Source organism: Micromonospora sp. SD19 (assembly GCF_054462275.1).
This window is the reverse complement of sequence record NZ_JBTLMN010000001.1, coordinates 799,611-857,281: the sequence shown is the minus strand read 5'-3', so window position 1 is coordinate 857,281 and position 57,671 is coordinate 799,611. Positions and strand designations below refer to the sequence as shown.

The 57,671-nt window shown below is 71.8% G+C and carries 50 protein-coding genes (2 of these 50 cut by a window edge); 21 read left to right on the top strand and 29 right to left on the bottom strand.

The window, feature by feature from the left end; genetic code table 11:
* The 4 genes in view from ACX27O_RS03965 to ACX27O_RS03950 are tightly spaced (at most 50 nt apart) and all read right to left on the bottom strand, a layout consistent with a single transcriptional unit that may run on beyond the window.
* Positions 1–114, bottom strand: the 5' portion of a protein-coding gene (locus tag ACX27O_RS03965) for an ATP-grasp domain-containing protein (protein WP_030329408.1). It extends 1,056 nt beyond the left edge of the window; only the first 114 of its 1,170 coding nucleotides appear in the window; the start codon lies at positions 112–114; its stop codon lies beyond the left edge, outside the window.
* 50 nt (positions 115–164) lie between these two features.
* On the bottom strand, positions 165–1,664 hold the full coding sequence (locus tag ACX27O_RS03960; protein ID WP_458938956.1) for an MFS transporter: 1,500 nt from the start codon (positions 1,662–1,664) through the stop codon (positions 165–167).
* Entirely contained in the window at positions 1,661–2,935 is a 1,275-nt protein-coding gene (locus ACX27O_RS03955; protein WP_358124478.1) for an MFS transporter, read from the bottom strand. Before ACX27O_RS03955 ends, ACX27O_RS03960 begins: the two co-directional genes overlap by 4 nt.
* On the bottom strand, positions 2,932–3,642 hold the full coding sequence (locus ACX27O_RS03950) for a siderophore-interacting protein (RefSeq protein ID WP_210857397.1): 711 nt from the start codon (positions 3,640–3,642) through the stop codon (positions 2,932–2,934). The genes ACX27O_RS03955 and ACX27O_RS03950 overlap by 4 nt, the downstream gene beginning before the upstream one ends.
* 81 nt (positions 3,643–3,723) lie before the next feature.
* On the opposite strand from ACX27O_RS03950, the gene ACX27O_RS03945 reads away from it, so the two are divergent.
* Positions 3,724–4,284: a GNAT family N-acetyltransferase gene (locus ACX27O_RS03945; RefSeq protein ID WP_210857398.1), complete on the top strand. Its 561-nt coding sequence runs from the start codon at positions 3,724–3,726 to the stop codon at positions 4,282–4,284.
* A 17-nt stretch (positions 4,285–4,301) separates the two neighbouring features.
* Here the strand turns inward: ACX27O_RS03945 and ACX27O_RS03940 are convergent, their stop codons facing one another.
* Both ACX27O_RS03940 and ACX27O_RS03935 read right to left on the bottom strand, forming a co-directional pair.
* Positions 4,302–4,913, bottom strand: a complete 612-nt coding sequence (locus ACX27O_RS03940; RefSeq protein ID WP_358135648.1) for a DUF305 domain-containing protein — start codon at positions 4,911–4,913, stop codon at positions 4,302–4,304.
* A 68-nt stretch (positions 4,914–4,981) separates the two neighbouring features.
* Positions 4,982–6,853: a sigma-70 family RNA polymerase sigma factor gene (locus tag ACX27O_RS03935; RefSeq protein WP_458938955.1), complete on the bottom strand. Its 1,872-nt coding sequence runs from the start codon at positions 6,851–6,853 to the stop codon at positions 4,982–4,984.
* Between the two features lie 319 nt (positions 6,854–7,172).
* Between ACX27O_RS03935 and ACX27O_RS03930 the strand changes: the two genes are divergently transcribed.
* Together ACX27O_RS03930 and ACX27O_RS03925 are read left to right on the top strand one after the other, a co-directional pair.
* The gene (locus ACX27O_RS03930; protein WP_030329423.1) at positions 7,173–7,358 is read left to right on the top strand and encodes a hypothetical protein; all 186 of its coding nucleotides are present in this window, start codon (positions 7,173–7,175) and stop codon (positions 7,356–7,358) included.
* A gap of 307 nt (positions 7,359–7,665) precedes the next feature.
* Positions 7,666–8,388, top strand: coding sequence for a SigB/SigF/SigG family RNA polymerase sigma factor (locus ACX27O_RS03925; RefSeq protein ID WP_210857413.1), 723 nt, complete (start codon positions 7,666–7,668; stop codon positions 8,386–8,388).
* A gap of 6 nt (positions 8,389–8,394) precedes the next feature.
* On the opposite strand, the gene ACX27O_RS03920 is transcribed toward ACX27O_RS03925, so the two are convergent.
* Complete coding sequence (locus ACX27O_RS03920; RefSeq protein ID WP_458938954.1) at positions 8,395–9,462, bottom strand: DUF2855 family protein; 1,068 nt, start codon at positions 9,460–9,462, stop codon at positions 8,395–8,397.
* A 67-nt stretch (positions 9,463–9,529) separates the two neighbouring features.
* A complete protein-coding gene (locus ACX27O_RS03915; RefSeq protein ID WP_307857938.1) occupies positions 9,530–10,744 on the bottom strand; it encodes a PP2C family protein-serine/threonine phosphatase in 1,215 nt (404 codons plus the stop codon).
* A 269-nt stretch (positions 10,745–11,013) separates the two neighbouring features.
* Between ACX27O_RS03915 and ACX27O_RS03910 the strand changes: the two genes are divergently transcribed.
* Positions 11,014–12,033 carry an ice-binding family protein gene (locus ACX27O_RS03910; protein WP_245233542.1) on the top strand — a complete coding sequence of 340 codons (1,020 nt, stop codon included), beginning with the start codon at positions 11,014–11,016 and terminating at the stop codon, positions 12,031–12,033.
* Positions 12,034–12,088: 55 nt separating this feature from the next.
* Here ACX27O_RS03910 and ACX27O_RS03905 read toward each other — a convergent pair whose 3' ends face one another.
* The 5 genes from ACX27O_RS03905 to ACX27O_RS03885 form a co-directional block, all read right to left on the bottom strand.
* Positions 12,089–13,579: a glycoside hydrolase family 130 protein gene (locus ACX27O_RS03905; protein ID WP_458938953.1), complete on the bottom strand. Its 1,491-nt coding sequence runs from the start codon at positions 13,577–13,579 to the stop codon at positions 12,089–12,091.
* Positions 13,576–14,580 (bottom strand): glycosyltransferase, encoded by a 1,005-nt coding sequence (locus tag ACX27O_RS03900; protein WP_458938952.1) that lies wholly within the window; start codon positions 14,578–14,580, stop codon positions 13,576–13,578. The genes ACX27O_RS03905 and ACX27O_RS03900 overlap by 4 nt, the downstream gene beginning before the upstream one ends.
* Positions 14,581–14,624: 44 nt before the next feature.
* Positions 14,625–15,761 carry a glycosyltransferase gene (locus ACX27O_RS03895; protein ID WP_030329436.1) on the bottom strand — a complete coding sequence of 379 codons (1,137 nt, stop codon included), beginning with the start codon at positions 15,759–15,761 and terminating at the stop codon, positions 14,625–14,627.
* 116 nt (positions 15,762–15,877) lie between these two features.
* Positions 15,878–16,882, bottom strand: a complete 1,005-nt coding sequence (locus tag ACX27O_RS03890; protein WP_210857404.1) for a glycosyltransferase family 4 protein — start codon at positions 16,880–16,882, stop codon at positions 15,878–15,880.
* Positions 16,879–17,052 (bottom strand): hypothetical protein, encoded by a 174-nt coding sequence (locus ACX27O_RS03885; protein ID WP_167337273.1) that lies wholly within the window; start codon positions 17,050–17,052, stop codon positions 16,879–16,881. Before ACX27O_RS03885 ends, ACX27O_RS03890 begins: the two co-directional genes overlap by 4 nt.
* Before the next feature lie 418 nt (positions 17,053–17,470).
* Here ACX27O_RS03885 and ACX27O_RS03880 point away from each other — a divergent pair, with 418 nt between their 5' ends.
* Complete coding sequence (locus tag ACX27O_RS03880; protein ID WP_458938951.1) at positions 17,471–18,652, top strand: low temperature requirement protein A; 1,182 nt, start codon at positions 17,471–17,473, stop codon at positions 18,650–18,652.
* Between the two features lie 7 nt (positions 18,653–18,659).
* Here the strand turns inward: ACX27O_RS03880 and ACX27O_RS03875 are convergent, their stop codons facing one another.
* The 3 genes from ACX27O_RS03875 to ACX27O_RS03865 all read right to left on the bottom strand — a co-directional run bounded on the left by ACX27O_RS03875 (position 18,660) and on the right by ACX27O_RS03865 (position 20,705).
* Entirely contained in the window at positions 18,660–19,691 is a 1,032-nt protein-coding gene (locus tag ACX27O_RS03875; protein WP_357639638.1) for a medium chain dehydrogenase/reductase family protein, read from the bottom strand.
* An 86-nt stretch (positions 19,692–19,777) separates the two neighbouring features.
* The gene (locus ACX27O_RS03870; protein ID WP_030329441.1) at positions 19,778–20,320 is read right to left on the bottom strand and encodes a TetR/AcrR family transcriptional regulator; all 543 of its coding nucleotides are present in this window, start codon (positions 20,318–20,320) and stop codon (positions 19,778–19,780) included.
* Between the two features lie 52 nt (positions 20,321–20,372).
* Positions 20,373–20,705: a nuclear transport factor 2 family protein gene (locus tag ACX27O_RS03865; protein WP_210866923.1), complete on the bottom strand. Its 333-nt coding sequence runs from the start codon at positions 20,703–20,705 to the stop codon at positions 20,373–20,375.
* Between the two features lie 145 nt (positions 20,706–20,850).
* On the opposite strand from ACX27O_RS03865, the gene ACX27O_RS03860 reads away from it, so the two are divergent.
* Positions 20,851–21,321: a winged helix-turn-helix transcriptional regulator gene (locus tag ACX27O_RS03860; RefSeq protein WP_209444498.1), complete on the top strand. Its 471-nt coding sequence runs from the start codon at positions 20,851–20,853 to the stop codon at positions 21,319–21,321.
* Between the two features lie 35 nt (positions 21,322–21,356).
* On the opposite strand, the gene ACX27O_RS03855 is transcribed toward ACX27O_RS03860, so the two are convergent.
* Positions 21,357–22,919 carry an MFS transporter gene (locus ACX27O_RS03855; protein ID WP_210866924.1) on the bottom strand — a complete coding sequence of 521 codons (1,563 nt, stop codon included), beginning with the start codon at positions 22,917–22,919 and terminating at the stop codon, positions 21,357–21,359.
* A gap of 103 nt (positions 22,920–23,022) precedes the next feature.
* Here ACX27O_RS03855 and ACX27O_RS03850 point away from each other — a divergent pair, with 103 nt between their 5' ends.
* From ACX27O_RS03850 to ACX27O_RS03835, 4 genes are all read left to right on the top strand, one after another.
* A complete protein-coding gene (locus tag ACX27O_RS03850; protein WP_030329449.1) occupies positions 23,023–23,502 on the top strand; it encodes a winged helix-turn-helix transcriptional regulator in 480 nt (159 codons plus the stop codon).
* Between the two features lie 180 nt (positions 23,503–23,682).
* Positions 23,683–24,933 (top strand): HNH endonuclease signature motif containing protein, encoded by a 1,251-nt coding sequence (locus tag ACX27O_RS03845; protein WP_458938950.1) that lies wholly within the window; start codon positions 23,683–23,685, stop codon positions 24,931–24,933.
* A 495-nt stretch (positions 24,934–25,428) separates the two neighbouring features.
* Entirely contained in the window at positions 25,429–28,455 is a 3,027-nt protein-coding gene (locus ACX27O_RS03840; protein WP_458938949.1) for a S8 family serine peptidase, read from the top strand.
* A 99-nt stretch (positions 28,456–28,554) separates the two neighbouring features.
* Positions 28,555–31,038, top strand: a complete 2,484-nt coding sequence (locus tag ACX27O_RS03835; RefSeq protein WP_458938948.1) for an ATP-binding protein — start codon at positions 28,555–28,557, stop codon at positions 31,036–31,038.
* Between the two features lie 38 nt (positions 31,039–31,076).
* Here the strand turns inward: ACX27O_RS03835 and ACX27O_RS03830 are convergent, their stop codons facing one another.
* Genes ACX27O_RS03830 through ACX27O_RS03810 form a run of 5 tightly spaced genes read right to left on the bottom strand, consistent with a single transcriptional unit; the run spans position 31,077 to position 38,456 of the window.
* A complete protein-coding gene (locus tag ACX27O_RS03830) occupies positions 31,077–33,290 on the bottom strand; it encodes a glycoside hydrolase family 27 protein (RefSeq protein WP_458938947.1) in 2,214 nt (737 codons plus the stop codon).
* 46 nt (positions 33,291–33,336) lie between these two features.
* Positions 33,337–35,424 (bottom strand): alpha-galactosidase, encoded by a 2,088-nt coding sequence (locus tag ACX27O_RS03825; RefSeq protein ID WP_458938946.1) that lies wholly within the window; start codon positions 35,422–35,424, stop codon positions 33,337–33,339.
* Complete coding sequence (locus tag ACX27O_RS03820) at positions 35,421–36,242, bottom strand: carbohydrate ABC transporter permease (RefSeq protein ID WP_357645667.1); 822 nt, start codon at positions 36,240–36,242, stop codon at positions 35,421–35,423. Before ACX27O_RS03820 ends, ACX27O_RS03825 begins: the two co-directional genes overlap by 4 nt.
* Positions 36,242–37,159 (bottom strand): carbohydrate ABC transporter permease, encoded by a 918-nt coding sequence (locus tag ACX27O_RS03815; protein ID WP_458938945.1) that lies wholly within the window; start codon positions 37,157–37,159, stop codon positions 36,242–36,244. Before ACX27O_RS03815 ends, ACX27O_RS03820 begins: the two co-directional genes overlap by 1 nt.
* 1 nt (position 37,160) lies before the next feature.
* Complete coding sequence (locus ACX27O_RS03810) at positions 37,161–38,456, bottom strand: ABC transporter substrate-binding protein (RefSeq protein WP_458938944.1); 1,296 nt, start codon at positions 38,454–38,456, stop codon at positions 37,161–37,163.
* 160 nt (positions 38,457–38,616) lie between these two features.
* On the opposite strand from ACX27O_RS03810, the gene ACX27O_RS03805 reads away from it, so the two are divergent.
* The 8 genes from ACX27O_RS03805 (at position 38,617) to ACX27O_RS03770 (ending at position 45,758) form a co-directional block, all read left to right on the top strand.
* Positions 38,617–39,363, top strand: coding sequence for an SDR family NAD(P)-dependent oxidoreductase (locus tag ACX27O_RS03805; RefSeq protein WP_458938943.1), 747 nt, complete (start codon positions 38,617–38,619; stop codon positions 39,361–39,363).
* A gap of 35 nt (positions 39,364–39,398) precedes the next feature.
* On the top strand, positions 39,399–40,109 hold the full coding sequence (locus tag ACX27O_RS03800) for a FadR/GntR family transcriptional regulator (RefSeq protein ID WP_030329469.1): 711 nt from the start codon (positions 39,399–39,401) through the stop codon (positions 40,107–40,109).
* Complete coding sequence (gene dgoD / locus ACX27O_RS03795; protein ID WP_458938942.1) at positions 40,106–41,251, top strand: galactonate dehydratase; 1,146 nt, start codon at positions 40,106–40,108, stop codon at positions 41,249–41,251. The genes ACX27O_RS03800 and dgoD overlap by 4 nt, the downstream gene beginning before the upstream one ends.
* Positions 41,245–42,084, top strand: a complete 840-nt coding sequence (locus tag ACX27O_RS03790) for an aldose epimerase family protein (RefSeq protein WP_458938941.1) — start codon at positions 41,245–41,247, stop codon at positions 42,082–42,084. Before dgoD ends, ACX27O_RS03790 begins: the two co-directional genes overlap by 7 nt.
* Positions 42,085–42,094: 10 nt before the next feature.
* Positions 42,095–42,715 carry a bifunctional 4-hydroxy-2-oxoglutarate aldolase/2-dehydro-3-deoxy-phosphogluconate aldolase gene (locus ACX27O_RS03785; RefSeq protein WP_210866934.1) on the top strand — a complete coding sequence of 207 codons (621 nt, stop codon included), beginning with the start codon at positions 42,095–42,097 and terminating at the stop codon, positions 42,713–42,715.
* Entirely contained in the window at positions 42,712–43,653 is a 942-nt protein-coding gene (locus tag ACX27O_RS03780; protein ID WP_458938940.1) for a sugar kinase, read from the top strand. Before ACX27O_RS03785 ends, ACX27O_RS03780 begins: the two co-directional genes overlap by 4 nt.
* A 20-nt stretch (positions 43,654–43,673) precedes the next feature.
* Entirely contained in the window at positions 43,674–44,555 is an 882-nt protein-coding gene (locus tag ACX27O_RS03775; protein ID WP_458938939.1) for an SMP-30/gluconolactonase/LRE family protein, read from the top strand.
* A gap of 99 nt (positions 44,556–44,654) precedes the next feature.
* The gene (locus tag ACX27O_RS03770) at positions 44,655–45,758 is read left to right on the top strand and encodes an L-dopachrome tautomerase-related protein (protein WP_458938938.1); all 1,104 of its coding nucleotides are present in this window, start codon (positions 44,655–44,657) and stop codon (positions 45,756–45,758) included.
* A 117-nt stretch (positions 45,759–45,875) separates the two neighbouring features.
* On the opposite strand, the gene ACX27O_RS03765 is transcribed toward ACX27O_RS03770, so the two are convergent.
* Positions 45,876–46,631 carry a dienelactone hydrolase family protein gene (locus ACX27O_RS03765; protein WP_030329483.1) on the bottom strand — a complete coding sequence of 252 codons (756 nt, stop codon included), beginning with the start codon at positions 46,629–46,631 and terminating at the stop codon, positions 45,876–45,878.
* Between the two features lie 164 nt (positions 46,632–46,795).
* Here ACX27O_RS03765 and ACX27O_RS03760 point away from each other — a divergent pair, with 164 nt between their 5' ends.
* The 3 genes from ACX27O_RS03760 (at position 46,796) to ACX27O_RS03750 (ending at position 47,786) form a co-directional block, all read left to right on the top strand.
* Positions 46,796–47,206: a hypothetical protein gene (locus ACX27O_RS03760; protein WP_458938937.1), complete on the top strand. Its 411-nt coding sequence runs from the start codon at positions 46,796–46,798 to the stop codon at positions 47,204–47,206.
* Positions 47,203–47,343 carry a hypothetical protein gene (locus ACX27O_RS03755; protein ID WP_156057352.1) on the top strand — a complete coding sequence of 47 codons (141 nt, stop codon included), beginning with the start codon at positions 47,203–47,205 and terminating at the stop codon, positions 47,341–47,343. Before ACX27O_RS03760 ends, ACX27O_RS03755 begins: the two co-directional genes overlap by 4 nt.
* A 74-nt stretch (positions 47,344–47,417) precedes the next feature.
* Positions 47,418–47,786, top strand: a complete 369-nt coding sequence (locus ACX27O_RS03750) for an SAV_915 family protein (RefSeq protein WP_209444499.1) — start codon at positions 47,418–47,420, stop codon at positions 47,784–47,786.
* On the opposite strand, the gene ACX27O_RS03745 is transcribed toward ACX27O_RS03750, so the two are convergent.
* The 6 genes from ACX27O_RS03745 to kdpA form a co-directional block, all read right to left on the bottom strand.
* Entirely contained in the window at positions 47,687–49,696 is a 2,010-nt protein-coding gene (locus ACX27O_RS03745) for an FAD-dependent oxidoreductase (RefSeq protein WP_458938936.1), read from the bottom strand. The genes ACX27O_RS03750 and ACX27O_RS03745 overlap by 100 nt on opposite strands.
* A 99-nt stretch (positions 49,697–49,795) precedes the next feature.
* The gene (locus tag ACX27O_RS03740; RefSeq protein WP_210859434.1) at positions 49,796–50,476 is read right to left on the bottom strand and encodes a response regulator; all 681 of its coding nucleotides are present in this window, start codon (positions 50,474–50,476) and stop codon (positions 49,796–49,798) included.
* Positions 50,473–53,025, bottom strand: coding sequence for a sensor histidine kinase (locus ACX27O_RS03735; RefSeq protein WP_030329492.1), 2,553 nt, complete (start codon positions 53,023–53,025; stop codon positions 50,473–50,475). Before ACX27O_RS03735 ends, ACX27O_RS03740 begins: the two co-directional genes overlap by 4 nt.
* 73 nt (positions 53,026–53,098) lie before the next feature.
* Complete coding sequence (locus tag ACX27O_RS03730) at positions 53,099–53,980, bottom strand: potassium-transporting ATPase subunit C (protein ID WP_030329494.1); 882 nt, start codon at positions 53,978–53,980, stop codon at positions 53,099–53,101.
* Complete coding sequence (gene kdpB, locus ACX27O_RS03725; protein WP_458938935.1) at positions 53,980–56,175, bottom strand: potassium-transporting ATPase subunit KdpB; 2,196 nt, start codon at positions 56,173–56,175, stop codon at positions 53,980–53,982. The genes ACX27O_RS03730 and kdpB overlap by 1 nt, the downstream gene beginning before the upstream one ends.
* Positions 56,176–56,195: 20 nt before the next feature.
* A protein-coding gene (kdpA, locus tag ACX27O_RS03720; protein ID WP_458938934.1) for a potassium-transporting ATPase subunit KdpA crosses the window boundary here: on the bottom strand, positions 56,196–57,671 show its 3' portion. It continues 180 nt past the right edge of the window; only the last 1,476 of its 1,656 coding nucleotides appear in the window; its start codon lies beyond the right edge, outside the window; the stop codon is at positions 56,196–56,198.

The window sequence follows — 57,671 nt, the reverse complement described above, 5'->3', positions numbered from 1 at the left end:
TTCTGCGGGACGGTCGGTCAGCACGGTGGTCGGCAGCCCGAGGGACGCCGCCGCCGGAAGGAACCCGTGCAGGACGGCGTCGGTGGGGTTGAGCGCGGTCAGGTAGAGCCGCATACCACCTCCGTCGACTACCACGATGTCACGATTAGGGTAGCCTACCCTTATTAGGCGGAGATGGTGCGGTCTGCCCGGTGCAGCAGTCCGGCGGCCACCAGACCACCGATCAGCACCGCTGCCGCGCCCACCAGCTGTCCCGTCTCCAGCGCCGAGGCGAAGGCGACAGTCACTGCCTCCCGCTCGGCACCGTCGCGGGCGGCGGCGAGAGCCGCGGGGAACGATCCGGCGCCGGCCACCGCCGCCGGCAGCAGCGCCGCGAACCGGGCGTTCAGCACGGCACCCAGCACCGCGATGCCGAGGCTGCTGCCCACCTCGGTCATGGTGCCGTCGACCCCCGCGCCAGCGCCGGCCTTCGCCGCCGGGATCGCGCTCATCACGGCCTCGACGATGGCCGGGTTGGCCAGCGCGCAACCGGCGCCCATGACGAGCAGCCCCGCCAGCAGCACCGCGTACCCGTCGGACGAGAAGAGGGTGACCAGCGCCAGCCCGGCCGCGAGCAGCGTCATACCGACGGCGATGGCGACCGCCAGGCCGAGCCGACGGATCACGCCCGCGACGACACCACTGACGTTGAGCAGCACGATGGACAGCGCGAAGGGCGCCATCCGCAGGCCGGCCTCCCAGGCCGGGTAACCCCGCACGAACTGGAGGTGCTGGGTGAGCAGAAAGAGCGCGCCGGTGGCACCGAACGTGATCAGCACGACTCCGGAGATCGCACCGACGAAGCGCTGGTCCCGGAAGAAGCCCATGTCCAGCATCGGATGTGGGATCCGTCGCTCCCACCGCACGAAGATCCCGAGCACCAGTACGCCGACGATCGCCACACCGATCACCTCGGTCGACGTCCACCCGCGCTCCGGCCCGGAGATGATCGCCCAGACGACAGCGGTCAGACCGGCGGTGGAGAGCACGGCGCCGGGCACGTCGAGTCGACCGCCGGCCGGCCCGCGGGACTCGGGGACCAGCGCGCGACCGACGAGCAGGCAGACCAGCACGATCGGCACGTTCATCAGGAAGATCGCGCCCCAGGGCAGATGGGCGAGGATGGTGCCGCCGATCGGTGGCCCGATGGCGAAACCCAACGCGCTGGTGGCAGCCCAGATGCCGATCGCCCGGGACCGCTCGGCGGCGTCGAAGACCTGCATCGCCACCGCAAGCGTCGAGGTGACCAGCAGCGCGCCGCCGACGCCCATGCCGGCCCGCGCGGCGATCAACTGTCCGCTGGTACTGGCGAGACCGGCGGCCAGCGAGCCGGCCCCGAACAGGACGAGCCCGGCGAGCAACATCCGGCGGCGACCGTACCGGTCCGCGGCGCTGCCGGCGGTGAGCAGCAACCCGGACAGCACCAACGCGTACGCGTTGATCATCCATTGCACCTCGGCGGTGCTGGCGCCCAGCTCGGTGGTGAGCACCGGCACCGCCACCGTCAGCACGGTGTTGTCCAGCACCACGACCAGCTGCGCGACGCACAGCACGGCCAGGATGAGCCATCGCTGTGGCAGTCGTACCGGTGTCGCGGTGTCGGTGGCCGGCTGGACGCTGGTCACGCCACCGCCTTGGCGCCGTCCGCTGCGGGCCGCTCGACAGCTGCGTCGGGGGTCGACCGGCCGGCGGTCGGGCCGGGCCGGTGCGGGAATCGCCGCTGGTGGGCGAGGCCGAGGACGACCCCGGCGGCCACCAGCACGATGGCCGCGACGGCGACCGCCGGATAGCCGACCCGCTCGGCCGCCGCGAGACCGATGGATGACGCCACGAACGAGCAGACCAGGCCGAACGACGACAGGACGGTGAAGTCGGTGCCACCGGTGTCCGGTCGCGAGTAGTCCATGTTGACCGTGTAGAGCACGACGTTGGCGATGGTGTAGGCCACCATGAAGCAACAGAGCGCGGCGACCGTCCCACCCAGCGGCGCCTGGCCGTTCATCAGGGGCAGCAGCAGCAACGTCGACACCGTGAGCGCGAGGCCACCGGCCACGAGCACGCCACCGCGCCCGAACCGTCCGACCCCGAGCCCGGCGACCAGACCCGCGACGATGGCCGGGGCGCTGGTCACCACGCCGGTGACCACGCCGATCCGACCCAACGACCAGCCGGCGTCGACCAGAGCGGGGGTGACCAGGGCGTACGCCATTCCCGCGCCGACGTAGACCAGCGGCACCACGCCGAACGTCCACCACCGGCAGCCGGGCTGCCCGAACACCGACAGCAGCGCCCGGTAGGCAGTGCCGATCCGGGCCACCCGATCGGTACGGGGAGGCTCCCGGAACCGCCACACCACCACCAGGCCGACCGCCGTCATCGCGACCAGCAGCCCGATCGCCGACGCCCAACCGAACTGGTCGTAGACCAGGACGCAGGCCCCACCACCGAGCAGGTTGCCGAGGTAGCTCGCGGCGACCTGGATGCCGTTGCCGGTCCCCCGGGCCGACTCGGCGAGCATGCGCACCGCGACGGCGTCCACGGCGATGTCCTGGGTGGCCGAGAAGAACACGTACGCGGCGCAGATCGCGACGATCGGGCCGAGCGCGTCGGCCGGGCTGGCGAACGGCAGCAGCGCCAACAGGGCCAGCACCAGGGCGCTCTGCAGGACGAGCAGCCAGGAACGGTAGTGGCCGCGGTGCCGGGAGCCGTACCGGTCGAGGATCGGCGCCCAGAGGAACTTGATGGGCCAGATCAGGCCGACGATCTGCAACAGCGCCAGCGTGTCCAGCGAGGTGCCGCCGTCACGCAGGATGGCGGTGAGCCCGACGGTGATGAAGCCGACGCCGAGGTACTGGGTAACGTACAGCGCGGTCAGGGTGCCGAGCCGGCCCTTCATGCCGCTTTCCAGTAGCCGAGGGAGGTCAGGCGGTCCTTGTCAACGCCCAGCGTCTTGCGCAGGTGTCGGGTGATGCCCCTGGTGGTGGCCGCCTCGCAGGCCACCCAGTAGTGGCCCGTGTCGCCGGTCGGCAGGGCGGCGCAGACCGTGTCGACGAGATGTTGCCCCGCGTCGCGCCGAGGCACCCAGGTGACCTCGTGGTGCGCCCGGGCCCGCAGCGCGAGCGCCTTCTCGCCCTCGTGGGCGTACTCCAGCCAGACCGTGGCCGGGATGTCGGCACCGGCGTCGAGCAGGCTGTTCACCGCGGGCAGGGAGGCCGCGTCGCCGACGAGGTAGAGATGGTCGGGCGCGGGGTCGGGCAACTCGAACGCGCTGCCCTGGACGGTCGCGCTGATGGTGTCGCCGACAGTGGCCGTGGTGGCCCAGCGGGCCGCGCAGCCGTCATGGATGGCGAATTCGAGGGTGAAGCGGCCGGTGGCCGGGTCGGGGTCGACCAACGTGTAGGCGCGCTGGTGTGCCCGCCCGTCGTTGTCGAACCACAGCCGGATCCACATCGTCGGGTGCACCCCGCACGCCTCCAGCAGCCCGCCCCCGTCCAGGAGAAGCCGCTGGTAGTGCCCATCGATCGACTCGGTGCTCAGGACGGTCAACCGAAAGTCCCGACCTCCCATGGCCTTGAGGACCAGGGCCTCCCAGTTCCGCTTCACGCACCCCTCCAGGTAAGGTCATCCTTGGTTAGGGGAGGTTAACCTAAGTTGCGCCCCGGATGGAACAGAGGACAGCGCCCGATGACGTACCAGGAGAAGATCGCCGGCCTCGGCGAGCTGTCGTTGGTGACCGTGAACCCCGACCGGGACGCCGCCCTCCTGCACGGCTGGGTGACCCTTCCCCGCAACTCCTTCTGGGGCATGGGTTCCCACACCCTGGAAGAAGTGCGCGAGATCTACGCCTTTGTGGACAGCCTGCCCACTCACCACGCGTACCTGATCTTGATCGACGACGAGCCTGTGGGCCTCTTCCAGACCTATCAGCCCGAGGCGGACCCGGTCGGCGAGCGCTACCCCGTCCAGCCCGGCGACGTGGGAATGCACCTGCTGCTCAGCCCCGACCGACGCCTCGCCCGCAGCCTCACCAACGCGGTCGGCCCGGCCGTGGCCCGCTTCCTGTTCCGCGATCCGGCCGCGCAGCGGATCGTGGTCGAGCCGGACGTCCGCAACCACCTCGCCCTGCGCCGACTGGAGATCGAGGGCTTCACCCTCGACTCGGAGATCGACATGCCGGACAAGCGGGCCCAACTCGCGTTCCTGACGCGCGCCCGGTTCGCGGCGAGACACCAGACACCGGCCTGACCGCCGACGCCCACCGACTACTGGCTGGTGGCGGTGGGCGCGCCGAGCCGATTGTCCAGCGCGCTCAGCTCGGCGATGCGCGCCTGTTGAATCCGGCCGGCGAGCGCCTTCAACTCCGGGCTCCCACCGGCGGTCTGCTCGCCCCGGCACAGCACCACTGTCTGCGCGAGGTGCGCCCGGATCAGCGCGGCGGCGCGGGACGGCACCTCGACGTCGGGGGCGGCACGCAGCTCGGCGAGGCTGGCCTCGGTGACCATGCCGGGCATCTGGTGCCCCTCGTGGATGTTCAGCTCCGGCACGTTGCCCGCGGCCAACAGCCCACGCAGGTCCCGCAGCTCGGCCTGATGAGCCGTCCGAAGCTCGCCGAGGAGGGCCCGCAACGACGGATCAGCGTCCGCCGGCCGGGTGTCGAGCTGGTCGATCAGCGCGAGCGCGCCCTCGTTCATCGGGATCAGCAGTTGGATGAAGGCGTCGTCGGTGCCGCTGAGCACCACCGGCACGGTCGGCACCGCAGCGGCCGGTGGGCTGGTTGCCGACGAGGACACCGGGGCCGGTTCGGTTCGTCCCCAACCGTTGGTGAGCCCGACGGCCAGCGCGGTCGCGACCACTGTCACGACGACGCCGACCATCCGACCGGTCCGGACGCGAGACCCGGGACGCTCCGCCATGATCTGCTCGGCCCTCCGTTCGTCGGCGCTCAACGGGCGGCTTGGAACGCGCGGCCGACCGCTGTCGCCTCGGTCCCGTCGCGGAACAGCCCGGACCGGTCCTGGTCCGTGGCGGGGAGCCCGAACCAGGCGTAACGCTGCAGGTACGGGAGTTGCCCGAGCATGGCGGTGGCCGCGGTGAGGAAGGCCGCCTGCTGCTCCGGAGAGGGAAACTGCGAACCGCCCGCGCCGAAGCGGATCAGCGCGAACTCGGTCAGCCAGATCGGCTTCCGGTACCGCTGGTAGACAGCCTGTAGGTACTGCCGGAGTTGGGCCACGGCGGTGGCGGTGGTGAAGTCGGCACCGAACCAGTGCAGCGTGATGAAGTCGACGCGGTGGCCACGGGCCTGCGCGCCGGTCATGAACCTGTCCAGCCAACCCTGCGGGTCCGGCGCGCCCCAGGCGACCGCCGGGCTGCCCAGCCTGCTGCCCGTCGCCATCAACTGCGGCCACAGGTCCAACGCCTGATCGACGGTCATGTTCGCCTGCTCGGGCAGGTCCGGCTCGTTGAAGGTGAGCAGGTACGGCCCGGCGGCCCTGGCCCGCGCCAGCTCCGTGGCGGTGACGTTCTCCGCGCTGCGGATCATCGGCACGAACGTCGCACCGCGCGGAGTGCTGATTCCCGGGTGCTGGGTGCCCCAGGTGTAGTACCAGCCGGCCTTGGAGTTCGCCAACGCCTGACTCGCCCCGGCGAAGTTCCACACCCCGACGCCCTTGCGCGCGGAGCTGACCACCGGCGGCAACGGCGCTTTCGACGCGGGTCGTGCGCTCGGCGGCGGTGCGACGCTCGGGGTGACGACTGCGGTGGGTGCCGCGGACGGCGGCGCCGCCCAGGAGGGTGCGGACGGATCGTCCGGCTGGATCACCACCGCCATGGTGATGGCCAGGACGGCGGCGGCCACCCCGGCGACGAGGGACGGCACCAGGCCACGGGGCCGGTTCGCCGCGAGGCCGACGACGCTCTGTCCACTACCGCCATCGGTGGGCGGGGTCGGCCCGGCGGCGGGTCCGACCGCCGGGCTCGGCGGGGCGACGGCCGACGCGGCGGCCGCCGGGGCGGACACGTTCGGCAGGTGGGCGCCGAGACCCGCCGGCAGCGGCAGCAACGGCAGGCCGGCGAGCAGGCGGTCGATGGGCAGGAGCGTGCTTCCCAACCGGACACAGAACGCGCAGTCGCGGACGTGTCGAGCCAGTCGCTTGCGCCACAGCGAGCTGGGTGTGCCGTCCCACTCGGCGGTCACGGCGCTCAGTTCCGGGCAGCCGGGGCGGGCGCGGAGCGCGCGTACGACGGCGCGGGCGCTCTGGATCTGCTCCTTCATCCGGTGGATCCGCACCGCGACGTGCCCGGGTGACAAACCGAGGGCGTCGGCGACCTCGTTGCGGGTGATCTCGCCGGTCTCCTCCAGCCACCACAGCGAGAGCAGTTCCTGGTCGGCCGGGTCGAGCCAGCGGGTCGCCTCGGCCACCTCACGTCGTTGGTCGGTGAGGCCGAGCCGGAGAATCGTCATCCCCGCGAAGTCGGAGGCGGGGTCGGGCACGTTGTGGATCGCGTCGAGCCCGGCGTCGCGGTTGAGCGCGACGCGTCGGCGCGTCTCCCAGTCACGCACCTGCCGGATGGTGATCGCCACGAGCCAGGACCGGTAGGCCGCCGGGTCGTTGAGCGCGGGCAGGTACCGGATCACCCGTACCAACGTCTCCTGGACCACGTCGTCGACGTCGGCGTGCCCGCGCAACGCACGCCCGACGATGTTGTAGACCAGCGGGAGCGAGGCCGTGACGACGTCGTCGAGAGCGCGCTGGTCGCCCTGCCGGGCCGCGACGACCAACCCGACATCGGGCAGTGCTCGACCGGCTGACGACATGCGTCTCACTCCTCGTGTGCTCGTCCGCGCGGTGCCCACGCTGGGTTCGCTGACCGCCCTCAGGATCGGAGACTCGCGGCAGCGGGTGGGATTACAGAATTCCCGGGCGGTCGGTCCGCCACAAGCGACGCGGGTTCGCCGGCGGCGCATACCGGGCGACGATGCCGGGTATGGTGCGGGGTGTCGGTGTCGCCGGGCGTTCGCCCGTGCACGGGACACCCGCATTCGGGCGCCAGCGTGTGCGCCGACGCGTCACCAGGTCGCACGGCCGATGTTGCCGAGGCCAGACGCACCCCTCTCGTAGAGACAGGATCCCCGCATGACACCGAACGACAACGGTCGACCCGTCCTGTTCCTCGCCACCTCCAACGGCGACGCGTTGGACGGACCGGCGGTGACCTTCGACAGCAGCGAGGAGGCGATGCGGCAGCTGCGCCACCCGTTCGCGGTGCGGTCGGCCTCGCCGGCACCGGCCGCCGTCGACGCCCCGGACCAGCGCGGCTGACCCGGCGGCGTTCTCCCGCGAACGCCAGGACTCATACTTTCGGTTGGAAAATGGTCGGCCTTTCGGGTAGTGTGCGAGGCATCACGTGAACGACATGACGCGGCGGCGAGGCCCGTGCTCGTGGCCTTGCGACAGCGCACCTTCGCCCGTATGTGCGCTCCGGCGGTAGCCGGTTCGGAGACCCTTCCGGTCGATCGACGGGCCTGCGGGAAGGACCACCCACGTGGCCACCATCGTCGACAACGCGACCAGCACCCGCACCGACCAGCGGAGCACCGACCAGAGCCCGGATGAGCTCCTCGCCGAGATGAAGGCCACCCCGGCCGACGACCCCCGCCGGCCAGCCCTGCGGGACCGCGCCATCGAGGCGTGGCTGCCGCTCGCCCGGCACCTGGCGCGCCGCTACGGCGGACGCGGCGCACCCGACGACGACCTGGCCCAGACCGCCTTCGTCGGGCTCATCAAGGCCGTCGACAACTTCGACCACAGCCGAGGTGTCGACTTCAGCGGGTACGCCATCCCCACCATCATCGGCGAGATCAAGCGGTACTTCCGGGACCGCACCTGGGCGGTCCGCGTGCCCCGCCGCCTCCAGGAGCTCCGCCTGTCGATCAGCGCGGCGAACAGCACCCTGATCCAGACCCTCGGCCGCTCGCCGACCGTCGCCGACATCGCGTCCTACCTCGACGTGTCCGAGGAGACCGTCCTGGAGGGGCTGGAGGGTGCGCGCGCCTACCGGGCCACGTCGTTGTCCACCCCGGTCGGGGCCGACGGCAGCCGGGAACTCGGGGACACCCTCGGCGACGACGACCGGGCCTTCGACCTTGTCGATCTCCGCATCGCCCTCGGGCCGGCCCTCGCCACGCTGCCGGAACGCGAACGACAGATCCTGAGCCTGCGCTTCCACGGCAATCTGACCCAGGCCCAGATCGCCGACCGGATCGGCGTATCGCAGATGCACGTGTCCCGGCTGATCACCCGCTCGCTGGCCGCGCTGCGCGGCCAACTGAGCGAGGACATCGCAGCCTGAGCCCGGTCAGAGCTGGACGACGTGGCCCACCCGTGGCGGCGTACGACCGGCCAGAACGTCGAGCCACGCGTGTTGCAGCGCCGTCGGCCCGGCACCGACCCGAACGTCGAGCCACCCGCTCACCACGGCGGCGAAGCGTTGCCACGCCGCGGTGAACCGCTCGTCGAGTCCGTCGCGGCCCCAGTCGTGGCTGCGCTTGCGCATCTGCACCGGCGCGAAGAACACCTCCTCGGCGGCGTCGGCGTTCGGCGTCTGGTTGGTGAGCCCGACAGCGATGTCCCGGACGAGCCGGTCACCGAGGCGCCGCCGCAGGGCGGCACGGGTCGAGGGCGCGCCGGACAGGTCGAGGCAAACGGTCGGGACCACGTCGAGGGCGTCGATGTCGTCGTACGACACGACCTCGTCGTAGCAGCCGAGCGACCTGGTGAAGGCCAGGTTGCCGGGTGAGGTGAGACCGACCAGGCGCGGCCCGCGCCGGTGCATCTCGAACGCGGCGGCGTACGCGGTCTTGCTCGACGCCGACGACACCAGCAGCGCCTCGGCGCCGTAGAAGTCGTTGTCGACAACCTGGTCGGCCAGCATGAACGAGGTGAAGAAGAGCGGCCGGAACAGGATCAGCAGATCCTCCTGGTCGCGCTGGTACGCCGGGTCGCCGATGGTCGACCGGTACGCGTTGTACGGCGACGGCAGCTCGACCCGGTGCGGGCTCGCCTCGCGGAATCCGGACCCGTCCACCCGGTCCGGCCGCACCACGAGGTGACCGGCGGGCGGGAGGTAACCGTAGATCCGTTGCCCCACCTCGACCCCCGCCACCGCCGAGTCGACCACCTCGGCGAAGCCCCAGAGCGGCGGCAGGCCCCATTGCGGTCCGAGCCCCTGGGCGGCCGGCGGGAAGAACTGCCAGTAGCGCATCGCGTCACCGAGCACCGCGTAGGTCACGTTGTTGGCGGTGAGGCCGACGCGGTCCACGCGCAGCAGCGCCTCGCCGTCGGCCACGGCGGGGGTGGGGCCATCGACGAGCGTGGTCTTCCCGAGGTCGTCCCGAGCCACCGCGAAGGTCCATGAGTCAGCCATGAGGTGACGCTAGACAGCCCCGCAATCGGAGACAAGTGCACTGCGAGTGCAAAATCCCACTGCTCGCTCAGGAGCCGGCGGCGGCGAGGCCGCGCAGGTGCGCGAGCGGCAGGTGCGGTGGCCGCCACTCCACGAACAGGGCGGTAGCGTCATCCTCCAGCTGGTCGTCCTGGTAGCCGACGACCGCGCGGACCAGCCGACGCATCGTCTCCGGGCTGGGCAGCCCGTCGTTGAGGGCGCGGTTGACGAAGTCGACGAGCCGGTCCAGTCCGAACTGCTCACCCTGCGCGCTACGGGCGTCGGTGATGCCGTCGGTGTAGGCGAGCAGGCGGTCACCCGGGTGCAGATTCTCCACGTGCACTCGCGGTCGGCGAGCGGACAGGTGACCCAGCCCCAGCGGCAGAGCCGTCGGCCCCGGAAGTTCCCGGACGGCCTTGCCGTCACGCAGCAGCATGGCACCGGGATGCCCCGCGTTGATCATGCTGAGGTGGCCGGTCCGACGGTCCAACTCGATCAGCAACCCGGTGGCGAAGAAGTTCGGATGCTCGGACCGCACCCACCGGTCGATGCTGATCGCCGTGTCGACCAGGTCGAGGCCGCATCGACGGGCGTTGCGGTACGCGCTGACCACCAGCGAGGCGAGGGTGCTCGCCTTGATGCCGTGCCCGCAGGTGTCGAAGAGCCCGACGCTGAGCACGTCATCGTTCAACGCGTAGTCGAAGATGTCGCCGCCGACGTCGTAGCACGGTTCAAGGATGGCGGTGACCACCAGGTCGTCGGTGGCGAAGGTCAGCGGTGGCAGCAGACCCCACACGATCTCGGCCGCGACCTGCATCGGCATCCGCCGCCGCATCCGCTCGACCACGTCACCGTAGGACCGGCGGTTGACCAGGATCTGGGCGACGTTGACCGCCACCTCCCAGGCCGGGCCGTCCATCGTCTCGTCGGCGGCGGCCGGCGAGACGATCTCCAGTACGCCCATCCGCTCACACCCGAGCAGCAGTGGCACCCACACCCGATCCGGACTGTCGGGCGCGCGTTGGATGTCGAGGGTGGTGAAGGCCCGGCCGGCGAGCGTCGTCTCGATCGGCAACTGGTCCCGGTCGAGACCCGCGCCGAGCAGCGGGACGAGGAGGGTCTGCTTGTAGTCGGCCAGATAGATCACGATCTCGCTGGCACTGATCATGGGCGCGGCCCGGGCCACGAGCCGCGACACCTCGTCCGGACCGCCCTGGGGCGCGTTGAGCTGCAACCAACGCACCACCTCGCCGACGTCGGCCACGCTCCACCTCCCCCTGTCCTCCCCGATCGCAGGAGCACGTAGTGCGAGCGGTGAGGCTACCTCGCCCCGCCGCGGTTCTCGTCGGCCGATCGTCCGCGCCTGACCGGCGACCCACCTTTCACCCCACCCGCCCCATCTATCTCGCTGGTTTTGCGTTTTTTGCGAAGTACTCGTGCAAAAGTCCGATAAGCAAGACCCCTGTGGATGGTGCGGCCTCCAGCCGCCGCACAACTGGCGTCTGGTGAGATGCCTTCGCGAAAGGGCACGTCGTGACAACCAAACTATTCAGCCATCCGGGACGCGCGGCCATGTCCGCACTGGCGGCCGTCGCCGCCAGCGGCACCGCCGTCGCCGTACTCATCTTCAGTGGTACCGGGGCGAGGGCCGCCGAAGCACCGGTCGACCTCGGCACGGCGGCGAACTTCTCCGTGCTGGCCGGCACCACGGTCACCAACACCGGGCCAACGTTCCTCGCCCAGAGCCTCGGCGTCAGCCCCGGTAACACCGCGCCCGGCTTCCCGCCCGGCATCGTCGGCGGTGAAATCCACCTCGGCGACGCCGTCGCCCTGCAGGCCAAGAATGACCTGACCACCGCCTACAACGACGCCGCCGGCCGGACTCCGTTCACCAACCTGCCGGCCGAGCTGGGCGGCACCACGCTGCTCCCCGGGGTCTATCGGATCGGTGCCGCGCAGCTCACCGGCACCCTGACGCTCGACAGTCAGGGTGACCCGGCGGCGGTGTTCATCTTCCAGATCGCCTCGACGCTCGTCACCGCGCCCAACAGCAGCGTCGTGTTCATCAACGGGTCCTCGCCCTGCAACGTCTACTGGCAGGTGGGCAGCTCGGCCACGCTCGACACCGGCACCCGGTTCATGGGCAACATCCTGGCCCAGACCTCGATCACCATGAACACCGGAGCCACCCTCCAGGGCCGGGCTCTGGCGCAGACCGGCGCCGTCACCCTCGACACCAACACCATCAACGCCCCCGTCTGCCTCCAGCCGACGGGAACGCCCACCCAGACACCAACCGGCACCCCGACCGGCCAGCCCACGGGCACGCCGACCGGCACACCGACCGGGCAGCCCACAGGTACGCCGACCGGGCAGCCCACGGTCACACCGACCGGGCAGCCCACGGCGCGGCCCACCCGCACAGCGCTGCCCGTGACCGGCAGCAGCGGCGGTGAAGCCCTGCTGCCCGTCCTGACCGGCATCGGCAGCGTCGCCGTCGCCACCGGCGCGGCCCTGCTGTTCCTCTACCGACGCCGCAGGTCTGAGTCCTGACCGATGCGCCCCGGCGGCGGTGACTCACCCGCCGCCGGGGCAGCACCACCGGTGCTCATCCGTGCCGGTTGCCTGATGGTGGGGCCTCGACCATCGCGCTGAGGAGCGCGGACAGCGGCACGGCGGCGAATCCCACCCGCGCGTCACTCGCGCCGTACGGCACCCACAGCTCACCGTCGTGCACGAGCGCGCCGCAGGAGTAGACGACGTTCGGCACGTACCCGTCCCGGTCGTCCTCGTCGGGTGCGAGAAGCGCGCCGGGCAGGTGGGCGACGACCCGCTCCGGGGTGTGCAGGTCGAGCAGGAGCGCACCGATGGCGTACCGACGCATCGGCCCGACACCGTGGGTGAGCACGAGCCAGCCGACGTCGGTCTCGATCGGTGATCCGCAGTTGCCGACCTGGATCAACTCCCAGCTCTCGCCCGGTGCGTGCAGCGGGGTCGGTGCCTGCCAGCGGTGCTCGCCGTCCAGAGCGGTCAGGCCGATGGTCTCGCCGTCGGCACGGCACAGTGCCAGGTGCCGACCGCCGACGGTGCGCGGGAACAGCGCGAGCCCCTTGTTCCGGGCACCCGGCCCGCGCATCGGAGTCATCTCGAACCGGCGCAGGTCGTGGCTGGCCAGCGCGCGGGTGGCGATGGTCCGGCCGTCGTAGGCGGTGTAGGTGGCCCGGTACACCGGCCCGGATTCGTCGACGAAGCGGACGAACCGGGCGTCCTCCATGCCGTTGCTCTCCGCCGGGGTGGCTGGCCACAGCACCCGTTGGTGCAGGACCGTGTCCGCGGGGAAGGCCGTGGCGTAGCTACCGGCGTTGGTACGACGCAGTTGTTCGACGGTCCCCAACCCGGTGCTGCGGGAGAGCAGGTCGGGTGGCAGGTTGCCGAGCACCCGCTCGAAGGCGGCCTCGTCGTACCACTCGGGCAACGCGTCCAGCACCGTGGCCGCGACCTCGTTGTCGCAGTCCTCCTCGGCCAGGCCGGCGACGAGCAGATCCCGGCGGTGCCGTACGCCCGTCCGCTGCCCGACTGCCAGAGGCCCGGACCGGTCGGCGATCGTGAGCTGTTTCCCCGGCCCGACGATCGCGGAGGCGAAACCGATCGAGGACACGTGCCCCTCCCCGATCTGGCGCAGGCTGATGGCGACGCGCAGTTGCCCCGGGCGGAGATCGGTCTGGTCCGGGTGGGCCACCATCGACGGGTTGCACAGGGCGGCGGCCTCGACGGCGTACTCGTGGCTGAAGTAGGCGCCGACCAGCAGCCGGCTGTTCGGCGAGAGATCCCGGGCCCGCGCGGCGCGGTGCCGGACCAGGTCGTAGTGGTGGTGGAAGGTGCCGGCCAGGTCGCGGTGCCGGGCGCCGAACCGGTCGAGGGTGTCCCGCAGCAGCCGGGCGGTCTCCTCGTCGTCGAGGTGCGCGACCCGGTCGATGAGCGCCTGCGCGCGGGTCCGTACCACTGCGGCATCCTCGCCCGGAACGAAGAGCTTGATGATGACGCGGCGTGGGTCCGGGGTGAGGGTGACGTCCTGCCGGACGGCCAGACTCCGGGTCACGACCACCGCCGGGCGTGCTGCAGGGTGGAGACGAGCGCGAGGGTGGACTCGGCACCCTGGTTGAGGTTGGGCCCGTGCGGGGTCAGCCCGTCGTAGCCACCGCCGGTCGCGGGATCCCACATCGGCGTGCCGAGGTCGTTGTCACCGAGGAACCACCCGACCGCCTGCCGCACCCCGTCGTCCCACACCGGGTCGCCGGTGACCACGGCCGCCGTGGCGCAGGCGTCGGCGAAGGCGGCGACCTCGATCGGCTGCTGGTCGTGGTGCAGCCGTACGGCGCCGCGCCGCCAGCCCCCGGCGGGTACGACAGACAGCCGGCCATCGCGGAGCTGGACATCGCGCAGCCAGGTCAACATGCGCAGGCCGTCGTCGAGGGGCGGGCCACCCTCGCGAAGCTGACTCGCGGCGATGACCACTTCGGCGAGGGCGGCGTTGGCGTACGTCAGCTCCTGCCGGGGCCACGGCCACCCGCGATCGGGGGCCGGCGGGCCGATCGTGCTGGCCGCGTCCGCCAGCAGGGACGCGGCGGCGACGTGGCCGGGGTGACGACGAAGCACCTCGGCCGCGCCCAGACCGGCGAAGGCCATCGTGTGCGGGGCCTTCGTCCGCCGGGTGGCGCCCCGGCTGAAGGCGACAAGCGCCTCCTCGCGTACCCATGCGGCGGGGCTGCGGGCGACGGCCGTGCCCAGGCCCCACAGAGCTCGACCCCACCAGTCGCCGAGCCCTGGTTCGTCGACCCAACGCCGGTCGTGCCCGAGCCGGTTGCGGAACGCGCCGCCGTCGTCCTGCGCGTGGGTCAGGAACGCGAGGTACCGCTCCGCCAGCCGGAGCAGTTCCTCGCTCGGCTCCGGCTCACGGCTGACGACCACCAGGCCACGCGCCACGTCGTCGGTGCAGTAACCATGCTCACGCCGGACGATGGCGTGCCGTGCGTGCTCGAACAGACCGGTGTCGTCGCTCAGCCGAGCCAGGTGCGCGAAGCTCGGCGCGGGTGCCGTCACCCAGCGCCCAACGGTCGAGGTCCGGGGGCGTCCGGTGGTCGCCGTCACGCCGGCACGGCGCTGACGGCGGGAGAGCGGGCCTCGACGAGCTCGTCGGCGAGGGCGCCGTAGCGGGCCGCTACCGCAGGCCAACGCAGGTGCGCGGCCAGCGGACGCACCCGCCCGGCCAACCGGGCGGCCAGGCCCGGTTCGATCAGGACCCGTCGGATCGCCTTGGCCAGTGCCGCCGGGTTCTGGTGGGGTACGACCAGACCGGGCCCACCGGTCAGCAGTTCGACGGCGTGCGGGAACGCCGTCGCCACGACGGGCACCCCGGCGGCCACCGCTTCGATGAGTACGCCGGAGGTGACCTGTTCGCGGGAGTCGTAGGGCAGGACGACCACGTCCGCGGAGCGGATCAGGCGGCCCAGCGCCTCCTGGTCGTGGTAGACGTCCTGGTAGTCGACGGCGTGCGCGACGCCCAGCTGGGCACCGAGCTGGTGCAGCCCCGCCCGGTACGCCTCACCGTGGTGCTCGATCACCTTCGGGTGGGTCCGCCCGGCCACCGTGTAGGTCGGAGTCGGTTCCAGGTCCTGCAACCGCGCGAGGGCCCGCAACGACCACTCGATGCCCTTGCCCGGCCCGAGCAGACCCCAGGTCAGCAGGTGCGGGCGGGTACGCCTGTCGACGGGTACACCGGCAAGCTCGGCCGCGCCGTGCGGAATCACCGTCACCTTGCCCGCCGGCACGGCGTACCCGACGAGCAGCCGGTCGCGGGCTGTGTCGGTCATCGTGACCACCGCTCCGGCGGTCGCCACGATCTGCTCCAACAGGGATTTCTGCCGAGCCGAGGGCTGACGGAGCACGGTGTGCAGAACCACGATGCTCGGCACGCTCAGCCGCCGCAGCAACGGCAGGACCTCCTCGCCGTCGGCGCCGGGGTAGATGCCGTACTCGTGCTGGACGATCGCCACGTCGTACGCGTTCAGCGCGGCCGCCGCCTCCCGCCAGCCGGCCGGGTCACGCGCCGACCAGGTGTGCACCACCCCGGGCGCGGGCCGCTGGTCGTCGCCGTGATCGGTGACGCGGACGATGCCACCAAGGGTGCCGTCGGCAGTCAGCTGAGCGGCGAGGGACGCGTTGAAGGTGGCCAGTCCGCACCGGGTCGGTGGGTGGGTGCTGAGGAATCCGTAGCTGGGCATGTACGTCGGGCCTTCCGGTAGTCGGCCACCGCAGGAGTACGCGGTGAGCCTCACGCGGGAACGGCGCACGCCGGTCAGCGTGTGTGACCGGCGGAACGGAGAGCGGTGCGGCTCAGTCAGGTGAGGAGGAGCTTGTCGTAGACGGCGAGATAGTCGGTGACCATCCGTTCCGCGCTGAAGCGCTCCAGAGCCCGCGCCCGACACTTCACCCGGTCGAGGTCGGCAGCCTGGCTGATCGCCTCGACGGCCTGGTCGACGGTGGAGACGAGGAGACCCGTCACTCCCTCGTCGACGACCTCGGGCATGGACCCCCGCCGATAGGCGACGACCGGCGTGCCACAGACCATCGATTCCACCACCGACAGCCCGAACGGCTCGTCGAAGGCGATCGGGTGCAACAGCGCGGTGCTGCCACCCAGCACCTCGGCACGCCGTCGCGGGCCCACCGACCCGAGGAAGACGACCTGGTCGCCGTCGATGTGCGGGGCGACCTCTTCGGCGAAGTACCGCTCGTCCTGCACGATCCCGCAAATCGTCAGGGTTCGGCCGGCGCGGCGGGCGATCTCGATCGCGGTGTGGGTGCCCTTGTCCCTGTGGATCCGGCCGAAGGCGGCCAGCCCAGGACCGGCCTCGCTGGTGAACGGCAGGCCGGCGACGTCGACGCCGTGATACACAGTGGCCACGTAGTCGAGCTCCGGCGCCCGGTCGGCGTCGGAGATCGACACGTACGACGAGCGGGCGCGGCTATAGGCGGGCAGGATCCCCGCCCCGGAGAAGCCGTGCACTGTGGTCAGCAGCGGCGCGCGGCAGTGTTCCGCGAACGCCAGGGGCAGCCAGTCCAGGTGACTGTGCACCAGGTCGAACTGCGCCGAACGGGCCATCGCGTGGGAGACGTGCATCGCCTCCCACACCCGACCGTCCAGGTCCGGGTCGTCCGCGTACCCCCGTGGGCAGACGCCGTCGAGCTGGGCGGAGGTGACGGAGTCCAGTGTCGCGAAGAGCGTCACGTCGATCCCGCGCCTGACCAGCCCCTCGGCGAGCAGGCCGGTCACCTGCTCCCACGGGCCGTAGTGGTGCGGGGGCGTACGCCAGGCGACCGGTCCGAGCAGCGCAATCCTCAAGGGGAGGACGCGTCGACGAGATCAGCTGGGTTGAGGTTCAGGGTGGCGAGCAGCCCGGTGTGCTTGGCCGGGTCGACGCGCTCCGGCAGCTCGCGCTCGACCCAGTCGGCCCGTGCCTGCTGCCCCCGGTCGCGAAGTGCGGTGACGATCCTGTCTCTGGCGATCCTCATCTGGTGCTCCCCTGGTTGAGGTGTTTAAAACGATCATTCGCACGGACAGTGGTGTGCACGCGCGGTCGGATCCGGACCACCAACCGTTCCAACCGCGACGACGGGCGGAACCGACGGCCGGGATGTGGTCGGCGATCGGTCAACACGACCAGCGAGTCGCGGCGACGGGGATGACGTTCGGTAACGCCCCTGATGGGCTGGTGGCGACGGCGTCTGACGGCCACCGGGGCCCCGGGCGACATGTCCACCGTACGCCTCGTGACGTGGGGCTGCACACGCACGGGCAGTCGGGGCGCTCGGAAGGTGCCACCCGGCGGGATGGATCCGGCACCTCAAGGAGGCTGTCCCAGCGGCTTTGCCCGAGTTACTGCCGGAATCTCACTAGCATGAGGGTCCGGAGCACGTAGGCGGGCACCTGATGACGACCGACCAAGCGGTAGGGCTGACCCGCGAGGATGAGGGGCCCCAGCGGGCGACCCTGCTGGAGCTCTTCCTCGATCTGGTGTTCGTCGCCGCGCTGGCCCTGACGTCACGGACACTGGCACAGCGTCTCGACTGGGTCGGCGTCTTCGAGACCGTGGTTCTGTTGACGGCCCTCTGGTGGGTCTGGGCGGCTAGCGCGCTGGCTACCGAACTCCAACACCTCAACCGATCCTCGATCTTCGCTGTGACGCTCTGGGTCATGTTCGGGACGATCCTGATGGCCGGGGCGCTGCCCGGCGCCTTCGCCGAGCACGGCCTGATCTTCGCGGGCGCGTACGTGGCGGTCCAGGTGGGACGCGGCACCTTTCTCGTCGTCGCGCTGGGCGGCCGGATGGAGCAGCAACGCTCCAGTCGGTTCATGTTCTGGTTCGCGGTGTCCGCCGTACCGTGGCTCGTCGGCGCCTTCGTCAGCGGCCCGGCCCGGGGCCTGCTGTGGACCGCTGCGCTCGCCGTCGACTACGCGGCCGCCTGGCTTCGTTACCCCACTCCGCGGATCGGTCGCCTACCCACACCTCACTACGCGGTGGCGGCCGACCACTTGGCGGAGCGTTACCAGCAGATCTTCACGCTCGCTCTCGGCGATCTCATCCTCGTCATCACCCTGACCTACGCCACCCACGACCTGACCATCGAGCGGACGGCGGCACTCCTGGTCGGGTTCGCCGCGACCGTCCTCCTGTGGCAGATCTACGTCCACCGCGCCGGGTCCCTGCTGAAAGCCGCCATCGAGGCTTCCCGGGACCCGGGTGGGTTCGGACGGTCCGCGCCCAACACCCACCTACTCATGGTGGGCGGCGTCGTGGCCGCCTCCGCCAGCTTCGAAGCCATCATCAGCGAGCCTGCCGGGGAGACGTCGCCGTGGCTGGCCGGCGTCCTCCTCGGCGGGCTCGCGCTGTTCCTGCTTGGACGCGCTCGGTTCGAGTACGAGGTGTTCAGCCGCGTCTCACCGTCTCGACTGCTCGCGCTGCTTGCGCTGGCGGTCGTCGGACCCGTCCTGATACTCACCCCGGCACTGGTGGCCGGCCTCGCCGCGACCCTGGTGCTCGCCGGAGTAGCCGTCACCGACAGCATCCGGGCCCACGGAAGGCCGCCCGAACCACCGATGCCCTCGACGTAGTCGGTGATCATGGCTCCAGCACCACCTTGCCGGCCCGGCTGCGCGCCTCGGCGAACACCAGCGCGGCGGAGACCTCGTCGAGCGGGTAGCGGGCGGCGATCTGCGGCACGATCACTCCCCGTCGCAGCAGGTCGAGCACGGTGCCGAGGTCGGTGCGCAGGCGACGGCGGAACGCGGTACGGCGGGTGAGCTGACCGGCCCAGAAGTTGTAGAAGCCAGCCCGGTGACCGTTGGGCAGCGCGTTCCAGGTGTAGAGGCGGGACAACAGCTTCACGAAGATCCAGATGACCGACTGCCCGGTGCCCACGGCTGCCGCGTTGCCGTAGACGACCAGCTTGCCGCCCGGGGCGAGCAGGGCGTACGAGGTGCGGACGCCCGGGCCCGCGACCGGGTCGAAGACGGCGTCGACGCCACCCGGCGACAGCTCGCGAACGTGGGCGGCCATGTCCGGGTCGCGGTAGTCGAGCGGTTCGACGCCGAGTTCACGCAGGCCGGCGTGGTGTCGTACGGCAGCGGTGCCGATGACCCGCAGCCCGAGGTGCCGGCCGAGCTGGACGAGCACGCTCCCGACGCCGCCGTTCGCGCCGTGCACGAGGATGGTCTGCCCGGCCGTCAAGTCGGCGTCGCGCAGCATCTGCCAGGCGGTCACCCCGTTGACGACGACGGTCTCGGCCGCGACGGGGTCCAGGCCGGTCGGTACGGGGGTCAGGGCGTCGAGGTCGACCAGCGCGTGGGTGGCCCAGCCACCGGTCTTGGTGACCGCCGCCACCCGCGCGCCGACCAGGGCGTGGTCACCGCCGGGACCGACCGCCCGGACGGTGCCGACGAGGTCGTAGCCGGGCACGAACGGGAACTTCGGCTGGCCGGGGTAGAGCGCGCGGCGCATCTGCTGCTCGGCGAACGAGATGCCGGTCGCCTCGACCTGGACGAGCGCCTGCCCCCGGCCGGGGACGGGCATCGGGCGTCGGCGCAGCTGGAGTCCGTCGGGCTCCACCACGCCGGGCAGCACCACTTCGGTGATCATCGCGTCGGTCGTCATCGGATTCTCCTTTGTTCGTAAGTGTGCACTCACACACTTGTCGAGGCCGAAGAGTGGGCCGCCGTAGCGGCCCGACAGCGGGTTGGTCAGGGGTGGCGAATGCCGGCGGTCAGGGCACGAGCCCAGGGCTCCGGGACCTGCTCCAGGCCGGCGGTCACGATCAGATGGCACAACTGGCCGTACGCGAAGAACTGCTGCACCTGCGCGTCGCTGGCACCGGCCCGATCCTGCACGAAGGTGGCGACCCGCCGGTAGCCGGCCCGCACCGCCTCGGCGACCTCCGGGATGTCCGTGACCGCCTGCGCCTGCACCTGGAAGAGCAGCAGGTCGCGATCGGCGATCAGCTCCGCGTACGCACCGCCCATGGTGTCGAGGATCTCTTCCGGACTGTCGCCCGTGGCACGCTCGGCGCCCGCCTCGATCGCCTCGGCGATCCGGTCGAAACACGCTCCGGCCGCCGCCACGAACAACCCGAGCTTTCCGGCGAAGAGCCGGAAGACGTACGCCTCGGAGATGCCGGCGGCGGCGGCCACGGCGGTGACCGGGGTGGCGTGGAAGCCGGCGCGCGCGAACACCGACACCGCGGTGTTCAGGACGGTGACCCGGCGGGCCTCGGCTGTCGATCGCATGTTTGTAAGTGTGCACTCACAAACAAGTGTCGTCAAGTTCGCCGCTCAGCGGTCAGGGCGCGATGCGCAGCATCCGGATCGCGCTGTCGTCGTAGTCGCTGAAGCGGTACCGGAGGCCGGCGAACGGGCTGCCGGGGAAGTCGCCGGTGATCGTGGCGGTCACCACGGTGCCGGCGGGAGTCTCCTCGACGTCGGTGATCTCGTACGACACCAGCGGCACGGCACGGCGCCACTGACGGATGGCCTCGATGCCCCGGTACTCGTTCGACTCGTCCTCGACCACAGCGTCCTCGGCGAAGAGAGCGAAGTAGTCCGCGGAGTCGGGCTGGCCGGCGAGCGCGAAGTAGCGGCGAATGATGGCTGGTGCGCCCTGGGTGGCAGTCATGGTCTCCCGTCCCTCTCCGACGTCGCCGAGGGCCCGTCGTATGGTTACTTCTGAAACAGCACCTACTAGCTTCGACAGTAGCACCTACTCGGGAGAGGGCACGGTTGTGGCCGGAAAGATCCGCTTGGCGGACCGCGAATGTCCGTTGTCCAGTGCGCTGGGCCACGTGGGCGAGTGGTGGACGCTGCTGATCCTGCACGACGCCTTCGACGGCTACACCCGCTTCGATCAGTTCCAGGCCAACCTCGGCGTCTCGTCCAGCATCCTGACCAGCCGGCTCAAGACCCTCACCGGCCAGGGGCTGCTGGAACGTCGCCGCTACCAGACCAGACCGGACCGCTACGAGTACGTCCTCACCGACCTCGGCCGCAGCCTGCGGCCGGTCATCGTCGCCCTCGCGGCCTGGGGCAACTCACGCCTCGATCCGAGCGAGCGCAGCATGATCCTCGTCGACCGGGCCACCGGGGTGGAGGCCGACCCGGTGCTCGTCGACAGCAACACCGGTCGCCCGCTCGACGACGCCACCTTCGTGTTCGCCGCCGGCCCGGCCGCCAGCGAGACCATGCGCAAGCGCTACGAGCACATTCCCACCCGGACGGCCCCGCCGCAGCGGTGACCGGCGCGCACGACGGCGGGCCGACGCGCCCGGCCCTAGTGCTGGTGCGGCCGGTTGCGGATGAGGGTGAGCGCGAGCACGGCGGCGACGAGGAAGACGACGCCGTTGATCCGCAGCCCGGCCTGGACTCCGGAGGTCAGCGCCTCCGCGATCGCCGCCCGCACCGGGTCGGGTAGTGGCTGGTCGCCGTTGGCCCCGGAGGCCACCGCCGCCCGCACGGCGCTCCGGGTGGGTTCGTCGACCTGGTGTGCGGCGAGCCGGCCCGGCAGGTCGGCCACCATCGTGGTGGTGAGCAGCGTGCCGAGCAGGGACGAGCCGAGCACCGAGCCGACCTGGCGCGCCGCGTTGACCGCGCCGGAGGCCATCCCGGCCTGGGCGGGCGCGACGCTGGCCAGGGCCGCCGCGGTCGCCGGGGCCACCACCAGCGCGCTGGCCCCGCCGAACAACGCGAACAACGCCCAGCGGTGACCGAACGACGTGTCCGGCCCCTGGTTCGCCAGCGCGAAGCTGGCCACCGCACCGAGGACCAGGCCGAGGGTCAGTGGCGCCTTGAACCCGGTACGACGGATCGCCCGCCCGGCGCCGAAGGCGACCAGCACGTAAACACCGAAGAGCATCAGCATCCGCCAGCCGGTGTCCAGCGGGCTGAGCGCCTGGGCACGCTCGTGGAAGAGGACCAGCAGGATCGCCACGCCGGTGAAACCGAACAGCGACACCGCACCGACGACCATGACAGCGCTGAACGACGCGGACCGGAACAGCCGTACGTCGAGCATCGGCGCGCTGGTCCGCAGCTCGACCAGCACGAACGCGACAAGTGCGACGACCGCGACGACCCAGGCCGTCGACACCACGGGGCTGGTGTAGCCGACCTTGCCGCCCTGGATCAGCGCGTAGACGGCGGCCGCGATCGCGACGGTGCCCAGCAGCAGGCCGGGCACGTCGAGCCGGGCGGCGCTCGGCCGGGACTCAGCCACTCCGACGACGGCGACGACGAGGGTGACCAGGCCCAGCGCGATCGTCGACAGGTAGACGCTGTGCCACTGGTAGTGCTGCAGCAGGGCACCGGCGATCAGCGGGCCGATCGCGAGCCCGATGCCGGACGCCGCCGACCACGCGGTGATGACCTCGGTCCGGCGGTGCGGGTCGGTGAAGGTCGCACCGAGGATCGCCAGGCTGTTCGGCAGGATCAGGGCGCCACCAAGGCCGGCGACCAACTGCCCGGCGATCACCCAGCCGACGGTCGGAGCGCTGGCCACGACGGCCGCGCCGACGATCATCGCGACGACCCCGGCGGCGAACATTCGCCTGCGCCCGTACCGGCTGCCCAGGGTGGCCGCGGAGAGCACGACGCTCGCCACCATCAGGGTGTAGGCGCTGGGGATCCAGACCAGCGTGGTCGGGTCTACCCGCAGGTCCCGCTGGATCGTGGTCAGCGCGGAGACCGTCGCGGTGATCTGCAGGAACGTGATCATCGCGCCCAGGCACATGGCGATCAGGGTCACCGCGCGGGAGCCGCGCAGAGATGAGCGGGCGGTAGCTGCCGGCCCGGGTGCTGCCGCGCCGGGTGGGATCGGGGTTGCGGTGCTGGTGGTCACTGAAGATCCTTCAGGCTGATGGGCTGGCTTGCGTATGCTGAAGTCAGCGCGACCCAGTGAAGCACCTGGCTAGCCCTAACGCAAGTCAGGTACGCTGGACGGCATGAAGGACCTACGAGACGATCGCGATTCCTGGACGAGCGAGAACTGCTCGGTGGCCCGGGCGATGGACATCGTGGGCAGCAGGTCGACGGTCCTGATCATGCGCGAGGCCCTGCTCGGCACGCGCCGCTTCGACGACTTCGTCCGCCGGGTCGGCGTCGGCGAGCCCGCCATGGCCGCCCGACTCAAGGAAATGGTCGCCGCCGACCTGCTCGAACGAATCCCCTACCGCGAGCCCGGGCAGCGCACCCGCCACGAGTACCAACTCACCAGCAAGGGCCGCGCCCTCCTGCCGGTCATCACCGCACTGCGCAACTGGGGCGACACCTGGGCCGCCACCGACACCGGCCCGTCGGTCATCGCCACCCACCACGACTGCGGCGAACCGATCCGCGCGGTGCTCCGCTGCGCCGCCGGCCACGACATCGCGGACGGCGACATCGACATCACCGCCGGCCCGGGTCTCGTCCGGCGCGACTGACACGCGGGTCACGGCCGAACCGGCGCCGTCGCTCAGGGACCATGGGCGGGACCGGCGTCGCCGCGACACCCGGTCGCGCGCCTGTCAGCCGCAGCAGCCCGGCCAGCCCGCCGTCGGTCGCTGCCCAGCCAATCGATCATGATGACTGAAATTGTCGTACACCTGTTCTAGTGTCGGGTCATGGTCGAGGAGTTGGCGCAGGCAGACGACGCGGTCGCCGCGTGCGTGGACGCCGCCGCCTGGGCCCTTTCCGAGCAGGATTTGATCGCCGCGCTCGACGCCGCGCACCGCTTGGAGCAACGTCTCGCCGCCGTGAAGCTGGCCCTGATCCGTGAGCTCGACGGCCGGGGCACGCCCCACGCGCAGGGTGCCTCCTCCACCACGGTGTGGCTGCGCGAGCGACTGCGACTCACCATCACGGTCGCCCGCCGCCTCGTCGACCTCGCCACCGCACTCGACACCGGCAACCCCGGGGTACGACAAGCGCTCACCGACGGACGCGTCACCCTCGACCAGGCCCGGGTCATCGCCGACACGGTCGACACCGTGCACACCACCGCCGGTGCAGAGGCCGGCGACAAGGCGGTTGGTGTGCTGGTCGGCTGGGCCGGGCAGTTCGACCCCACTCTGCTGCGCAAGCTCGGCACCCGCATCCTCGACCACGTCGCCCCCGACCTCGCCGACGCCGCCGCCCACGCCGCCCTCGACGCCGACGCCCGCCGCGCCACCCGCGACCGCCACGTCACCCTCTCCGAACAGACCGACGGCCGCCTGCGACTCACCGCCACCCTCGACACCGAAACCGCCGGCCTCCTGCGCGCCGCCATCGACCCCCTCAGTGCACCCTCCGGCCCCGACGACTCCCGTTCCGCCGGACAACGCCGCCACGACGCCCTCGCCGACATCTGCCGCCTCGCCCTGCGCACCGGCGACCTGCCCGAACACGGCGGCGACCCCGCCCACATCGTCGTCACCACCAGCTACGACGAGTTGACCCGGCAGCTGTCTCGCGGTGCGCTCGACACCGGCGCGCACCTCACCCCCGACACCGTGCGACGCCTCGCCTGCGACGCCACCATCCTGCCCGCCGTCCTCGACAGCACCGGCCAAGTCCTCGACCTCGGCCGACAACGCCGCCTCATCACCGGCCCCCTCCGACGCGCCCTCGTCCTACGCGACCACGGCTGCGCCTTCCCCGGCTGCGACCGCCCACCCCGCTGGTGCCACGCCCACCACATCCACCACTGGGCCGACGGCGGCACCACCAACCTCGACAATGCCGTCCTGCTCTGCGGCCACCACCACCGCCACATCCACCACAGCGACTGGGCAGTGCGACTCGCCGCCGACGGCCACCCCGAATTCACCCCACCCGCCTGGCTCGACCCCGAACAACTCCCCCGCCGCAACCACTACCACCGACGAACATAAGAGCGGCCGACTGACCCGACCCTCCAAGCCGAACAACCATCGGCACGTGCTCCGGGCCAGAGGAGACGTGCTGTGGTGGCAAGGAACACGCGCTCGGTCCACGGCAGCGATGATGCGTCACCCGCTGGTTCAGGGTGTCGCCAGCCGCCAGGCGCGGACCAGTGTTGGCACGTCGGGGCCTGTCGCGTCGCTCGTTCCACGGTCCGGCGCTGGTCACTGTTGCCTCGCCAAGTCTGTGGTGGACTTCGGCACGGGCAACCGACCAAATGGCACAGATCACCCAAGTCGACGTTCCTAAATGACGCGCAAAGTACCCGTTGTGTTACGAGCTTGTTTCCAAGATGACGGCCAGGTTACGAGTGCTTCTCGATGATCGGTGCCGATCCTAGGTTTCGGCCACCGTCATCAGTCGTGGCGGCCGGCACCGAACGTGGAGGCAACGACGTGCCACAACCGAACACCCATCGGACCGGACGGGCCAGGCACGGGGTCAGCATGCTGGCCGCCGTGGCGCTGACCGCGGCCGGCCTGACCAGCCTGCCCGCCAGCGCCACCGCCGCGCCGGCAAGCAGTGGACCGACCGCCCGCTACCTCGTCCAGCTCGCCGAGGAGCCACTCGCCACCTACACCGGCGGGGTTCCCGGGATCGCCGCCACCAAGCCGGTCGACGGGGCGAAGCTGAACCGTACGTCCGGGAACGCCAACGCGTACCGGGACCACCTGCGCCAGCAGCGCAAGTCGGTGCTGGACCGGGTCGGCGTGCCCGCCGAGCGCACCCGCGTCACCATGGAGACCGCGTTCAACGGCTTCGCCGCCGACCTGACCGGGCCGCAGGCCGCCCGGCTGCGCGCCACCAAGGGTGTCCGCGCGGTGTACGAGAGCCAGAAGGTGCACGCCGCCACCGCACACACCCCCGACTACCTGGGCCTGACCGGCAAGGGCGGGGTGTGGGACAAGGAGTTCGGCGGCGACCCCCACGCGGGTGAGGGCGTGATCATCGGGGTCATCGACAGCGGCTACTGGCCGGAGAGCGCGAGCTTCGCCCCGCTGCCCAGCCCGCGCCCCGACCAGGCCGTCATCGACGCCAAGTGGAAGGGCACCTGCGACGTTGGCGTCGAAGCACCGGTGACCTGCAACAACAAGGTGATCGGGGCACGCTGGTACAACGACAGTGGCATCGCCGACGCGTTCCCGGACGACTACTCCTCGCCGCGCGACCGCAACGGCCACGGCACCCACACCGCCAGCACCGCCGCCGGCATCCACGGCGTGCGGGCGACGTCGGGCAACCAGGACCTGGGCATGATCTCCGGCATGGCGCCGGCCGCGCGATTGGCGATCTACAAGGCGCTGTACGACAACGGTGCGGGCGGAGCGACCGGCACCGACATCGACATCGTGCACGCCATCGACGACGCGGTCGCGGACGGCGTCGACGTGATCAACTACTCGATCGGTGACGACACCGAGCGCTTCGGTGCCGTCGACGCGACGTTCTTCAACGCGGCCGCCGCCGGGGTCTTCGTCGCCGCCGCCGCCGGCAACTCCGGCCCGTTCGCCAACACCGTCGACAACTCGACGCCGTGGCTGACCACTGTGGCCGCGAGCACCACCGACCGGCAGAACACCCGCACGCTCACCCTCGGCGACGGCACCACCATCGCCGGTGTGGGCATGGGCGAGACCGGCGTCGGGCCGGCCCGCCTGGTCTTCGCGAAGGACAGCGCGGTCGACCCGGACGGCGCCTACGGTGCCGGCCTCTGCGCCGACGACACGTTGGACCCGGCCAAGGTCAAGGGCGCGATCGTGCTCTGCCTGCGCGGCGAGATCCCGCGTACCGACAAGAGCATCGAGGTGGCGCGGGCCGGCGGGGTCGGCATGGTGCTGTACAACGAAGAGCTGAACTCCCTGAACGCCGACGTGCAGGCCGTGCCGACAGTGCACATCAACGAGGTCGACCTGGCCACTGTCACCGCGTACGTCGGCAAGGGCAACGCCACGGCGACCATCTCGCCGAGCAAGCTGGAGACGGTCGAGGCTCCCGCCGTCGCCGCGTTCTCCTCGGCGGGCCCGTCGAACCTGAACGCCGGTGAGCTGCTCAAGCCGGACATCAGCGCGCCCGGTCAGGACATCATCGCCGCGTTCTCCCCGTCCATCGGCGGCAACGACTTCGCCCTGGAGTCGGGCACCTCGATGGCCGCGCCGCACATCGCCGGCATCGCCGCGCTGCTGCTGGCCAAGAACCCCGACTGGTCGCCGGCGGCGGTCCGCTCGGCGCTGATGACCAGCGCGGTGGACACCACCGACAAGGGCAACCCCATCAAGATCGGCACGTACGACGCCACTCCCATGAACTACGGCGCCGGTCAGGTGAAGCCGGGCAGCGCCTTCGACCCGGGCCTGGTCTACGACTCCAACCAGCAGGACTGGATCAAGTACCTGTGCGGGGTGTCCGCCGACCGGGGCGGCGACTACGGGCTCGCCGACCTGGACGGCTGCGACACGATCGGTGCGATCGACACCGCCCAGCTCAACTACCCGTCGATCTCGCTGGGCCGGATGGTCGGCAAGCAGAGCGTGACCCGTACGGTCACCAACGTCAGCGACAAGACCAGCACCTACACCTCGTCGGTGCAGGCCCCGCCGGGCTACAAGGTCACTGTCACCCCGAAGAAGATGCAGATCCGTCCGGGCCAGAGCGCCCGCTTCACCGTCGAGGTCACCAACACCGGCGGCGCGTTCGACACCTGGGCCGACGGCTCGCTGACCTGGCGCGACCAGTTCAAGCACGCGGTACGCAGCCCGCTGGTCGTGCACAACTCCGGGCTGGTCGCCCCCGACGCCATCACCGGCACGGGCACCTCCGGCAGCGTCCGGATCGCCGCCGAGGCCGGCTACAAGGGTCAGCTGATCTCCCAGCTGTCCGGCCTGACCTCGGGTACCAGCACCACAGTGACCCTGAAGGGCGACGGGCCGAGCTGGGACTGGAGCACGTCGAACAACCTGCCGGTGCCGCTGCCCGCGTCGATCAGCCGGACCACCCTGCACGTACCGGCCGGCACCCGCAGCCCGGAGATCCACGTGACGTCGGCACGGCCCACCTGCTCCCACATCGACTGGGAGGACGAGGAGGGCGTGATGGAGTGCACCGAGTTCAGCCTCAACGTCTACGACAAGTCCGGGAAGTTCGTCACCGCCACTGCCAGCACCCGGATCGGCGCGAAGGTCGCCCTGCCCGACGGTGCCGGTGACTACATCGTGGTCGTCGAGCAGGAGTTCACCGAGAACATCAAGGACGAGGCCAACGCGTACACCATCACCAGCTACCTGCCGGGCGCGCCGGGCACCTCCACCGGCCGGGTCACCATCGACCCGAAGCAGCGCAGCGTGCAGCCGGGCGCGACGGCGAACCTGACACTGCGTTGGTCCGGGCTCGCCCCGGGGCAGCGTTACGTCGGGGTGTTGGAGTTCCGCAACGGTGACAGCTCGCTGAAGGTCGTGCCGGTCACCGTCCAGTCCTGACCCCGCTCCCCCGACCCGGCGGATCGGCGTGTGACTCAGGTCACCGCCGGTCCGCCGGATGACCGGCGGGAACCGCAGAGATGATCTGCTCGCCCCACGGTGATCGACGGCGGCGAGAACAAGACCCGGGGCGGCGGGAGCCCAACTCCCGTCCGCCCCGAACGTCTGCGCGGGCCCGTCGAATTCGTCGGCCGAACGGCGGAACTGGCCCAGTTACGCCGGCTCGTCGCCACCCCACCCTGCCTGATCCTGCTCGAAGGTGAGCCCGGAATCGGCAAGAGTCGGCTCGTCGCCGAGCTGCTCGCCGAACTCCCCGGGCGGCACCTCGTCGGCGAGTGCGACGACGTGCCCGAACCCTTCCCGCTCGGCGTGCTGCTGGACGCGATCCGGGGCTGCACCGAGCGACCCGGTCCACTCAGCCCGGTGGCCGGCGCCCTCGCGCCGCTACTGCCCGAACTCGCCGACGTCCTGCCGGACGCGCCGCCCCCGTTGACCGACCCGGCGGCCGAGCGTCATCGCCTGTTCCGCGCCGTCGCGGCGGTGCTCACCGCGCTGAGCCCCGCCACCCTCCTGCTCGAGGATCTGCACTGGGCGGACCCGGCGACCTGCGAACTCCTCGCGTACCTGAGCACCCACCCGGTGGACGGGCTGGCAGTGCTGCTGACCGCGCGGACGGCGACGCCGGGGAGCAGCACGCCGATCCACGACGCCCTGGCGCGGACTCCCCCGTGGAGCGTCACGCGCGTCGCGCTCAGCCCGCTGGACGCCGATGACGTACGCCGGCTGGCGGCGCGCACCCTGCGGCTCGACGACCCGCCGCAGCAACTGACCGCCGCCCTGCTCGACCGCACCGCCGGTATCCCGTTCGTGGTCGAGGAGGTGCTGCGTACGCTCGCCGAGCGGGGCGGCGACCCGTTGGCCGACGACAGTGTCCCGTTCGTCCTCCGTGACGTGCTGCTCTGGCGGCTGCGCCCGCTCGACGAGGCCACCCGGGAGGTGCTCGGCGCGGCGGCCGTGCTGGGCATGACGCCCGATCAGCGCATCCTCGCCGCGGTGCTCGGCCTGGACCGGGTGGCGATCGGCGCGGCGTTGACCGCCGCACACCGGGCGGGCCTGCTGCACGACGCCGGGGACGGCCTGCGGTTCCGCCACGACCTGGCCCGACAGGTGGTCTACGACCTGGTGCCCCGGGAGAGCCGGGAGTGGCTGCACCTGCGGGTCGCGCGGGTGTTGGAGCAGGAACTGCCGAGACCGGTGGCCCAGCTGGCGCACCACTACCGTCGGGCCGGCAGCGGGGCCGACTTCGTCCGCAACGCCGAGGCGGCCGCCGACCTGGCCACCGAACGCGGCGACGACGCGACCGCCGCCAGCTTCCTGCTCCAGACGATGGACATCGCCGAGCTTCCCCGACCGGTACGGGTTCGACTCGCCGCCAAGCTGGGCCGGTCGGCCATCGACGGGCTCAGCCAGGCCGAGGCGATCCCGGTGCTGGAACGGCTGCTCGCCGACCGACGGCTGCCACCGGGCGCCCGAGGGGAGCTGGGCCTGGTGCTGGGTCGGATGCTGCGCCAGCAGGGCGAGGCGCTGCGCGGGTACACCGAGATCGAGCGTGCGGTGCCGTACCTGCGCGCGCCGCGCCGCAAGGCCCCGGCGCTCGCGGTGCTGGCGGCCCCCGACACCGTCGTGGGCCGGCACGTCGACGACCACCTGGCCCGTTGTACGGAGGCGGAGACCGCAGCGGCGGCCAGCGGGGATCCCGGGTCACACCTCGCGGTCCGCATCGCCCGGGCCTCGCTGCTGCTGGAGTTGGGCGACCCGGCGGCCTGGGCGATCATCACGGAGCTGCGGGCGTCCGCGGAGTTGGCCGATCGGCCGCGCGAACACGCCCGCGCCTGCCTGAACTGGGCGCAGGGCGCGCTGCACGCCGGTCATCCCGAGCAGGCCGAAGCGTTGCTGGCGGCCGGCCGGGCGCTGGTCGACGAGACCGGGTACGAGCGGCTGACGTCCCTGGTGGAGGCAACCCAGTTGTCACTGGACCGAGCCACCGGCCGGCTGGACGGTCTCGTCGAGCGGCTCCGTCGGCTGGTCGCCAGCGCCGAGCGGATGCCGGTCACCCTGCTGGACGCGCGGGCCGAACTGGCCACCGTGCTGGCGCTCACCGCCACCGCGAACGGCGGCACCGCGAACGCCGGCAGCGCCGCCGGCCTGGGCGACAGGACCGGCGGGCTGGACGAGGTGGAGGTGGCCGAACGGGCGCTGCGGGAGGTGGTGGTCGACGCCCGCCGAGTCGGTGCGATCTGGCCGCTGGTGCAGACGCTGTCGGCGCTGGCCCGACTGACAGTGACCAGGCAGCCGGACGAGGCCGTCCGGCACGCGACGGAGGCGCTGTCGGTGGTACGCGGAAAGGGCATCCTGGCGTGGGCCGCCGACGCGGTGCTGGTGCTGGCCGAGGCCGCAGCGGCGCAGGGTGAACCGGCGCGGGCCGCGGCGGCGGTCGCCGAACTGGAAGCCGGGATCGCCGGCCGTGACACGCCGCTGGCCCGGGCCGCTCTGCACCGCTGCCGGGAACTCGTCCCGGCCTGAGCCGGGGCGGGCCGTCGGTCGACGGCCCGCCCCGTGGATCACAGGACGACCTGGTGCACCCGGTCGTCCACGCCGCGTACCGCCAGCCAGGCGCTGCCGTTGGCTCCGGCGGCGGCCCCGGGCGCACCCCGGAACGCGTCGGTGGCGAACTCACCACGTCGGAACCAGCCGCCCCAGGCACCGTCGGCCAGGTTGCGCTGCCAGAGCCGGTTGTCGGCGGCCAGCGCGAACAGGTAGACCCGGCCGGAGGTGGCGAGCAGGGTCGGGCTGCCGCTGGTGGTGCCGCCCAGGTTCGTCCAGGCCGACCACGTGGTGCCGGTCCGGCTGCTCCACCACACCTCGTCGGTGCGGCTGCGGACCGCCACGTGCAGCACGCCGGCGTCGTCGACGATCGCGCTCGGCCGACCGTAGAACGGCCGGTTCTCGGGAGCCCCCACACCGGTCCAGCCAGCGCTCGGCGTACGCGTCCAGAGCTTGCCGTCGGCACCACGGGCGACAAGCGTCCACTGCGTCGGGCTGGTCCACGCCACCGTCGGCGCGTCGGTCAGCGTGCCGCCGAGGTTGCGCCACGGCCCCCACGTACCGGCGACGTAACTGCGCTGCCAGGCGGCGTTGTCGGTGCCCCGGACGAAGACGTCGATCCGCCCGTCGGCGGAGCCGTACGCCGCCGGCTGGCCGAGGATCCGGCCGCCGACCGGGCCGCCGAGGGAGGTCCACCGGCTTCCCCACGTCGTACCGGAACGGGTGTTGACCGCCAGGGCGCCCTGCGCGTCGCGGACGAAGGCGGTGGCGTGCGTGTCGTCCACCCGGACCAGCGCAGGGCTGGCGCTGGCGGTGCCGCCGAGGTCGGCGCCGGCGACCTGGTCGGTGCCGGTCAGGCCGAGCATTGCCACCCCGTGCGCCGGCACCTCGACGGTGTACGAGCCGGTGAACGGCTGCACGCCCGGAGTGCCCGGCTGGGCGTCCACCGTGGAGCGGGACCACAGGTCACGGACCCGGACCGACCCGCCGAGGGCGACGTCGGCGAAGTTCACGGTGATCTGCTGGGCGGTGTCGTGCCGGTTGAGCAGCGCGACGGCACGTTTGCCGGAGCCGGCGAGCACCTTGCTCCAGACCTGCGCGTCGGTGCCGGTGTCGGCGACCTTGACGCCCTGCCGCACCAGCGGGTCCTGGTCCACGGCGATGATCTCCGGGTTGGTCAGCGCCGAGATCATCTCCTGCGGCAGGCCACGCGGGTCGGAGCCGATCACCAGTGGCGCGGCCATGATGGCCCACATGCCGAGCTGCGTCTTGGACTCCTCCAGGCTCAACTCGTACCCGCCGTCGGGCAGCGGACGCATCGGCAGCAGGTAGTCCGGGTCGTTGTAGTGCCCCGGCCCGGTGGCCGCCGGGTGGTACGCGTTGACGTCCATGTTGCGCAGCACCCACGGGAACGCCCACTGCGGCGTCGGGTCGGTGAGCCCCACGTCGGTGTACGTCCGCCAGGAGTCGGCGATCGTGGGCGCGTACGTGTAGCTCCAGGTGGAGAGCTGCTCCGGGGTGTACGGGCCGCCACCCCAGTCGGAGCTGACCGGGTTGCAGATGTTGAGCAGCATCGGTCGGGGCGACTGGCGTACCGCCTCGGCCAGCTCCCGGAAGGTGGTCTCCGGGTCGAGGCCGGCGGCGCGGCCGCAGAGCCAGTCGGCCTTGAGCGCGTCGAAGCCCCAGCCGGCGAACTGGGCGATGTCCGCCTGGTAGTGGCCGTTGCTGCCGAGCCCGCACTGCCCCGGCAGGTACGGGCCGGCGTCGGTGTAGATGCCGGCCTTCATTCCCCTGCTGTGGATGTACGCGGCCAGCGCCGCCATTCCGCCGGGGAAGCGGGCCGGGTCGGCGACGAGCTGTCCGGCCTCGTTGCGCGGGGTGGGGGCGGCCCAGTTGCCGTCGATCCAGACGTAGGTGTAGCCGGCGTCGCGCAGGCCACTGCGGACCATGTAGTCGGTGACCGACCGTACTTCGGCCTCGGTGGGATCGCCACCGAGGCCGAAGTAGGTGTTCCAGCCCTGGTAGGGCGTGGGGGCGAGGCCGCTGTTGAAGAAGGTCGGCGCGCCCTGGTCCTCCGCGCCGGTGGCCGCCGGGGCGTGACCGGGGCGGCCGGGCCCGTGGCCGGCCTTCGGCGGGTCGGCGTGGGGTGGGCCGGCCATCGCCGGCACGGGGCTGGCCAGGCCCAGGCCGAGCACGGCCAGGGCAGCGGTCAGCTGTCGGTTCAGGCGCATGGAGGTACTCCTGTCCCTCGGGGGTGGGGGTGGTGGTGCTCCGAGCTCAGTCGCGGGTCAGCACGATGAGGTCGGCGTCGTGGGTGGCGCTCCACCGCACGGGCAGGCCCGCCGCGGTGAGGTGGCTGCCGGAGTAGTGCCGGTCGCCGTGCGAGTAACGGGCCGCCCGGTCGAGGCCGCGCAGCGGCAACCGGACCGGGCGGGACGGGAGCAGCCCGGCGCCGTCGAGCCGGCCGGTGTGCCAGGCCAGGACGACCACCCGGCTCTCGTCCGGCGCTGTGTACTGCACCGCGCAGCGGGCCTGGTCGGGGCCGCCGATCAGGTGCACCTCGCCGTGCGTGACGACGTCCCGGATCTCCTTGTAGCGGGCGATCCAGCCGGCCGCCTCGGCCCGCTCGGCGGGGGTCCACGCCCGGATGTCCGCGCCGATGCCGAGCACACCGGCCATCGCCAGGACGAACCGGAACGCCAGCGTCCGCGGGCGCGGGTCGAACAGGCCGGGCGCGTCGGTGACCCAGGAGCTGAGCAGGTGCGGGGCGTTGGCGTGCAGGAAGCCGTGCTGGATGGCCAGCCGGTCGAGTGGACCGGTGTTGTCGCTGGGCCAGAACACGTCGGCGCGGGCGGCCATCGCCAGGTCGGTACGCGCGCCGCCGCCGGCGCACGCCTCGATCAGCACACCGGGGTGGTCCCGGCGCAGCCGCTCGTAGATCCGGTGCAGGTTGGCGACGTGCGCGCCGTCCAGGTCGAGTGGGCCCAGCCCACCGGACCGACCCGGTTCGGTACGCGGCCGGTTGAAGTCCCACTTCAGGTAGTCGATGTCGTACCGACGCAACAGCCCGTCGACTGTGGAGTGGACGAACTCGGCGACCTCCGGCCGACCCAGGTCGAGCAGGTACTGGTTGCGGACCGGGGTGATCGGTCGGCCGTCGACGGAGTAGACCCACTCCGGGTGCTCGGCGTACAGGGACGACTTCGGGTTGACGCACTCCGGCTCGACCCAGAGGCCGAAGTTCAGCCCGAGGGCGCGGACGTCGGCGATGAACGTGTCGAACCCGGCCGGGAACTTCGCCGGGTCGGGTGTCCAGTCGCCCAGCCCGGCGGTGTCGTCGTCGCGGCCCACGAACCAGCCGTCGTCCACGACGAAGGTCTCCACACCCAACTCGGCCGCGATCCGGGCGAGCGCGAGCTGGCTCTGCGCCTCGACGGCGAAGTAGGTCGCCTCCCAGGAGTTGTAGAGCACCGGCCGCGGCCTGAGCCGGTCGGCGGCCAGCAGCCGCTGGTGGGTGTGCCAGACCCGGGCCAGCCCGTCCAGGCCGTCCGAGCTGTACGCGCCGGTGACCACCGGCAGGGTCAGTCGCTCGCCGGGGGCCAGCTCCAACGGGCCGTCGACCAGCTGACGGCCGACCCGGACCCGGGTCAGGCCGCCGGTGTCCCGCTCGGCACTGATCTCCCACGAACCGGTCCAGGCCAGCGCCATCCCCCAGGCCGGGCCGGCCGGCTCGGCGGTGTCGCGCACCGTCAGCCAGGGCACGTGCAGATGCCCGGGTACGCCCTGCGAGCTGCCGATGCTGAAGGTGCCGTGGCCCAGCTCGATGTGGGAGAGCTGGAACTCCTGCGCCCACTGCCCCCACTGGTGACTGAGCAGTGCGCCGTGCGGCGTGGGTACGCAGAACCCGCCCGAACCGGCCCGGATGACCCGCAGCGCGTCGCTGCCGTCGTTGGTCAGCTCGACCCACCGCTGCACCACGTCGGTGCCGACCGGCATCCGGTAGTGCACTGTGGCGCGCAGCCCGGTGACCGGGTCGGCGAACTCGACGGCCAGCTCCCGCTGGTCGGCGTCGATCCGCGCGTCGGTGTGCGCGAAACCCACCCGCCGCTGCCCGTTCGAGGTCTCGATCACCAGGTCGGGGCCGGTGAACGGGCGGTCGGCGTCGGTGGCGTACTCGATGGGGGCCGCGTCCCCGGCGGTGAGGAACGGGACCGGGCCGTCGTAGCCGACCGGCGAGGGCCCGTCGGAGACGCCGTGTGGCCCCCAGGCGACAAGTTCCAGCCAGCGACCGTGCGCTGGCACCCGCACCGTGTACTCGGTGTGCGTGCCGCGCAGCGTCCAGCGCTGCCCGGCCTCGGCGGTCACTTGACCGCTCCGATCGCCAGGCCGGAGACGAAGTGCCGCTGGAAGCGGAGGAACACCGCGACGGTGGGGACGGCGGCGATGACGGTACCGGCGGCGATGACGTTCCAGGACGACACGAACTGCCCCTGGAGCGCGAGCAGCGCCGGGGTGACCGGCATGTTGTCGTCGGTCCGCAGCACGGTGATCGCCCAGAGCAGGTCGTTGAAGATCCAGGTGAAGGAGAGCGCCCCGAGAGCCGCCAGCGCGGGGCGGGTCAGCGGCAGCATCACCCTGGTGAAGATCTGCGCCGTGCCGGCCCCGTCGATGGTGGCCGCCTCCTGGATCTCGCCCGGCAGGTCCCGCATGAAGCCGTGCAGGACGAACGTGTAGAAGCCGAGCCCGAAGCCGACCTGCACCGCGATCAACGCCCAGAGCGTGTCGTACAGGCCGGTCAGCTCGCTGAACTTGGCCACCGGGATGAGCAGGATCTGCGGTGGCAGCAGGTTGCCGGCGAGCATCAGCAGCAGGATGGTCCGCCGGCCGGGGATCCGGAATCGGCTCAGCGCGAACGCGGCCATCGCGGCCAGCCCGAGGCTCAACGCCACCGACGGGATGGTGACGATCATGCTGTTGATCAGGGCGCGCAGTTCGCCGCCGTCGGTCCACGCCTGCCGGTAGGTGTCCAGCGTGAACGAGCGGGGCAGGCTGCCCACGCCGTGCGCGGCGATGTCGTCGAACGACCGGGTGGACATCACCACCACCCAGAGCACCGGACCCAGCCAGAGCAGCGAGAGCAGGATCATGCCGGTGTGGAAGGCCCCGGTACGGAGCTTGTTCATCACGCTTCCTCCCGGAACGCGCGGACCAGGTAGCCGAGGATGACGGCCAGCGCGAGCACGAAGATCACGACCGCGATCGCCGAGGCGTAGCCCAGCCGCAGGCTCTGGAACGCTGTCGAGTACATGTAGGTGCTGAGCAGCTCAGACGAGTGGTACGGCCCGCCCTTGGTCAGCGACCAGACGATGTCGAACGAGCGCAGCGAGTCGATCACGATGACCGACAGCACCACCGCGTTGACCCCCTTGAGCTGGGGAATGGTGACGTGCCGCAGCCGCTGCCAGGAGTTCGCGCCGTCCATCCGGGCCGCCTCGTGCAGCGCCGGGTCGATCGCCTTCAGCCCGGCGAGGAACAGCACCATCACGTACCCGATCTGGCGCCACAGCGCGGGCAGGATCACCGCGTACAGGGCGGTCTGCGGGTCGGCGAGCCAGGGCCTGATCAGGCTCTCCAGGCCAACCGCCCGCAGCAGCGTGTCGGCGATGCCGTCGGGCTGGTAGAAGACCCGCCAGACCAGCGCCGTCACCACCAGCGAGAACACCACAGGGGTGAACAGCGCGGCCCGGTAGAACCCGACACCGCGCCGCTCCTTCTGCAGGACGAGCGCCATCCCGAAGCCACCCAGCACGGAGAGGCCGCCGAAGAGCACCAGCCAGATCACCGTGTTGACCAGCGCACCCCGGAAGGTGGCGTCGCCGGCCAGCTCGACGTAGTTGTCGGTGCCGACGAAGGTCGGCCTGGTCATCCCGTCCCAGCGGGTCAGGGAGAACCAGAAACCCTGGAGCGCCGGCCAGAACACCCAGATGCTCTCGACCGCGAACGGCACCAGGACGAACGCCACCAGCAGCGGCGACAGTCGGGCCGACCGTCGCCGCCGCCGGGTGGGGGTGACCGAAGTCGTGGAGATCGTTGCTGTCACGTCAGCCCTTGAAGACCTTCTCGGCGCCGGCCTGCCACTCCCGCAGGATCGCGTCGATCTGGTCCGGCTTGTCGATGAACTTGGTCAGCGCGGTGTCGGCGGTCGGCTGGAGCGCGTCGCTGGAGTCGCGGTTGAAGAACTGGGTCAGCTCCTTGGCCTCGTTCAGCATCGCCTTGCCCTTGACCACCAGCGGGGAGTCCGACGCCTTGGCCTTCGGGTTGGCCGGCAGGACGATCCCGGAGCTGGCCTTGACGTACGCCTCCTGGGCCTCGACCCCGGCCAGGTAGCTGAGCAGAGCCCTGGTGCCGGTCGGGTTGGCGGTCTTCGCGCTGGCGAAGAAGCCGTCGGTCGGTGCCTCCTCGGCCAGCGGCACCGCCGGGTCGATGATCGGGAACCGGAAGAAGTCCAGGTCACCGAGCGCGTCCTTGGGGGCGGCGTCGGCGAAGAACGTGCCGATCAGGAACATTCCGGTCTTGCCGGCCAGCAGCGCGGTGGTCGCCTCCTGGAACGGGTACGCCTTGCCCTTGGGGTCGAAGTAGGGCAGGGCCTCGCGCCAGCGGGTGAAGACCGCCTTGACCTTCGGGTCGTCGAAGCGCTGCTTGCCGGCGAGCAGCTCGCGGTGGAACGGCGCGCCGTTGATCCGGATGTTGAGGTAGTCGAACCAGGCCGAGGCCACCCACGGGGTGTCGCCGAGGCCGATGCCGATGGGCGGGATGCCCTTGCTCTTCAGCGTCTCGCAGAGGGCCAGGAACTCGGTCCAGTTCTTCGGCTCCTGCACGCCCCACTTGGCGAAGTTGGACTTGCGGTAGAAGAAGCCCCACCAGTAGTTGTTCATCGGCACGAAGATCTGCTTGCCGCTGGCGTCGGTGGAGAGGGTGCGCAGCGACTGGGGGTAGTCGCCCAGCGACTTCCAGACCTCGGAGACGTCCAGCAGCAGGTTCTTGCTGGCGTAGTCGTTGGCGACCGAGCCCGCGTACCAGGTGTAGAGGTCCGGCGGGTTGGCCGAGGTCAGGTAGGTCGGCAGCTGGGTCCGAAAGGTCTCCGAGGCGATCGTGTTGAGGCTCGCCGTGCCCTTGCCCTGCCCGTTGAAGGTCTCGATCAGCTTCTCCATCGCGGCCTTGGCCTGCGGCGAGGAGAGGTTCGACTGGATGGTGACCGCGCCCGAGCCGCTGCTCGTCGTCGGCCCGCTGGCGGAGCTGGCGCACGCGCTGAGGAACGAGCTGGCGCCGAGCGCGCCCAGGCCGGCGAGCCCGAGGTGGCCAAGGAATCGCCGGCGACCGGGGTCGAAGTCGCTCACGGAGGTATCCCTTCCTTTACGACACGTAGCGTTACGGCGCGATGTGTCGTCCATGTGAATGCTGTGACGAGAAGGTTGCATCGACCCTCGCCGGCTGTCAAGATATCTTCCTAATTAATGATTAGACGAGACCACGGTGAGGGGTCAGGTGGATCAGCCTATGCGCCGGCTTGATGGCAAGAACGCGCTGGTCACCGGCGCTATGGGCGGGATCGGTGCGGCCATCGCCCGACGGCTCGCCGCCGAAGGAGCAGCCGTCGCGCTGCTCGACGTCCACGATCCGACCCCGCTGGCCGACGAGCTGACCGCCGCCGGTCAACGAGCACTGTCCGTAATGGGCAGTGTCAGCGAGGAGAACGACTGGGCAACTGCGGTGGGGGCGACACGAGCGAGCCTCGGCCCGGTCGACATCCTGGTCAGCACCGCGTACGCCGTGCAGGTCGCCCCGGCCCACGAAACCAGCCGACAGTCCTGGGACCACCAGCTCGGCGTCAGCCTCACCGGCTCGTTCCTCGGCGTCCGCGCCTGCCTGGACGACCTGCGGGCCCGCTCCGGCGCGGTGGTGCTGATCTCCTCGGTGCACGCGCTGGTCGGGTTGCCCGGCCGGCCCGCGTACGCCGCCGCCAAGGGTGGCCTGGTCGCACTCGGCCGCCAACTCGCCGTGGAGTACGGCCCGCAGGTCCGGGTCAACACCGTGCTGCCCGGGCCGATCCTCACCGCCGCCTGGGCCGACGTGTCCGAAGAGGACCGGCAGCGCAGCGTGGCGGAGACCGTCGCGAAGCGTTTCGGCACACCGGACGAGGTGGCCGCGACGGTCGCCTTCCTCGCCTCGCCGGACGCCGCCTACATCACCGGCGCGAGCCTCGTGGTGGACGGTGGCTGGACAGCGGTGAAAGCCTCGGCCTGAGAGATCGATACCGACCAGCGAAAAGGCCAGGAGCATTGGCACAGTACGCACGCCGCGGCGTCCACGGGCAGACCGTCGAAGCGATCGCCCGTCGCATCCTCACCGGCGAGATCCCCGCCGGCGCGACCCTGAACATCGTCGCGTTGCAGGAGGAGTTCGACGTCAGCCTCACCGCGCTCCGCGAGGCGCTGAAGGTCCTCTCGGCCAAGGGCATCGTCGACGCCCGACAGAAGCGCGGCACCTTCGTCCGACCCCGGGCGGACTGGAACCTGCTCGACGGCGACGTGATCCGGTGGCAGTTCGCCGAGGGCACCGACCAGCGGTTGCTCGACCAACTGCACGAGGTACGCGCCATCATCGAGCCGGCCGCCGCCCGGCTGGCCGCCACCCGCGCCACCACTGACGACCTGACCGCCCTCGACCGGGCACTGGACGAGATGGCCCAGGCCAACGGCGATCCCGCCGCCGCCATCGCCGCCGACCTCGCCTTCCACCGCGCGCTGCTCACCGCCACCCACAACGAGCTGCTGGAACGGATGGAGGTGGTGATGGAGACCGGGCTCGCCGAACGGGACCGGCTGGTGCACGGCGGCACCCCGCACGACGACCCGGTGCCCAGCCACCGCGCGGTGGTCGACGCGCTGCGCGACCGGGACGAGACAGCGGCCGAGACCGCGATGCGTCAGTTGCTGGACAAGGCCGTCCGCGACGTCGAGAAGGTACGGGGACGAAGGGGCAGTCAGTGAAGATCGAGCGGATCGAGACCTTCCTGGTCGCGCCACGGTGGTTGTTCTGCCGTGTGGAGACCGACGACGGGCTGGTCGGGTGGGGTGAGCCGGTGGTCGAGGGCCGCGCCGAGGTGGTGCGCAGCGCGGTCGAGGTGCTCTCCGAATATCTGATCGGCGCGGACCCCCTGCGCGTCGAGCAGCACTGGCAGGTGCTCACCAAGGGCGGTTTCTACCGGGGCGGGCCAATCCTCTCCAGCGCGGTCGCCGGTCTCGACCAGGCGCTCTGGGACATCGCCGGGCAGGCGTACGGGGCACCGGTGCACGCGCTGCTCGGCGGGCCCGTCCGGGACCGGGTGCGGATCTACTCGTGGATCGGTGGGGACGAGCCCGACGAGGTGGCCGACGCCGCCGCCGCGCAGGTCGCCGCCGGCCTCACCGGAGTCAAGATGAACGCCTGCGGGCGGCTCTCCCCGATTCCCACCTCGGCCGAGGTGGACGCCGTCGTCGGCCGGGTGGCCGCGGCCCGCGAGGTGCTCGGCCCCGACCGGGACATCGCCGTGGACTTCCACGGTCGCGCCGGAATGGCCGCCGTCCGCCGGATCCTGCCCGAACTGGCCGCCCTGCGCCCGTTCTTCGTGGAGGAGCCGGTCCTGCCCGACCAGGCTCACCACCTGCCCGACATCGTGGCCAGCACGCCGATCCCGGTGGCCACCGGCGAGCGGCTCTACGGTCGGTCCGAGTTCCTCGGCCCGTTGCAGGCCGGGGTCGCCGTGGTCCAACCGGACCTGTCGCACGCCGGTGGGATCTCCGAGGTCCGCCGGATCGCCGCGCTCGCCGAGACGTACGGCGCGCTGCTCGCCCCGCACTGCCCGCTCGGCCCGATCTCCCTGGCGGCCAGTCTCCAGGTGGCCTTCGCGACGCCGAACTTCCTGATCCAGGAGCAGAGCATCGGCATCCACTACAACGCCGGCTCGGAGTTGCTGGACTACCTGATCGACCCGGAGCCCTTCCGGTTCGTGGACGGGCACATCGCCCGCCTCGACCGGCCCGGGTTGGGCATCACCGTCGACGAGGCGGCGGTCCGCAAGGCCGCCCAAAGCCCGCACGCCTGGCGCAACCCGGTCTGGCAGCACGCCGACGGGTCGTTCGCCGAGTGGTGACCGGTGCACGGCCGGTGCCGTTGCGGGTGGCGTACGACGCGGCGCACGGCGGCCGGTGGACGAGCCTGCACGGCGGTGACCGGGAGTGGCTCTGGCGCGGCCCGGAACCCGGCCGGCACGAGGTACGCCCCGGTGCGGCGTTCGTCGACGCCGGTGGGCTGGAGGAGTGCCTCCCCACCGTGCGCGGCGAGCCCGACCACGGCGAGGTGTGGTCGCGGCCGTGGCGCGAAGCGGCCCCCGGCACCGTGGTCGTCGAACGGCCCACGTTCACACTGCGCCGAAGGATCACCGACGACGGTGGCGTGGTGGTGGCCGACTACCGACTGGCCGCCGACCCCGGGTACCGGTTCGTCTGGGCCGCGCACGCCCTGCTCGGCCTCTCCCCCGACGCCCGCCTGGACGCGCCCGCCGGCACCCCGACCCGGCTGCACCCGGAGGCCGCCGCGCTCCTGCCGCCGGGCGGTTGGCCCGTCGGCGACCCGTGGTTGACCGGGCCGTGGCCGGCCCCGGCCGGGCTGACACTGGACACCTTCGGCCCGGACGACGGCACGGCGCTCGGCGCGGTGCTGCTCGACTGCCCACGGGTCCAGGTGATCGACGGCACCAACCGGCTGACCCTGGAGCTGGAGTGCGCCGACCAGCCCCGCAGCACGGCCCTCTGGCGCAACCTGGGCGGCTGGCCGGCCGACACCCCCTACCGCAGCCTCGGCGTCGAACCAATGCTCGGCGCCGCCTTCGACCTGGCCGACGCCGGCCCGTCCGACGCGGCGGTGGTTCCCGCCGCCGGCGAGGTCACCTGGCGACTCACCATCTCCGCCCACCGCACCCACTGAGGACACCGTGATGAACCTGCTCGACGAGCTGCGTACCCATCGGCTGCTGGCCATCGTGCGCGGCCCGGACCCGGCCGCCGCGCTGACCGCCGTGCTCACCCTGGCCGAGAGCGGCGTCGCCCTGGTCGAGGTCTCGCTGACCAGCACCGACGCGCTCGGCGTCATCCGCCGTGCCCGGGCCGCCCTCGGGCCCGGCTTCGGCCTCGGCGCGGGCACCGTGCTCAGCGCCGAGGACGCCCGCGCGGCGGCCGACGCGGGCGCCGGCTTCCTGGTCACCCCCGCGATCGCCGCGAGCCTCGCCGAGGGCGGCCGGCTCGGCCTGCCGGTGCTCGCCGGCGCCCTCACCCCGACCGAGGTGGTGCAGGCCACCGACGGCGGGGCCACCGCGATCAAGCTCTTCCCGGCCTCCCTCGGCGGGCCCGACTACCTCGGCGCGCTGCGCGACCCGTTCCCCGGCACCGCGTTCGTGCCGGTCGGTGGGGTCGACGCGGACGGTGCCCGGCGCTACCTCGACCGGGGCGCGACAGCTGTCGGCGTCGGTTCCCCGCTGCTCGGCGACTCCGTCCGAGGCGGCGACACCACGGCGTTGCGGGAGCGGGCCGCCGCCTTCCTCGCGGCGGTCCGGCCATGACCGACCTGGTCACGCTCGGCGAGACGATGGCGGCGTTCCGCACCACCGGCCCGCTGCGACTGGGCGGGACCGCCGGCATCTCCGTCGCCGGGTCCGAGTCGAACGTGGCGATCGGCCTGGCCCGGCTCGGCCACCGGCCGGCCTGGATCGGGGTCACCGGGGCCGACGAGCCCGGCGAGCTGGTCCGCCGTACGCTGCGCGCCGAGGGCGTCGACCTGACCTGGTCCCGGGTCGACCCGACCGCCCCCACCGGGCTGATCCTCTTCGAGAACCGGGTCGCCGACATCAACCGGGTCACCTACCACCGCGCCGGGTCGGCCGGCTCCCGACTGGGCCCGGCCGACGTGACAGGGGCCTTCGACGCCCCCGGGCCACCACCCCGACTGCTGCACGTCACCGGCATCACCTGCGCGCTGGGCGTCGAGCCGTACCAGGCGGTGGTGGCGGCCGTGCGGCGCGCCCGCGCGGCCGGCAGCACGATCTGCCTGGACGTCAACCACCGCAACCGGCTCTGGTCGGTCGCCGAGGCCGCCGCCGCGCTGCGCCCGCTGCTGCCCTCGATCGACCTGGTGATCGCCTCCGACGACGAGTTGGCGGTGCTGACCGACGCCACCGACCCGGCCTCGGCGCTCCTCTCGGCCGGCGTCACCGAGGTCGTGGTCAAGCACGGCGGCGACGGGGCGACCAGCCACAGCGCTACCGGCGTCATCCAACGTCCAGCCCGGACGGTGCCGGTGGTGGACACCGTCGGCGCGGGTGACGCCTTCGTCGCCGGGCTGCTCTCCGGCTGGCTCGACGGCCTCGACGCGCTGGCCCGACTGGACCGGGCCATCACCACCGGCGCGTTCGCGGTCGCCACCCGGGGCGACTGGGAGGGTCTGCCCGACCGGGCCGAGCTGACGCTGCTCGACCACGGCCCCGGCGGTACGGTCCGCTGACGACCTTTGGGAGGAACACCATGGAGCTGACCGAGCCGACCGTCTGGAGCACCGACCGGCTGGAGTTGGGTGAGGGCCTGCGTTGGGTCGACGACCGGCTGGTCCTCGTCGACCTGCTGGCCGGGCGACTCCTGGAGACCGACGGCGACGCCCCGACCCCGCTGCGGGAGCTGCGCCGCCTCGACGTGCCACTCGGCGCGGTCGCCCCGGTGCTCGACCGACCCGGCGAATGGCTGGCCGCCGCCGGGACCGGCGTCAGGGTGCTGACCGCCACCGGCGACCCCCGACCGGTCGCCGACCTGGTCGGCGACGTACCCGAGCCGACCCGGATGAACGACGCGGTCGCCGACCCGCACGGCCGCTTCTGGGCCGGCAGCATGACGTACGCGATGGCGCCCGGCGGGGGCACGCTGTTCCGCCTCACCCCGGGCGCCGAGCCGGTGCCCGCGGTGACCGGGCTGACCATCCCGAACGGGCCCGCGTTCGACGCGAGCGGCACCACCATGTATCTGGCCGACACCCCACTCGGCCAGATCGACCGGTTCACCGTCGACCCCGGCACCGGGGCCCTGCACGGACGGGAGCCGTTCCTGCGGCTGTCCCCCGCCGACGGCGGCCCGGACGGCATGACACTCGACGCGGCCGACCACCTCTGGATCGCGCTGTGGGGTGGCTCCGCGGTCCGCCGATACCGGCCCGACGGCACCCTGGACCGGGAGATCCGGCTGCCGGCCAAGCAGCCGGCCGGAATCTGCCTGGGCGGCCCCGACCTGCGGCGACTCTTCATCGGCACCGCCCGGGTGGGGCTGGACGTGGCGGGCCCGCAGGACGGCGCGCTGCTCGCGGTGGACGTCGAGGTCCCCGGCCTGCCCGCCGCGCGCGCCGCCGCACCGATCGGCTGACCGGAGGCATACCGGACGCCACGGCGGGAACAACCGCACCGCAGGCGGTAACAGCCGACAGGTGGGGAGCGAGCCGATGATCAGCACAGGGTGGGCGGCATGAACGGGCCGGTCGGCGACGAGCCGATGGGGGAACTGGAGCTGGTGCACACCTTCACCGGCCCGATGCCGACCGGGGTGAGCGTCTCGCACCGGGGCCGGATCTTCGTCAACTTCCCGAAGTGGGGCGACGAGGTGCCGGCCACCGTCGTCGAGCTGCGCGACGGTCAGGAGACGCCCTACCCCGACCAGGCGTGGAACGACCCGTCCGGCGACGACGACGCGGGCGCGTTCGTCTCGGTGCAGAGCATCGTGGTGGACCCGGCCGACCGGCTCTGGGTGCTGGACACCGGCAGTCCGATGTTGCAACCCACCAAGCCGGGCGGCCCGAAGCTGGTCCGGGTCGACCTGGAGACCGACACCGTCGCCCAGGTGATCACCTTCCCGGCGGACGTGGCGCTGCCGACGACGTACCTCAACGACGTCCGCTTCGACCTGCGGCGGGGCGAGGCGGGCGTCGCGTACATCACCGACTCCGCGTTCGCCGGGCCGAACGGAATCATCGTGGTGGACCTGGCCAGCGGTGCCGCCTGGCGGCGGCTGCACGACCACCCGTCCACCAAGGCGGAGCCGCTGACGTCGTTCCGGCCGATTATCGAGGGCCGGCCGTTCCTGGAACGACCGGCCGACGGGCCGCCGAAGCCGGTGGGCATGGGCTCCGACGGCATCGCCATCTCCGCCGACGGCACCCGGCTCTACTACTGCCCGTTGGCGTCCCGGCGCCTCTACAGCGTCTCCACCGACGCGCTGGCCGACCCGGGGGTCACCCAGGAGGCCGTCGCCGCGACGGTTGTCGACGAGGGCGACCGGGGCACCGCCTCGGATGGGTTGGAGAGCGACGACGCGGGGCGGCTCTACCTCACCTCGTACGAGCACAACGCCGTGCTGCGTCGACTGCCCGACGGCGGGTACGAGACGCTGGTGCACGACCCGCGACTGCTCTGGCCGGACACCATGTCGGTGGCCACCGACGGATACCTCTACGTCACCGCCAACCAACTGCACCGGCAGCCGCAGTACCAGCGCGGCAAGGACCTGCGGCGCAAGCCGTACGCGCTGTTCCGCACCCGCATCGACGCCGGCCCGGTGCTGCTGCGCCCCTGACCGCGCCAGGGCCCGGCTCCCTCCGCGATCTTGCACTTTCTGTCCCGACAGAAGGGGCATCTACTCCCAAATCAACAACCGGAACTGCAAGATCGACGCATTCTTGGACTCAGGCCGTCAGCTCGTCGGCAGGGTGCGGTCCAGGAGGTCGAAGAGGGCGGCCCAGTGGCGCTCGGTGGCCTGCTCGTCGTACGCCGGGGTGTCGGCCATGGTGTAGCCGTGGTGGGCGCCCGCGTACACCTCTGAGCGGTAGCGCACCCCGGCGGCGTCGAGCGCCTTCTCCAGCGTGGCGATCTGCTCCGGCGTCATCGACTGGTCGGCGTCGGCGTGCCCGAAGTACACCTCACCGGTGATCGAGCCGACGGCGAGGTGCGGGCTGTCCGGCGCGTCGGTGACGATCCGCCCGCCGTGGAAGCTGGCGACCGCCGCGATGCGGTCCGGGTGCGCCTCGATGGCGCGCAACGCGTTCGTGCCGCCCATGCAGTAACCGGTGATCACCACCGGGCCCGGCCGGACGTCGTCGCGTGCGGCCAGGAAGTCCAGGTAGGCGGCGGTGTCCCGGCTGACCACCTCGGGGGTCAGCGCGCCGATCAGCGGCATGATCTGCTCGAAGAGCGCACCGCGCTGGTCCGCGTCGCCGAGCCGGGACAGGTCGAACAGCGGTGCCCGACCGCCCCGGTAGAACAGGTGGGGCGTCAGCACCAGGTAGCCCCGGGCGGCGATCCGCTCGGCCATCTCCACCAGGCGCGGGCGCGGCCCGAAGGCGTCCATGAAGAGCAGCACCGCCGGGAACGGGCCGTCGCCGTCCGGTCGGGTGAGGGACGCGTCCGCCACTCCGTCACTGGTTGCGATGTCCACCGTCGTCGTCAGCACAGTGCCTCCTCGTACGCCGATCTTGGTCCGTTCCGAACGTTACTCGCCGTGTCGGCGCGCCTGGCCGGCAGCCGCGTGAACACGGCGTCAAGAAATGGCGGTGACCCGTCGAAACGGCGTATCGACTGGTGCTCCGCCGGCGCCCGGTGGTGACGATGGGTGCCATGAGTCCTTGGCGGATGACACGCTGGGAACGCGGAGAGCTGCCACCCGACGCCGGCACCGACAACGTGCCCGGCGCGCCCACAACCAGGGCGGACGGGTCGGAACGGCGGCACGAGGCACTGGTCAGCGTCCGGCTCGGCCCGTCCGCGCCCGGCAGCCACCTGGTGGAGTACCTGCGGCGCGAGCCGTGCGCCGTCGCCGCGTGGTGGATCGCGGCCGACGTCGACGCCGTCATCCGGCTTGCCGCCGACAGCATCACGGTGCTGCACCGCGCGGTGGCCGACCTGCGGCTACGCGCCGGAGTGGAGGTGGCGGAGGCGAACTACATCCTGCGCGCGCTCGACCTGACCACACCGGCCGACCCGGGTGCCCCGACGGACGCCCAGGCCTGGGCGGGGTCCGCCGCATGAGCCGCCGCACCGGTGCCCACCGGGTCGTGGTGGGCGTCGACCGCTCGTTCGCCGGGATGCAGGCGCTGCGCCGGGCGACGCAGCTGGCCGCGACCATCCGCCGCTTCGCCCGCGACCTCGAACGACTCAGCCGATGACCGCCACCGCGGCGGCACGTGTGGAAAGGACCGACCCGACAATGGACGAGGGCCCGATAATCTACGCCGTTCCGGTGCGTGACCTCCCGGGACGAATGGTGCGGACGGTACGGACCGGCCGCTCTCCGCAGGGGCAGCGGATGGGCATCGCCTTCACCCGGCCCGAGCTGCTGGTCACCGCGATGGGCGCGGACCAGCAGTGGGAGGAGCTGTGCGAGTCGGCGCTGCGCGGCATGCTGCGCCCGCTCGGCATCGACGTGATCCAGGTCGACCCGTTGCTGGTGGCACCACCGCTGGGCCCGACGACCGCCGCCCGCCCGACGACCGCCGCCGGCCCGATCGGTCAGGCGCGGACGAAGCGCACCGCGTCGGCGATGACGTGGCCGTCGGTGTCCTCGGTACGGATCAGCACGCTCCCGTCGGTGCCCGCCGTGAACGGGTAGGTGCCCAGCGGCACCCACTGGCCCCCGGACTGCCGCTGGTCGACGGTCCGGGTGGCCACCCCGCCGGAGTACGCGATGTCGACCGGCACGTTGCTCGCCCGGTTGGGGTCGGCGGTCCAGCGCAGCTGCACGGTCCACGACCCGGAGGCGGGCAGCGTCGGGCGGAACCGCAGTCGGTTGACGCCCTTGGCGGTGTTGCCGTCGTGCTCGTAGTCCGGGCCGTAGTAGCCACCGATGCTGGTGCTGCGCAGCCACGTCCCGGCCCGGGTGATCCCGCCGGCCGCCGCGTTGTCCAGGATCACCTCGCTGGTCGATCCCCATTCCAGCACCGCGCCGTCCTGGCGCAGCCGGGCCTGGAGGGCGGGCACCGACACCGCCTGCGCGGCGAGGTTCCCGGCGAGCGCCAACGACGCCGCCGTGGCGGCGGCCTGCCCGAGGATCATGAACACCGGCTCCATCCGGATCGAGCCGTACGCGATGTGGCTCGCCGACAGGCAGACCGGCACCAGCAGGTTGGCGCACTGGGCCTGGTGCGGCACGATCGCCCGGTAGCTGACCGGGTACGGCGACGGCACCCCGATCTGCACGTCCCCCTCGTTGCGCACCCGGCCGTCGACAACCACCCGCTGACAGTTGTGCGAGTCCATCGTGTAGCTGGCCAGGCCCACCGAGTCGGTGGCCCGTACCCGGCCCCGGCAGTCAGCCTCGGTCATCACGTACGCGGAGACCATCCGGCGGGCCTCCCGGATGTAGAGCAGCGGCGGCCAGCCGCCCGTGCCGGTGAACTCGTCGGCCGGCAGCCCCCACCGGGCGGTCGACTCACGCACTGATGCCGGCAGCCGGGGATCGTTGGCCAGGAACCACATCATCCCCTGCTGGTAGCTGCGGTGCTCGGCGATGATGCTCTCCCGCGCCGCCCAGGTCGCCGTCGGGTACGCGTGGTTGAAGCCGATGTGGTCGGTGGACACCGCGCCGTTGTTGTTGGAGTCGGTCTTCCCACCGCCGATCGATCCGGTGGTGAAGTACAGGCCGGTGAAGCCGGCCTGGATGTGGCGCAGCTGCAGCTCGTACCGGATCGGGTCGTAGTCGGACGGCCTGCCGAACGGGATCCGGTTGGCCGCCTGGGTGAGGCACATCCGGAAGCAGTACGCCTGGATCCGGTCGTCGCCGCTGCCCTGCGGGGCGAGCGGGGTGGTGGAGATGCCCGGCAGCAGGCCGCTGGCGGGCGAGCCGGCCGTCACGTACGGGTCGACCGGGTAGACGAACTGGTGGGTGTTGCGGGACTGCACCCCGTTGATCGTCTCGCCGTAGGTGTCGTTGGACTCCCGCCCGACGGTGAACCCCACCCCGGCCATGGCCAGCAGGTCGCCCTCGTAGCTGGCGTCCACGAACACCCTGCCGGAGTAGATCGACCCGACCTCGGTGCGCAGCTCCGTGATCCGGTTGCCGCTGCGGCCGAGGCTGGACAGCCGCGCGCCGACGACCACGGGGACGCCGGCCTCGGCCAGCATCTCGGCGAAGACGGCTGCGGCGACGCGCGGTTCGAAGGTCATCCGCAGCGGCGACGTCGGCGTGAGGGTGCCGCCGTGGTACTTGACGTACACCCGGCGGTAGAACTCGGCGGCCAGCCCGCCGATGGACGCCTGGACCCCGGTGTCGGTGGCGCCCAGCCCGGCGGTGCTCAGCCCACCGACGTGGCTGGTGGGCTCCACCACCACGGCGGTGTGGCCGAGCCGACGCATGGTGATCGCGGCGGCCAGCCCACCGGAGGTGGCGCCGTAGACGACCAGGTCGGCGGTGGTGACGGCGGCGCGGGCGGGACCGGCCCGGAACGGGTCGGAGAGACCGGCCAGGACGAGGCCGGCGCCGCCGGCGGTCAGCAGACGGCGGCGGGACAGGGGCACTGACACGGCGAACTCCCGAGGGGTAACCGGAGGGGACGGTTACAGAAGCACGCCGCTGCCGCTGCTGTCGAAATTCTTCAATCTCTGCCGGCGGGTGTCAACGGGTCAGGGGCGGTAGCGGTAGCCCATTCCCGGCTCGGTGATGAGGTGCCGGGGGCGGGCCGGGTCGTCCTCCAGCTTGCGCCGCAGCTGGGCCAGGTACTGCCGCAGGTAGTTGGTCTCGTTCTGGTACTCCGGCCCCCACACGTCCTGTAGGAGCTGCCGTTGGCTGACCAGCTTGCCGGGGTGCCGCAGCAGCTTCTCCAGCACGCTCCACTGGGTGGGGGTCAGCTTGACCTCGGTGCCGTCGTCCCTGCGCACGCTGTGGTCGGCCAGGTCGACGGTGTGCTGACCGATCCGCAACGCCGGCACCGCCTCGCTGGGCGCGCCGAGGCGGCGGGTCACCGCGCGGATGCGGGCCAGCAACTCCTCGACCCCGAACGGTTTGGTGACGTAGTCGTCCGCACCGGCGTCGAGCGCCGCCACCTTGTCCTCGCTGCCGGCCCGGCCGGAGAGCACGATGATCGGCACTGTGGTCCACCCGCGCAGGCCCCGGATCACCTCCACCCCGTCGATGTCGGGCAGGCCGAGGTCGAGCACCACCAGGTCGGGTGGGTGGCTGGCGGCGGCCTTCAACGCGGCGGCCCCGGTGCCGGCGACGTCCACGTCGTACCGGCGGGCCCGCAGGTTGATCCGCAGGGCGCGCAGGATCTGCGGTTCGTCGTCGACGACCAGGATGCGCGTCATTCCGGTGGCCCCTCCGAGCTGGTCTGCGCGGCAGCCGGCAGCCGCAGCACCATGGTGAGCCCACCACCGGGGGTGGTCTCCGGGGTGATGCTGCCACCCATCGCCTCGGCCAACCCCCGGGACAGGGCGAGACCGAGACCGACACCGGTCTGGTTGTCCCGGTCACCGAGGCGTTGGAACGGCAGGAAGACGTGCTCCCACTGGTCCTCCGGGATGCCCGGCCCCCGATCGATCACCCGCAGCTCCACCTGACCAGCGTGCGCGCTGGCGGTGATCACCGGCGGCTGGTCGGGTGGGCTGTAGCGCAGCGCGTTGGCGACCACGTTGACCAGCACCCGTTCCAGCAGGCCCGGGTCGGCGGTGGCCGCCGGCAGGTCGGCCGGGATGTCCGTGCCGACGGTCGCGGCCGCCGGGCCAAGTTCGTCAAGCGCCAGGGGTACGGCGTCCTCCAGGCCGACGGCGGTCGCCGAGATGCCCAGCACACCCGCCTGGAGCCGGCTCATGTCCAGCAGGTTCGCGACCAGCCGGGCGAGCCGGTCCAGCGACTCCTCGGCGGTCTCCAGCAACTCCTCGCGGTCGGCCTCGTCGAACTCGATGTCGTGGCTGCGCAGGCTGGTCACTGCCGCCTTCGCGGACGCCAGCGGCGTACGCAGGTCGTGGCTGACCGCGGCGAGCAGCGCGGTGCGCATCCGGTCCGCAGCGGCGAGGGGTCTCGCGGTGGCGGCCTCCTCGGCGAGCCGCTCCTGGCGCAGCGCGACAGCGGCCTGGGCGGCGAACGCCTCGACGATCCGCCGGTCGGCGGCTTCCAACCGCCGGCCGCTGAGCACCACGGTGATCCGGTCGTCGACGGGTACCGCCGTCTCGCCGCCGTCGGGGGTGCAGGCCGGCTGCTCACCGACGCTGGCCACCACACACCAGGCGTGCTCTTCGCGGGCCCGCTCCGGACGCCCGCTTGCCTCCTCGGCCAGCTCCAGCACGCTCACCGCGCGCAGCCCGAAGGTCTCCCGGAGCTGGTCCAGCAGGGCGGGCAGGGGACGTTCGCCGCGCAGCACACCACCGGCGACGGCGGCGAGGGTCTGCGCGTCGGCGGCGGCCCGCGCGGCCTCCCGGGTACGCCGGGCGGCCACGTCGACGATCCAGCTCACCGCCAACGCCACCCCGACGAAGACGGCCAGGGCGAGCAGGTTGTCCGCCTCGGCGATGGTCAGCGTCTTGAAGGGCGGGGTGAAGAACCAGTTGAGCAGCAGGCTTCCGCCGAGCGCGGCGACCAGGGCCGGCCACACCCCGCCGACCAGCGCGACCCCGACCACCCCGGCGAGGAACAGCAGGATGTCGTTTGTCAGCGTCAGGTCGGGCAGGGTCCGCAGCAGCACCGTGAGCAGCGGCATGCCCAGCACCGCGAGGCCGAAGCCGAGCAGTCGGCGGCGGCGGGACAACGCCGCCGGCACGGCCGCCGCCCGGCGGCCCTTGCCTGCCTGCTTGTGGGTGACCAGGTGCACGTCGATCGAGCCGGACAGGGCGGTGGTGGTCACCCCGACGCCCCGGGCGAAGATCTGCGCGAGGCGGCCCCGCCGGCTGGCCCCGAGCACCAGTTGGGTGGCGTTCACACCCTGGGCGAAGTCCAGCAACGCGGCCGGCACGTCGGTGCCGAGCACCTGGTGGTACGTGCCGCCCAGGCTCTCCACGAGCACCCGCTGGCGGGCCAGCTGGGCCGGGTCGGCGCCGGCCAGGCCGTCGCTGCGGGCCACGTGCACGGCGAGCAGGTCGGCGCCCTTGCTGCGGGCGGCGACCCGGGCGGCCCGACGGATCAGCGTCTCCCCCTCGGGCCCGCCGGTCAGCGCGACCACCACCCGTTCCCGGGCCTCCCAGGTCGCGGCGATGCCCTGCTGGCTGCGGTAGCGGTCCAGCTGCTCGTCGACCTTGTCGGCCAGCCAGAGCAGCGCCAACTCGCGCAGTGCGGTGAGGTTGCCGACCCGGAAGTAGTTGCCCAACGCGGCGTCGATCTTGTCCGGTCGGTAGATGTTGCCGTGCGCCATCCGCCGGCGCAGCGCCTCCGGGGTCATGTCGACCAGCTCGACCTGCTCGGCGGCGCGGACGATCTCGTCCGGCACGGTCTCCCGCTGGGTGGTGCCGGTGATCTGCGCGACGACGTCGTTGACCGACTCCAGGTGCTGCACGTTGACGGTGGACAGCACGTCGATCCCCGCGTCGAGCAGCTCCTGGACGTCCTGCCAGCGCTTGTCGTGCCGGGACCCGGGCACGTTGGTGTGCGCCAACTCGTCGACCACGGCGACCTCGGGCCGGCGAGCCAGCACCGCGTCCAGGTCCATCTCGGTGAACTCGGCGCCCCGGTAGGTCATCGCCCGACGGGGCACCTGCTCCAGGTCGCCGAGCATCGCGGCGGTGTGCTGCCGACCGTGGGTCTCCACGAAGCCGATCACCACGTCGGTGCCGCGCGCGGCCCGCCGCTGGGCCTCCTCCAACATGGCGTACGTCTTGCCGACGCCGGGGGCGGCGCCGAGATAGATGCGCAGTTCTCCGCGTGGCACGGGGACCATCCTCCCTGGTCAGGTCGGCCGGTGGGGCCGCGCCCGATCGGCGCGGCCCCACCGGCGCGGGTGCTCAGCGTGCGGGGAACTGCTTGTCGAGGGCGAGGTTCAGCTCCAACACGTTCACGCCGGGCTCCCCCATGAAGCCGAGCGCCCGGCCGCTGGTGTGCTCCTCGACCAGCTTGCGAACCGCCGCCGGGTCCGCGCCGCGCTCCCGCGCGACCCGGTTCACCTGCAACTCCGCGTACGCCGGGCTGATCTGCGGGTCGAGGCCGCTGGCGCTGGCGGTGACCGCGTCGGCGGGCACCGCCGGGTCGGCGGGCGCGTCGCCCCGGATCGGGGTGACCACCCCGCCGGCGGCCACGTAGTCCTCGCCGGGCTGGGCCGGCTCCACCGTCACCCCCTGGTACTCGGTGACGAACGGAGTCGCCGGGGCGGCCTGGTTGACGCTGACCACCCGGGTCACCGGGCCGGTCAGACCGTCCGCGCGGAAGACCGCGAGCACGGCACCCACCCCGTCGTCGGTGCAGTACGGGCGGCTGCCGTCGACGCCGTTGAGTTCACCGACGGCCTTGCTGCGCCCGCAGACCTGGGTGAGCAGGCTTTCGCTGGACTCCTCCGGGTCGGTGGCGATGGTGTCGACGACGCTCTCCGGGCCCAGGTTGCTGGCCGAGGTGGAGGTCGGGTCGTAGCCGTCACCGGCGGCCGACGGGCGGGACTGGAAGTAGCGCGGGACGGGGTTGCCGTCGGCGTCGGTGAAGGACTGGCCGATCAGCGCGCTGCCGACAGTCGTTCCGTTCGAGACGATCAGCGAGCCGTCGGCCTTGTGGTTGAGGCCGGGCAGCTGGCCGAGCGCCACCAGGGCCAACGGGTAGACCAGGCCGAGCAGCACCGTGAAGACGAGCACGGCGCGCAACGCGGCGAGGTGTTGGGCGATCCAGGTGGGTAGGCGCATCACGAAATCCCCGGGAAGAACTGGATGAGCAGGTCGATGAGCTTGATTCCGATGAACGGCACGATGATGCCGCCCAGCCCGTAGACCAGGAGGTTGCGGCTGAGCAGCTTCGACGCGGCGGCCGGCCGGTACCGCACGCCCCGCAGGGCGAGCGGGATCAGCGCGATGATCACCAGGGCGTTGAAGATGACGGCGGACAGGATCGCCGACTCCGGGCTGGACAGCCGCATGATGTTCAGCGCGTCCAGGCTCGGGTAGAGGCCGGCGAACATGGCCGGGATGATCGCGAAGTACTTCGCGATGTCGTTGGAGATGCTGAACGTGGTGAGCGCGCCGCGGGTGATCAGCAACTGCTTGCCGATCTCGACGATCTCGATCAGCTTGGTCGGGTCGGAGTCGAGGTCGACCATGTTGCCGGCCTCCTTGGCGGCCGACGTGCCGGTGTTCATGGCCACCCCGACGTCGGCCTGGGCGAGGGCCGGCGCGTCGTTGGTGCCGTCACCGGTCATCGCGACCAGCCGGCCACCCTCCTGCTCCCGCTTGATCAGCGCGAGCTTGTCCTCCGGCGTCGCCTCGGCCAGGAAGTCGTCCACCCCGGCCTCGTCGGCGATCGCCTTCGCGGTACGCGGGTTGTCGCCGGTGATCATCACGGTCCGGATGCCCATCCGGCGCATCTCGTCGAACCGCTCCCGCATGCCGGACTTGACCACGTCCTTGAGGTGGATGACGCCCAACGCGCGGGCGGGCTCACCGTCGACGTGTTCGGCGACCACCAGCGGGGTGCCGCCGGTGCCGCTGATCGCGTCCACGATCTCGCCGACCTGCTCGGTGGGGTGGCCGCCGTTCTCGCGTACCCACTTCATCACCGCGGCGGCGGCGCCCTTGCGGACCCGGCGGCCGGTGCCCGACGCGCCGCCGTCCACGCTGGCGTCCGGGGTGAGGTCGACGCCGCTCATCCGGGTCTGCGCGGTGAACGGCACGAAGGTGGCGTGCGGCATCACGCCGGGCTCCCGCTCGCGCAGCCCGAACTCGTTCTTCGCCAGCACCACCACCGAACGCCCCTCGGGGGTCTCGTCGGCCAGGCTGGACAGCTGCGCGGCGTCGGCAATTGTCGCGGCGTCGACCCCCTCGACCGGTACGAACTCGGCGGCCTGCCGGTTGCCCAGCGTGATGGTGCCGGTCTTGTCCAGCAGCAGGGTGTTGACGTCGCCGGCCGCCTCGACGGCCCGGCCGCTCATGGCCAGCACGTTGCGTTGGACAAGGCGGTCCATGCCGGCGATGCCGATGGCGGAGAGCAGCGCGCCGATGGTGGTGGGGATCAGGCAGACCAGCAGCGAGACCAGCACGACCCCGGTGACGCCGGAGCCGGTGATCGCACCGCTGTCCGGCGCGGCCGCCTGGTACGCCTTGGAGAAGATGGCGAGCGGCTGGAGGGTGACCACGGCCAGCAGGAAGATGATCGTGAGCGCGGCGAGCAGGATGTTCAGCGCGATCTCGTTCGGCGTCTTCTGCCGGTTGGCCCCCTCGACCAGGGCGATCATCCGGTCGATGAAGCTCTCCCCCGGCTTCTGGGTGATCTTCACGATGATCTGGTCGGAGAGCACCTTGGTGCCGCCGGTGACCGCGCTGCGGTCGCCGCCGGACTCCCTGATGACCGGGGCCGACTCGCCGGTGATCGCCGACTCGTCGACGCTGGCGATGCCCTCGACGATGTCCCCGTCGCCGGGGATGATGCCGCCCGCCTCGACCAGCACGATGTCGCCCTGACGCAGGTCAGGCGCGGGCACCGCCTCGTCGCGGTAGGTGTTGGCCCGGGCACCCGGCTTCCAGTCGATCAGTCGGGTGGCGATGGTGTCCTTCTTCGCCTGCCGCAGGGTCGCCGCCTGGGCCTTGCCCCGACCCTCGGCGACGGCCTCGGCCAGGTTGGCGAAGACCACTGTCAGCCAGAGCCAGATGGTGATCGCCCAGGCGAACACCGACGGGTCGGTCACCGCCAGGACGGTGGTGAAGGCCGCACCGACCTCGACGATCAGCATCACCGGGTTACGCCACAACGTGGTGGGGTTGAGCTTGCGTACCGCGTCCGGCAGGGACCGGATCAACTGCTTGGGGTCGAGCAGGCCCCCGCCGATCCGGTTGCCCTGGGTGGCGGGCGTGCCGGGGAGCTGCTCTGTCGGGGCGGACGTGACGGACATGTCCTCGTTCCTCATGGTGGTCAGAGCCCCTCTGCCAGCGGGCCGAGCGCGAGCGCGGGCAGGAAGGTCAGCGCCACGAGGACCACGGTGACGCCGACGACCATGCCGATGAACAGCGGTCGGTGGGTCGGCAGGGTGCCCTCGGACGCGGGGGTGGGTGCCTGGCGGGCCAGCGAACCGGCCAACGCGAGCACGAAGATGAGCGGCAGGAACCGGCCCAGCAGCATGCACAACCCGAGTGCGGTGTCCCACCAGGTGGTGTTGACGGTGATGCCGCCGAACGCGGAGCCGTTGTTGTTGCTGGCCGAGGTGAACGCGTACAGCACCTCGGAGAGGCCGTGCGGGCCGACGTTGAGCGCCGTGGAGTTGTTGCCGGTGGCGAACGCCGCCGCCGTGCCGACCAGCACCAGGATGGGTGTGATCAGGAAGTAGAGCGAGGCGAACTTGATCTCGCGCGACCCGATCTTCTTGCCCAGGTACTCCGGGGTGCGGCCGACCATCAGCCCGGCCACGAAGACCGTGATCACCGCGAGGATGAGCAGGCCGTAGAGACCGGAGCCGGTGCCGCCCGGCGCGACCTCGCCGAGCATCATGTTGACCATCGTCATCATGCCGCCGAGTGAGGTGAACGAGTCGTGGAACGAGTTCACCGCACCGGTCGAGGTGAGCGTGGTGGCGGCGGCGAAGGTGGCCGAGTTCGACACGTCGAACCGCACCTCCTTGCCCTCCAGCGCCGCACCGACCGCCTGCGGCACCGTGCCGTGGCCGGCCAGCTCGAAGATGTTGGTGATGGCGACGCTGGCGACGGCGAGGATGCCCATCACCGCGGCGATGGCGTACCCCTGCCGGTTCTGCCCGACCATCCGGCCGAACACCCGGGGCAGGCTGAACGGGATCAGCAGGATCAGGAAGATCTCCAGCCAGTTCGTCCAGGCGGTCGGGTTCTCGAACGGGTGGGCGCTGTTGACGTTGTAGAAGCCGCCACCGTTGGTGCCCAGCTCCTTGATCACTTCCTGGCTGGCGACCGGACCGCCGGTGATGGTCTGGGTGCCGCCGGTCAACGTGGTCACGTCGGTGCCACCGGAGAGGTTCTGCACCGCCCCGCCGATCATCAGCGCGATCGCGCCGAGCACCGCGATCGGCAGCAGGATGCGCAGCACGATCCGGGTCAGGTCGACCCAGAAGTTGCCGAGCTGCCCGGTGCGGCTGCGGGCGAAGCCGCGCACCAGTGCGACAGCCACCGCGATGCCGACCGCCGCCGAGACGAAGTTCTGCACCGCCAGGCCGGCCATCTGCACCAGGTGGCCCATCGTCGACTCACCCGAGTACGACTGCCAGTTGGTGTTCGTCACGAACGACACCGCCGTGTTCCACGCCCCGTGCGGCACCACCGGGTCGAAGCCCAGCGACAGCCACAGGTGGTTCTGCACCCGCTGGAACAGGTACAGGAACAGGATCGAGACCGCGGAGAACGCCAGCACGCTGCGGGCGTACAC

Excerpts from the sequence above, each read along its gene's own strand:
- ACX27O_RS03840 (WP_458938949.1), top strand. The coding sequence starts at position 25,429 with ATGCTGGCCGCCGTGGCGCTGACCGCGGCCGGCCTGACCAGCCTGCCC.
- ACX27O_RS03785 (WP_210866934.1), top strand. The coding sequence starts at position 42,095 with ATGAACCTGCTCGACGAGCTGCGTACCCATCGGCTGCTGGCCATCGTG.
- ACX27O_RS03780 (WP_458938940.1), top strand. The coding sequence starts at position 42,712 with ATGACCGACCTGGTCACGCTCGGCGAGACGATGGCGGCGTTCCGCACC.
- ACX27O_RS03805 (WP_458938943.1), top strand. The coding sequence starts at position 38,617 with ATGCGCCGGCTTGATGGCAAGAACGCGCTGGTCACCGGCGCTATGGGC.
- ACX27O_RS03940 (WP_358135648.1), bottom strand. The coding sequence starts at position 4,913 with ATGGTCGGCGTCGTCGTGACAGTGGTCGCGACCGCGCTGGCCGTCGGG.
- ACX27O_RS03945 (WP_210857398.1), top strand. The coding sequence starts at position 3,724 with ATGACGTACCAGGAGAAGATCGCCGGCCTCGGCGAGCTGTCGTTGGTG.
- ACX27O_RS03895 (WP_030329436.1), bottom strand. The coding sequence starts at position 15,761 with ATGCCCAGCTACGGATTCCTCAGCACCCACCCACCGACCCGGTGCGGA.
- ACX27O_RS03775 (WP_458938939.1), top strand. The coding sequence starts at position 43,674 with ATGGAGCTGACCGAGCCGACCGTCTGGAGCACCGACCGGCTGGAGTTG.
- ACX27O_RS03850 (WP_030329449.1), top strand. The coding sequence starts at position 23,023 with ATGAAGGACCTACGAGACGATCGCGATTCCTGGACGAGCGAGAACTGC.
- kdpB (WP_458938935.1), bottom strand. The coding sequence starts at position 56,175 with ATGTCCGTCACGTCCGCCCCGACAGAGCAGCTCCCCGGCACGCCCGCC.
- ACX27O_RS03820 (WP_357645667.1), bottom strand. The coding sequence starts at position 36,242 with ATGAACAAGCTCCGTACCGGGGCCTTCCACACCGGCATGATCCTGCTC.
- ACX27O_RS03920 (WP_458938954.1), bottom strand. The coding sequence starts at position 9,462 with ATGGCTGACTCATGGACCTTCGCGGTGGCTCGGGACGACCTCGGGAAG.
- ACX27O_RS03880 (WP_458938951.1), top strand. The coding sequence starts at position 17,471 with ATGACGACCGACCAAGCGGTAGGGCTGACCCGCGAGGATGAGGGGCCC.
- ACX27O_RS03830 (WP_458938947.1), bottom strand. The coding sequence starts at position 33,290 with ATGCGCCTGAACCGACAGCTGACCGCTGCCCTGGCCGTGCTCGGCCTG.
- ACX27O_RS03730 (WP_030329494.1), bottom strand. The coding sequence starts at position 53,980 with ATGCGCCTACCCACCTGGATCGCCCAACACCTCGCCGCGTTGCGCGCC.
- ACX27O_RS03925 (WP_210857413.1), top strand. The coding sequence starts at position 7,666 with ATGAAGGCCACCCCGGCCGACGACCCCCGCCGGCCAGCCCTGCGGGAC.
- ACX27O_RS03935 (WP_458938955.1), bottom strand. The coding sequence starts at position 6,853 with ATGTCGTCAGCCGGTCGAGCACTGCCCGATGTCGGGTTGGTCGTCGCG.
- ACX27O_RS03770 (WP_458938938.1), top strand. The coding sequence starts at position 44,655 with ATGAACGGGCCGGTCGGCGACGAGCCGATGGGGGAACTGGAGCTGGTG.
- ACX27O_RS03875 (WP_357639638.1), bottom strand. The coding sequence starts at position 19,691 with ATGACGACCGACGCGATGATCACCGAAGTGGTGCTGCCCGGCGTGGTG.
- ACX27O_RS03755 (WP_156057352.1), top strand. The coding sequence starts at position 47,203 with ATGAGCCGCCGCACCGGTGCCCACCGGGTCGTGGTGGGCGTCGACCGC.
- ACX27O_RS03955 (WP_358124478.1), bottom strand. The coding sequence starts at position 2,935 with ATGAAGGGCCGGCTCGGCACCCTGACCGCGCTGTACGTTACCCAGTAC.
- ACX27O_RS03865 (WP_210866923.1), bottom strand. The coding sequence starts at position 20,705 with ATGACTGCCACCCAGGGCGCACCAGCCATCATTCGCCGCTACTTCGCG.
- ACX27O_RS03870 (WP_030329441.1), bottom strand. The coding sequence starts at position 20,320 with ATGCGATCGACAGCCGAGGCCCGCCGGGTCACCGTCCTGAACACCGCG.
- ACX27O_RS03740 (WP_210859434.1), bottom strand. The coding sequence starts at position 50,476 with ATGACGCGCATCCTGGTCGTCGACGACGAACCGCAGATCCTGCGCGCC.
- ACX27O_RS03845 (WP_458938950.1), top strand. The coding sequence starts at position 23,683 with ATGGTCGAGGAGTTGGCGCAGGCAGACGACGCGGTCGCCGCGTGCGTG.
- ACX27O_RS03885 (WP_167337273.1), bottom strand. The coding sequence starts at position 17,052 with ATGAGGATCGCCAGAGACAGGATCGTCACCGCACTTCGCGACCGGGGG.
- ACX27O_RS03760 (WP_458938937.1), top strand. The coding sequence starts at position 46,796 with ATGAGTCCTTGGCGGATGACACGCTGGGAACGCGGAGAGCTGCCACCC.
- ACX27O_RS03930 (WP_030329423.1), top strand. The coding sequence starts at position 7,173 with ATGACACCGAACGACAACGGTCGACCCGTCCTGTTCCTCGCCACCTCC.